At 52.3% G+C, this 57671-nt stretch carries 57 protein-coding genes, 1 tRNA gene, 1 pseudogene and 1 riboswitch (1 of these 60 only partly in view); of the genes and pseudogenes, 16 read left to right on the forward strand and 43 right to left on the reverse strand.

The features are described 5' to 3' along the window. The 3 genes in view from ftsX to ftsY are tightly spaced (at most 2 nt apart) and all read right to left on the reverse strand, a layout consistent with a single transcriptional unit that may run on beyond the window. Positions 1 to 209: the start of a permease-like cell division protein FtsX gene (ftsX, locus tag BZG82_RS02850; protein ID WP_443216475.1), read on the reverse strand. 811 nt of this gene lie to the left of the window's left edge; the window shows 209 of its 1020 coding nt (coding positions 1–209); its start codon is at positions 207 to 209; its stop codon lies beyond the left edge, outside the window. Continuing rightward, a complete protein-coding gene (gene ftsE, locus BZG82_RS02855) occupies positions 127 to 795 on the reverse strand; it encodes a cell division ATP-binding protein FtsE (protein ID WP_069589049.1) in 669 nt (222 codons plus the stop codon). The genes ftsX and ftsE overlap by 83 nt, the downstream gene beginning before the upstream one ends. Positions 796 to 797: 2 nt before the next feature. After that, entirely contained in the window at positions 798 to 2048 is a 1251-nt protein-coding gene (gene ftsY, locus BZG82_RS02860; protein WP_077765124.1) for a signal recognition particle-docking protein FtsY, read from the reverse strand. An 87-nt stretch (positions 2049 to 2135) separates the two neighbouring features. On the opposite strand from ftsY, the gene rsmD reads away from it, so the two are divergent. Both rsmD and BZG82_RS02870 read left to right on the forward strand, forming a co-directional pair. Beyond that, positions 2136 to 2747, forward strand: a complete 612-nt coding sequence (gene rsmD / locus BZG82_RS02865) for a 16S rRNA (guanine(966)-N(2))-methyltransferase RsmD (protein ID WP_077481782.1) — start codon at positions 2136 to 2138, stop codon at positions 2745 to 2747. After that, positions 2744 to 3010 (forward strand): DUF1145 domain-containing protein, encoded by a 267-nt coding sequence (locus tag BZG82_RS02870; protein ID WP_069590257.1) that lies wholly within the window; start codon positions 2744 to 2746, stop codon positions 3008 to 3010. The genes rsmD and BZG82_RS02870 overlap by 4 nt, the downstream gene beginning before the upstream one ends. A 1-nt stretch (position 3011) precedes the next feature. Here the strand turns inward: BZG82_RS02870 and BZG82_RS02875 are convergent, their stop codons facing one another. The 4 genes from BZG82_RS02875 to BZG82_RS02890 form a co-directional block, all read right to left on the reverse strand. Then, on the reverse strand, positions 3012 to 3314 hold the full coding sequence (locus BZG82_RS02875; protein WP_077481784.1) for a putative signal transducing protein: 303 nt from the start codon (positions 3312 to 3314) through the stop codon (positions 3012 to 3014). Positions 3315 to 3323: 9 nt separating this feature from the next. Further along, a complete protein-coding gene (locus BZG82_RS02880; protein ID WP_077454998.1) occupies positions 3324 to 3953 on the reverse strand; it encodes a lysoplasmalogenase in 630 nt (209 codons plus the stop codon). A gap of 133 nt (positions 3954 to 4086) precedes the next feature. Further along, on the reverse strand, positions 4087 to 4446 hold the full coding sequence (locus BZG82_RS02885; RefSeq protein WP_077481786.1) for a DUF4145 domain-containing protein: 360 nt from the start codon (positions 4444 to 4446) through the stop codon (positions 4087 to 4089). Between the two features lie 133 nt (positions 4447 to 4579). Beyond that, the gene (locus tag BZG82_RS02890) at positions 4580 to 5590 is read right to left on the reverse strand and encodes an acyltransferase (RefSeq protein ID WP_077765125.1); all 1011 of its coding nucleotides are present in this window, start codon (positions 5588 to 5590) and stop codon (positions 4580 to 4582) included. 252 nt (positions 5591 to 5842) lie between these two features. Between BZG82_RS02890 and BZG82_RS02895 the strand changes: the two genes are divergently transcribed. The 3 genes from BZG82_RS02895 to BZG82_RS02905 all read left to right on the forward strand — a co-directional run bounded on the left by BZG82_RS02895 (position 5843) and on the right by BZG82_RS02905 (position 9503). Beyond that, positions 5843 to 7441 (forward strand): AbgT family transporter, encoded by a 1599-nt coding sequence (locus BZG82_RS02895; RefSeq protein ID WP_077677971.1) that lies wholly within the window; start codon positions 5843 to 5845, stop codon positions 7439 to 7441. A 129-nt stretch (positions 7442 to 7570) separates the two neighbouring features. Continuing rightward, entirely contained in the window at positions 7571 to 8590 is a 1020-nt protein-coding gene (locus tag BZG82_RS02900) for an alpha/beta fold hydrolase (protein ID WP_158011463.1), read from the forward strand. 103 nt (positions 8591 to 8693) lie between these two features. Further along, on the forward strand, positions 8694 to 9503 hold the full coding sequence (locus BZG82_RS02905) for a Cof-type HAD-IIB family hydrolase (RefSeq protein ID WP_077663355.1): 810 nt from the start codon (positions 8694 to 8696) through the stop codon (positions 9501 to 9503). A gap of 30 nt (positions 9504 to 9533) precedes the next feature. Here the strand turns inward: BZG82_RS02905 and BZG82_RS02910 are convergent, their stop codons facing one another. After that, positions 9534 to 10004 carry an EVE domain-containing protein gene (locus BZG82_RS02910; RefSeq protein WP_077663356.1) on the reverse strand — a complete coding sequence of 157 codons (471 nt, stop codon included), beginning with the start codon at positions 10002 to 10004 and terminating at the stop codon, positions 9534 to 9536. Positions 10005 to 10103: 99 nt separating this feature from the next. Between BZG82_RS02910 and BZG82_RS02915 the strand changes: the two genes are divergently transcribed. Then, positions 10104 to 11135, forward strand: coding sequence for a hypothetical protein (locus BZG82_RS02915; protein WP_077765126.1), 1032 nt, complete (start codon positions 10104 to 10106; stop codon positions 11133 to 11135). A 55-nt stretch (positions 11136 to 11190) separates the two neighbouring features. Beyond that, the gene (locus tag BZG82_RS02920; RefSeq protein WP_077765127.1) at positions 11191 to 11883 is read left to right on the forward strand and encodes a tRNA-uridine aminocarboxypropyltransferase; all 693 of its coding nucleotides are present in this window, start codon (positions 11191 to 11193) and stop codon (positions 11881 to 11883) included. Between the two features lie 57 nt (positions 11884 to 11940). On the opposite strand, the gene BZG82_RS02925 is transcribed toward BZG82_RS02920, so the two are convergent. The 5 genes from BZG82_RS02925 to ftnA all read right to left on the reverse strand — a co-directional run bounded on the left by BZG82_RS02925 (position 11941) and on the right by ftnA (position 17468). Beyond that, positions 11941 to 13821 (reverse strand): methyl-accepting chemotaxis protein, encoded by a 1881-nt coding sequence (locus tag BZG82_RS02925; RefSeq protein WP_077765128.1) that lies wholly within the window; start codon positions 13819 to 13821, stop codon positions 11941 to 11943. Between the two features lie 238 nt (positions 13822 to 14059). Further along, positions 14060 to 15244 carry an NAD(P)/FAD-dependent oxidoreductase gene (locus tag BZG82_RS02930; RefSeq protein WP_077765129.1) on the reverse strand — a complete coding sequence of 395 codons (1185 nt, stop codon included), beginning with the start codon at positions 15242 to 15244 and terminating at the stop codon, positions 14060 to 14062. A gap of 76 nt (positions 15245 to 15320) precedes the next feature. After that, a complete protein-coding gene (locus BZG82_RS02935; RefSeq protein ID WP_108742949.1) occupies positions 15321 to 16442 on the reverse strand; it encodes a mechanosensitive ion channel family protein in 1122 nt (373 codons plus the stop codon). A gap of 97 nt (positions 16443 to 16539) precedes the next feature. Continuing rightward, positions 16540 to 16887, reverse strand: coding sequence for a universal stress protein UspB (locus BZG82_RS02940; RefSeq protein ID WP_077479557.1), 348 nt, complete (start codon positions 16885 to 16887; stop codon positions 16540 to 16542). 50 nt (positions 16888 to 16937) lie between these two features. Next, entirely contained in the window at positions 16938 to 17468 is a 531-nt protein-coding gene (gene ftnA, locus BZG82_RS02945) for a non-heme ferritin (RefSeq protein WP_069590230.1), read from the reverse strand. A 221-nt stretch (positions 17469 to 17689) separates the two neighbouring features. Between ftnA and BZG82_RS02950 the strand changes: the two genes are divergently transcribed. Both BZG82_RS02950 and BZG82_RS02955 read left to right on the forward strand, forming a co-directional pair. Further along, entirely contained in the window at positions 17690 to 18115 is a 426-nt protein-coding gene (locus BZG82_RS02950; RefSeq protein WP_077479558.1) for a universal stress protein, read from the forward strand. A gap of 141 nt (positions 18116 to 18256) precedes the next feature. After that, the gene (locus BZG82_RS02955) at positions 18257 to 19156 is read left to right on the forward strand and encodes a carboxylate/amino acid/amine transporter (protein WP_077765130.1); all 900 of its coding nucleotides are present in this window, start codon (positions 18257 to 18259) and stop codon (positions 19154 to 19156) included. Positions 19157 to 19243: 87 nt separating this feature from the next. On the opposite strand, the gene fre is transcribed toward BZG82_RS02955, so the two are convergent. From fre to trxA, 5 genes and pseudogenes are all read right to left on the reverse strand, one after another. After that, positions 19244 to 19960 (reverse strand): NAD(P)H-flavin reductase, encoded by a 717-nt coding sequence (fre, locus tag BZG82_RS02960; RefSeq protein WP_077765131.1) that lies wholly within the window; start codon positions 19958 to 19960, stop codon positions 19244 to 19246. A 130-nt stretch (positions 19961 to 20090) separates the two neighbouring features. Next, a pseudogene (gene ubiD, locus BZG82_RS02965) lies at positions 20091 to 21542 on the reverse strand (4-hydroxy-3-polyprenylbenzoate decarboxylase); the annotation flags it as partial. 74 nt (positions 21543 to 21616) lie between these two features. Beyond that, positions 21617 to 22528, reverse strand: coding sequence for a hypothetical protein (locus BZG82_RS02970; protein WP_158075974.1), 912 nt, complete (start codon positions 22526 to 22528; stop codon positions 21617 to 21619). A 239-nt stretch (positions 22529 to 22767) separates the two neighbouring features. After that, positions 22768 to 24033, reverse strand: a complete 1266-nt coding sequence (gene rho / locus BZG82_RS02975) for a transcription termination factor Rho (protein WP_069590220.1) — start codon at positions 24031 to 24033, stop codon at positions 22768 to 22770. A 183-nt stretch (positions 24034 to 24216) separates the two neighbouring features. After that, complete coding sequence (gene trxA, locus BZG82_RS02980; RefSeq protein ID WP_069590219.1) at positions 24217 to 24543, reverse strand: thioredoxin TrxA; 327 nt, start codon at positions 24541 to 24543, stop codon at positions 24217 to 24219. A 112-nt stretch (positions 24544 to 24655) separates the two neighbouring features. Here trxA and rhlB point away from each other — a divergent pair, with 112 nt between their 5' ends. Together rhlB and gppA are read left to right on the forward strand one after the other, a co-directional pair. Further along, positions 24656 to 25948, forward strand: coding sequence for an ATP-dependent RNA helicase RhlB (gene rhlB / locus BZG82_RS02985; protein WP_077456815.1), 1293 nt, complete (start codon positions 24656 to 24658; stop codon positions 25946 to 25948). Between the two features lie 30 nt (positions 25949 to 25978). Further along, complete coding sequence (gppA, locus tag BZG82_RS02990; protein WP_077677976.1) at positions 25979 to 27496, forward strand: guanosine-5'-triphosphate,3'-diphosphate diphosphatase; 1518 nt, start codon at positions 25979 to 25981, stop codon at positions 27494 to 27496. Between the two features lie 75 nt (positions 27497 to 27571). Here gppA and prlC read toward each other — a convergent pair whose 3' ends face one another. Further along, the gene (gene prlC, locus BZG82_RS02995; RefSeq protein WP_077765133.1) at positions 27572 to 29611 is read right to left on the reverse strand and encodes an oligopeptidase A; all 2040 of its coding nucleotides are present in this window, start codon (positions 29609 to 29611) and stop codon (positions 27572 to 27574) included. A gap of 294 nt (positions 29612 to 29905) precedes the next feature. Between prlC and gorA the strand changes: the two genes are divergently transcribed. Further along, entirely contained in the window at positions 29906 to 31261 is a 1356-nt protein-coding gene (gene gorA / locus BZG82_RS03000) for a glutathione-disulfide reductase (protein WP_077677978.1), read from the forward strand. A gap of 45 nt (positions 31262 to 31306) precedes the next feature. On the opposite strand, the gene BZG82_RS03005 is transcribed toward gorA, so the two are convergent. The 4 genes from BZG82_RS03005 to BZG82_RS03020 form a co-directional block, all read right to left on the reverse strand. Next, on the reverse strand, positions 31307 to 31666 hold the full coding sequence (locus BZG82_RS03005; protein ID WP_069588212.1) for an Hpt domain-containing protein: 360 nt from the start codon (positions 31664 to 31666) through the stop codon (positions 31307 to 31309). 338 nt (positions 31667 to 32004) lie between these two features. After that, a complete protein-coding gene (locus BZG82_RS03010; protein WP_077479566.1) occupies positions 32005 to 32307 on the reverse strand; it encodes a hypothetical protein in 303 nt (100 codons plus the stop codon). Further along, entirely contained in the window at positions 32308 to 33087 is a 780-nt protein-coding gene (locus BZG82_RS03015) for a class I SAM-dependent methyltransferase (RefSeq protein WP_077663369.1), read from the reverse strand. Between the two features lie 35 nt (positions 33088 to 33122). Further along, entirely contained in the window at positions 33123 to 36311 is a 3189-nt protein-coding gene (locus BZG82_RS03020; protein WP_241837341.1) for an ABC transporter substrate binding protein, read from the reverse strand. Positions 36312 to 36406: 95 nt separating this feature from the next. Between BZG82_RS03020 and asnC the strand changes: the two genes are divergently transcribed. Next, positions 36407 to 36868, forward strand: coding sequence for a transcriptional regulator AsnC (gene asnC, locus BZG82_RS03025; protein ID WP_069588218.1), 462 nt, complete (start codon positions 36407 to 36409; stop codon positions 36866 to 36868). A gap of 108 nt (positions 36869 to 36976) precedes the next feature. Here asnC and hemB read toward each other — a convergent pair whose 3' ends face one another. From hemB to rmuC, 9 genes are all read right to left on the reverse strand, one after another. After that, the gene (gene hemB, locus BZG82_RS03030; RefSeq protein WP_077663370.1) at positions 36977 to 38029 is read right to left on the reverse strand and encodes a porphobilinogen synthase; all 1053 of its coding nucleotides are present in this window, start codon (positions 38027 to 38029) and stop codon (positions 36977 to 36979) included. 69 nt (positions 38030 to 38098) lie between these two features. Further along, positions 38099 to 38881, reverse strand: coding sequence for a TatD family hydrolase (locus tag BZG82_RS03035; protein WP_077765134.1), 783 nt, complete (start codon positions 38879 to 38881; stop codon positions 38099 to 38101). Continuing rightward, the gene (tatC, locus tag BZG82_RS03040) at positions 38878 to 39630 is read right to left on the reverse strand and encodes a twin-arginine translocase subunit TatC (protein WP_077639792.1); all 753 of its coding nucleotides are present in this window, start codon (positions 39628 to 39630) and stop codon (positions 38878 to 38880) included. The genes BZG82_RS03035 and tatC overlap by 4 nt, the downstream gene beginning before the upstream one ends. 15 nt (positions 39631 to 39645) lie before the next feature. Then, on the reverse strand, positions 39646 to 40002 hold the full coding sequence (gene tatB, locus BZG82_RS03045) for a Sec-independent protein translocase protein TatB (protein ID WP_077765135.1): 357 nt from the start codon (positions 40000 to 40002) through the stop codon (positions 39646 to 39648). Between the two features lie 2 nt (positions 40003 to 40004). After that, entirely contained in the window at positions 40005 to 40253 is a 249-nt protein-coding gene (gene tatA, locus BZG82_RS03050) for a Sec-independent protein translocase subunit TatA (protein ID WP_069588228.1), read from the reverse strand. 54 nt (positions 40254 to 40307) lie between these two features. Next, on the reverse strand, positions 40308 to 41954 hold the full coding sequence (gene ubiB, locus BZG82_RS03055) for a ubiquinone biosynthesis regulatory protein kinase UbiB (protein WP_077765136.1): 1647 nt from the start codon (positions 41952 to 41954) through the stop codon (positions 40308 to 40310). Beyond that, on the reverse strand, positions 41954 to 42565 hold the full coding sequence (locus BZG82_RS03060; RefSeq protein WP_069588232.1) for a ubiquinone biosynthesis accessory factor UbiJ: 612 nt from the start codon (positions 42563 to 42565) through the stop codon (positions 41954 to 41956). The genes ubiB and BZG82_RS03060 overlap by 1 nt, the downstream gene beginning before the upstream one ends. 9 nt (positions 42566 to 42574) lie before the next feature. Next, a complete protein-coding gene (gene ubiE / locus BZG82_RS03065; RefSeq protein WP_069588234.1) occupies positions 42575 to 43342 on the reverse strand; it encodes a bifunctional demethylmenaquinone methyltransferase/2-methoxy-6-polyprenyl-1,4-benzoquinol methylase UbiE in 768 nt (255 codons plus the stop codon). Positions 43343 to 43416: 74 nt separating this feature from the next. Then, positions 43417 to 44955, reverse strand: a complete 1539-nt coding sequence (gene rmuC / locus BZG82_RS03070) for a DNA recombination protein RmuC (protein ID WP_077765137.1) — start codon at positions 44953 to 44955, stop codon at positions 43417 to 43419. A gap of 133 nt (positions 44956 to 45088) precedes the next feature. Here rmuC and BZG82_RS03075 point away from each other — a divergent pair, with 133 nt between their 5' ends. After that, a complete protein-coding gene (locus BZG82_RS03075) occupies positions 45089 to 46000 on the forward strand; it encodes a DMT family transporter (protein ID WP_077765138.1) in 912 nt (303 codons plus the stop codon). Positions 46001 to 46065: 65 nt separating this feature from the next. Here BZG82_RS03075 and tsrA read toward each other — a convergent pair whose 3' ends face one another. Next, on the reverse strand, positions 46066 to 46359 hold the full coding sequence (tsrA, locus tag BZG82_RS03080) for an H-NS-like global regulator TsrA (RefSeq protein WP_069588237.1): 294 nt from the start codon (positions 46357 to 46359) through the stop codon (positions 46066 to 46068). Between the two features lie 208 nt (positions 46360 to 46567). Further along, complete coding sequence (locus tag BZG82_RS03085; RefSeq protein ID WP_077765139.1) at positions 46568 to 47773, reverse strand: multidrug effflux MFS transporter; 1206 nt, start codon at positions 47771 to 47773, stop codon at positions 46568 to 46570. A gap of 98 nt (positions 47774 to 47871) precedes the next feature. On the opposite strand from BZG82_RS03085, the gene BZG82_RS03090 reads away from it, so the two are divergent. Together BZG82_RS03090 and BZG82_RS03095 are read left to right on the forward strand one after the other, a co-directional pair. Next, the gene (locus BZG82_RS03090) at positions 47872 to 48852 is read left to right on the forward strand and encodes a LysR family transcriptional regulator (protein WP_077663377.1); all 981 of its coding nucleotides are present in this window, start codon (positions 47872 to 47874) and stop codon (positions 48850 to 48852) included. Between the two features lie 63 nt (positions 48853 to 48915). Beyond that, positions 48916 to 50703: an aminopeptidase P family protein gene (locus tag BZG82_RS03095; protein WP_077765140.1), complete on the forward strand. Its 1788-nt coding sequence runs from the start codon at positions 48916 to 48918 to the stop codon at positions 50701 to 50703. A gap of 53 nt (positions 50704 to 50756) precedes the next feature. On the opposite strand, the gene BZG82_RS03100 is transcribed toward BZG82_RS03095, so the two are convergent. The 9 genes from BZG82_RS03100 to BZG82_RS03140 all read right to left on the reverse strand — a co-directional run bounded on the left by BZG82_RS03100 (position 50757) and on the right by BZG82_RS03140 (position 57511). Next, positions 50757 to 50987 (reverse strand): glutaredoxin family protein, encoded by a 231-nt coding sequence (locus BZG82_RS03100; RefSeq protein ID WP_077765141.1) that lies wholly within the window; start codon positions 50985 to 50987, stop codon positions 50757 to 50759. A 13-nt stretch (positions 50988 to 51000) separates the two neighbouring features. Beyond that, positions 51001 to 52152: a 2-iminoacetate synthase ThiH gene (thiH, locus tag BZG82_RS03105; protein ID WP_077765142.1), complete on the reverse strand. Its 1152-nt coding sequence runs from the start codon at positions 52150 to 52152 to the stop codon at positions 51001 to 51003. Continuing rightward, on the reverse strand, positions 52152 to 52925 hold the full coding sequence (locus BZG82_RS03110) for a thiazole synthase (protein WP_077765143.1): 774 nt from the start codon (positions 52923 to 52925) through the stop codon (positions 52152 to 52154). The genes thiH and BZG82_RS03110 overlap by 1 nt, the downstream gene beginning before the upstream one ends. A gap of 2 nt (positions 52926 to 52927) precedes the next feature. After that, positions 52928 to 53125 carry a sulfur carrier protein ThiS gene (thiS, locus tag BZG82_RS03115; RefSeq protein WP_046074603.1) on the reverse strand — a complete coding sequence of 66 codons (198 nt, stop codon included), beginning with the start codon at positions 53123 to 53125 and terminating at the stop codon, positions 52928 to 52930. Continuing rightward, positions 53109 to 53876, reverse strand: a complete 768-nt coding sequence (locus tag BZG82_RS03120) for a HesA/MoeB/ThiF family protein (RefSeq protein WP_077765144.1) — start codon at positions 53874 to 53876, stop codon at positions 53109 to 53111. The genes thiS and BZG82_RS03120 overlap by 17 nt, the downstream gene beginning before the upstream one ends. Continuing rightward, entirely contained in the window at positions 53860 to 54528 is a 669-nt protein-coding gene (gene thiE, locus BZG82_RS03125; RefSeq protein ID WP_077765145.1) for a thiamine phosphate synthase, read from the reverse strand. Before thiE ends, BZG82_RS03120 begins: the two co-directional genes overlap by 17 nt. Next, positions 54525 to 56501, reverse strand: a complete 1977-nt coding sequence (gene thiC / locus BZG82_RS03130) for a phosphomethylpyrimidine synthase ThiC (RefSeq protein ID WP_077765146.1) — start codon at positions 56499 to 56501, stop codon at positions 54525 to 54527. The genes thiE and thiC overlap by 4 nt, the downstream gene beginning before the upstream one ends. Positions 56502 to 56595: 94 nt before the next feature. Beyond that, positions 56596 to 56695: riboswitch (TPP riboswitch) on the reverse strand. A gap of 56 nt (positions 56696 to 56751) precedes the next feature. After that, positions 56752 to 57132: a fluoride efflux transporter CrcB gene (gene crcB, locus BZG82_RS03135; RefSeq protein WP_069586806.1), complete on the reverse strand. Its 381-nt coding sequence runs from the start codon at positions 57130 to 57132 to the stop codon at positions 56752 to 56754. Between the two features lie 302 nt (positions 57133 to 57434). Further along, a tRNA-Trp gene (locus BZG82_RS03140) sits at positions 57435 to 57511 on the reverse strand. Positions 57512 to 57671 lie beyond the last annotated feature (160 nt).

Genomic DNA, 57671 nt, shown 5'->3' on the forward strand with positions numbered 1-57671 from the left:
TAGAAAGTGACTGGCAAAGACAGGGCCACGGCCAGTACCGTCAAGGTGAGCAAATTCCCGACCGGGCGTTGAAAGAGATCTTGCCATGCTGCGCGGGCGTGTCGGCGCTGGGTTTGTACAAAGCCTTCAGCCATGACGTACCTCCGCCAAGCTGCCTTGGTTGAGTTCAAAACGGCGCAAATGGCGATATTGTTCAAGCAAAGACGTATCATGGGTTGCCATTAAAATGGTGACGCCCACTTGGTTGAACAAACGAAATAGCTCCATGATTTGCGCCGATAATGCAGCATCCAAATTACCGGTTGGCTCATCGGCCAGCAGCACTTGGGGACGGTTCACCACCGCACGGGCAATGCCGACACGTTGCTGTTCACCCCCTGACAACTGAATAGGATAACAACGCGCTTTATCCAGTAAGCCGACTTTATCCAGCGCCGCCGAAACCCGTTTTTTGATCTCGTTGTCAGACTGTTGCTCAATGCGCAAAGGGAGCGCGACGTTTTCATACACAGTCGCGTCCATCAATAGCTTGTGATCTTGAAAGATGATCCCTAAATGACGGCGCAAAAAGGGAACATCTTGACGAGGGATCCGAGAAATATCATGACCATTGAAAAAAATCTGCCCATCACTGGGCCGCTCAATGGCACAAATCAGCTTCAGCAAGGTGCTCTTGCCCGCGCCAGAGTGGCCGGTAAGCAGCGCCATATCACCCTTAGGCAAGTCAAAATTCACTTTTTGCAGTGCTTGGCGGCCGCCTCGATAGGCTTTACTGACCTGCTGAAACTGGATCACGGTTACTCCTCCCGGCTAAATAAGGCCTCGATAAAGTCATTGGCATTGAAGGTGCGAAGATCCTCAATGCCTTCGCCTACCCCAATATAGCGGATGGGAATATTAAATTGTTCAGCCACGGCAAAAATGACGCCACCTTTGGCGGTCCCGTCCAATTTTGTGAGGGTAATACCGGTTAGCGGCGCAATGTCATTAAACAGTTTCGCTTGGCTGATCGCGTTTTGTCCGGTGCCAGCATCAAGGGTCAGCATCACTTCATGCGGCGCGCCAACATCCAGTTTTTGCATTACACGCACAATTTTACGCAGCTCTTCCATCAAGTTGGCTTTGTTTTGCAAGCGTCCCGCGGTGTCGGCAATCACCACATCCACATTACGGGCTTTCGCCGCTTCAATCGCATCATAAAGCACAGAGGCACTGTCAGCACCGGTGTGCTGGGCAATCACAGGTACGTGATTACGCTCGCCCCAAGCCTGAAGCTGCTCGACAGCCGCAGCGCGGAAGGTGTCACCAGCAGCTAGCATCACCGATTTGCCTTGGTCTTGGAATTGACGCGCCATCTTACCAATGGTGGTGGTTTTGCCCACCCCGTTCACGCCAACCATTAAGATCACATAAGGCTTTTGATCGCTAATCACCAGCGGCTGTTCAACTTTTTCCAGCATCTGCGCCATTTCTTGTTTGAGAATGCCATACAGGGCTTCCCCATCTTTCAGATCGCGACGGCTAGCTTTATCGGTCAGGTTATCAATGATTTTGGTGGTTGCTTCCATACCCACATCGGCAATCAGCAACTGTTCTTCAAGCTCTTCGAACAGTTCATCATCGATCTTTTTGCCACTAAATAGGCCAAAGAACCCAGACCCTAAGTTGGTCTTGGTTTTTTGTAAGCCACGTTTTAGGCGGGCAAAAAAGCCTTCGCGCTGCGGTTTTTCCCGCTCGCGAATCGCAGTAGATTGTGAGTGTGAGTCTGGCTCTGGCTCTGGCTCTGGCTCTGGCTCTGGCTCTGGCTCTGGCTCTGGCACGGTATGCGTGTCGCTTTCTACCTCAGGCGCAAGGCTTTCTTGTTCATTTTGTGATGCAGCCTGTTCATTGAGGCTATCAACCGATGTGGCTGACTCCACCGCGTCTTCCGCCACGTCTTCCGCCACGTCTGACGGCTGAGTATGCGATTCTTGTTCTGGTTCTGGCTGTTCTTTTTTGCGGCCGAAACCCAGCCACGACATTAATCCACGTTTCTTTTTTTCTGCCATTGGCAAATCCTAAAGCATGCTTGGTACAATCAGCGGCACATTACCGAATCGGCATAGTCTATCACCTTCTTTACGGTCAAAAAATCTATGGTTAAACGCGCCTCCCGGAAACCTTCATCTGCTTCGCCATCACGTGCGGCAGGTACTGTGAGAATTATTGCTGGCCGCTGGCGTGGCCGTAAGTTGGCAGTACAGGATGCGCAAGGTCTGCGCCCCACCACAGACAGAGTCAAAGAAACGGTGTTTAACTGGTTAGCCCCCTATCTGCCTGGTGCCCGCTGCTTGGATGTTTTTGCCGGTAGCGGCGGGTTGGGGTTTGAAGCTCTCTCACGCGGTGCTGCATGGGTCACATTTTGCGAAATGAATCCTCAAGCGGCCAAACAGCTGAGCACCAACCTCACCCAGTTACAGGCAGCGCAGGCGAATGTGGTACAAGGCGACGCCTTAGCCAAATTGCGCGCAGGCCATCAGGGTGAACCGTTTGATATCGTCTTTGTTGATCCTCCCTTTCGAGAAGGATTACTGGCAGACACTCTGAATGCGCTAGAATCGCAAGGTTGGCTGTCACCCGATGCCTGTATTTATGTCGAAGCCGAGAATGAACTCAGCACGCACGATGCACCGGCTAATTGGCGGTTGCACCGAGATAAATCCGCGGGCCAAGTCAATTATCGACTGTATTTTAGAGAGGATGCATGAAAGCACTGATTATTCTGGCTAAAGCTGCCATCGCCTTTGTATGGCTGGTATTGATTGCCAATATGTTTCACCCCTTCCCGGGCGTGGCCGCGATGGCGCTGTATATTATGACTGGCTTTTTATTGGTGATGCATGGATTGCAGATGCTGATCTTCTTAGGCGCGTTTGGCGATAAAATTGCGATGACGCGTTGGGAGAAGTGGTCCATTTTGATTTTTGGTATTTTCGCGCTGCTCGATATTCGTCGAAAATATATGGTCTGAGCTAGTCATCACGGTTGTGTTGGCATTGCCAGCACAACTCAAAACTGCCCGCATTATCCTCACCACAATAGCCACACACCCAGCGTGTCTGGCTTTGTGCTTCGTATTCTTGGAGTAACACGCGCGCTTGATGGGTATGCTCTGGTGCTACCCAAAGCGTGACGCCTTGCACATCGGTCGGCAGTTCACCGACCGCCGCGCTTAAGGCCTCACCTTTTAGCACACAATCGATATTGTGGCTCGCCAGCAACCCCTTCAGGCTGTGTGCTTCAAGTGTATTACTGGCTTGATAGACCTTTTCCACCCCGTCGCCTCACGATGCGTAAATCACTGATGCAGTGATCAGAGCTTGAGCCATAAAGTAGGTTGTCATTACTACTGCCTGAGAAGCACGAAACTCACCTTTAAAGCGTGAAAACGCCAACACCGTATCTGAGATCATAAATAAAATGGCCCCACCAAATGCCAATGCTGCGGGCGTCGAGTGGGTATTGAGCCAATACTCGCCGGCCGCCCATGCCATTTGTACGATCACCGCAATATAAACGGCAACTGGCAACGCTAACTTGCCGAGACTGGGCAGTAATAACAAAAAGACAATGATCCCGAGTCCGGACAGCAAGGACGGCAACCACCACACAATATGGCCATCGAACTGATACCAGAACGCGACGGTATAGACGATATGGGCAAACAAAAAGCTGGTGAGCCCCTGCACAAACCTATCTTTGGGCAGCATTAAGAAGATATCACCGACCAGCGAAAGCAGCAGCGCCGAGAGCACGAGCTGAGCGTAAGTCGACTCGGTAATCTGGGTACTGCCAATCAGTACCAGCAGCACTATAGTGAGCGGCTTAAACAGATAAAACTGCCAGCGAGGACCACGGTAGGCTGCGGAGATATGTAGCAGTCCAGAACAACAGACAGCGAACCAGCTCCACATGATTATCATTCCTTTCACGACAAGGACGCCAAGTCTATGCCGCGTTGGGCAGATGTCCAGCTACCCTTGGTGAGAACAAGATCCAGTTAGAAAAAATGACGACAAGAAAGGGCAATCACATTCGCCTTTGGTGTTAGCCGCTCCACTGAGGCCACACTTGTGCGTAAAACCAAAGCGCGCCGGCGGTAAAGAGAAAGATAAGACCGGCAGCCAGCCGCCAAATCAAACGATGACTGCGCGGGACCAGCTCCGCTTCACACGCTTTGCACACGGACACGAATTGGCGTAAGTCGTCCACTTCAAAACCTTCTTCATGCACCACTTTGTTGCGGATCGTCGCCACAAAACGCAGCTTGCCGATCACATCATTGGGCAAACGTTTTTGGCAACTATCGACAAGCTGATGCAAGCCTTTTCCATCCGCGTGGTAATGCTGACGCAGCAGGCTTTCTAAACGCCGACTGTGTTTGATCACCACTGCTACTTCATCCATGGTTTCTCCCTTCGCTGGTCACTCACCAGTTTATACAGTATGGCGGTTTTTGTGTCGATTGGATGGCGGGTCTATCACGATTGCGATCTTGACCAATGGATTGGCCCTATACGTCTGACCGATTGGCCGCCCATCAAGGAACCAGCCAAGCGGTGGCTCGGTGACGCTGCAGCCACGCTGTGACCAAAGCGGCGCCACTAAAGGCATACAGAGTAAGCACTGGGATCCACCACCACGCCGGCGATAACGTGGGCCAATAAGTACGTATTGGCCACAAAAACAAAGGGTGGATAAGGTAAATGCCCAAGCTATAGCGACTAAGTTGCGCCAGCCATGCCGGGCTTGCCCGTCCCGCCATCAACGCACGCACAGCCAGAAATACTGCAGCGCTGATTAAAACGGTATTCACCGTGGTGTATGACAGCCAACCTTGGGTGATATAGCGTTGGTGGGCAAGGCTGGTCGCTAAAACCTGATACATGGTTGCGCCCAATGCCGCCACGCCCAAACCCCACCACAACACCCGAGCACGCGGGTATTGGTGCAACCAAAAACCTAGCCATAAATAGCCGCCATACAAGATGAAATCGTTGCGCCACCAGCCTTGTCCTCCGGCTAAATACCAAGCCGTCACGCCAATCCACAGCAAGCCGACCAGTGCGATGGCTGTAGACGGCAAACGAGCTAATATCGGCCGTAACACCGGCACCCAAAGCAGCAACGGAATGTAGTAATAGAAAAAGCCCAAGTGGTAATAGGTTTCGTGCCATGGCGCCTCTTGTAGGGTCGAGAGCGTGGTAGCCAGCGAAAAGCCTTGCGCTGAAAGGCCCGAAATCACCGCAAACATGGCAGACCACACCACAAAAGGCACCACGACTTTCATCACCCGCCGACGCAAAAAGTGTGACCAATTAAAGGGTTTACTCGCCGACAACAGCAGCAAGCCCGAGATCATGATAAACACCGGTACCGCCCAGCGGCTGACGGTATTGAGTCCTACCGCAATCAGCCAATCGCTGTCTGGAATTTGACCCAGCTCCATACGATAGGGGCCCAATACATGAATCGCCACCACAAACAGGGCGGCCAGCACACGTAATCCATCGAGATAGTCGATATGCCCTTGGGAAGAATCATCCTGCATTTGTTAACACCTTTTTACGTTTCAGGCTGTCAGACGCTCCCAACATATTACGCGAACTTACGGTGAGATAACCGACAACTGCGCAAAGATACAGTCAAATATGTCAGTTTTTATCCATAAAACCAGTACACGGATCGGTTTATTGAGTTAAAAATTAGTGTTTAATCTTGCAATCTAGTTAAAAAAACAATTAACATCCGGCCTCCTTTTCCCAGAGACGGGAAAATGCAGTTCAACCAAGGAGACGATGACATGCACTCAAGTACCACTGAGCAACAAGGTGGGCCGCAAAAGCGCACGCTGTTTACGCGCTTTCTCGATACCGTCGAATGGCTCGGCAACTTGCTTCCTCACCCAGTGACACTGTTCGCAATCTTCTGTGTCGCGATTCTTCTCGCGTCCGGTATTGCCGGTTACTTTGATCTTGCCGTCGCCGACCCTCGCCCTGAGGGCGCGAAAGGACGTGCCGCCGATGGCATGATTTATGTGCAAAGCCTACTAAACGCCGAAGGCTTGCAAATGATAGTCACCAACTTGGTGAAAAACTTTACTGGCTTTGCCCCACTCGGCACCGTACTGGTGGCCATGCTCGGTGTATCGGTCGCAGAGCATTCGGGACTATTGTCAGCCTCGATGCGCGGCTTGGTAATGGGCGCGTCGCGCCGTACCGTGACCTTTACCATCGTGTTTGCCGGTATTATCTCGAATACGGCTTCAGAGTTGGGTTATGTCGTTCTGATCCCACTTGCGGCGATGATCTTCCACTCATTAGGTCGTCATCCATTGGCTGGCCTTGCCGCCGCGTTTGCCGGGGTATCCGGCGGTTACTCGGCGAACTTGTTGTTGGGAACTGTCGACCCTTTATTGTCTGGGATCACCGAGTCAGCCGCGCAAATGATTGACCCAGACTACAGTGTCGGCCCAGAGATGAACTGGTACTTCATGTTTGTCTCCACCTTCTTTATCGCCTTTGTCGGTGCGTGGATCACCGATAAGATTGTCGAGCCTAAGCTGGGCCAGTATGACCACGACCAAGCCTCTGAAGATGTCGCCGCCGCCTCCGCGAGCAAGCTAAATGATGACGAGAAACGCGGTCTTCGTAATGCCGGGATTGCGGTGCTGATTGTCAGCGGCATTTTAGCGCTCACCATCGTCCCTGAGTGGGGACCACTGCGTCACCCCGAGACCAATGAAGTGGCAGGCTCGCCGTTTTTGAAAGGCATTGTTGCCTTTATTATGGTGTTCTTTGCCGTTCCCGGTATTGTGTTTGGCCGTACCGTCGGCACCATCAATAACGATCGCGACGTGATTGATTCAATGTCTAAGTCGATGAGCGCTATGGGCATGTACATCGTATTGGTGTTTTTCGCCGCCCAGTTTGTCGCCTTCTTTAAGTGGACCAATTTTGGCCAAGTGATTGCGGTCGGCGGCGCTGACTTTTTGCAAACCATCGGTTTAACCGGGCCAGCATTATTCTTTGCCTTCATCTTGATGTGTGGCCTGATTAACCTCTCGGTCGGCTCGGCATCGGCGCAGTGGGCCATCACCGCCCCCATCTTTGTACCTATGTTGATGCTGGTCGGTTATGCCCCAGAGACGATTCAAGCGGCGTATCGGATTGGCGACTCCGTCACCAACATCATTACCCCGATGATGAGCTACTTTGGCCTGATTCTGGCGGTGGCGTGTCGCTATGTGAAAAACCTTGGCATAGGCACCTTGATTGCCACCATGTTGCCTTATTCGATGATCTTTATGGTGGGATGGAGCATCCTATTCTACGTATGGGTTTTCGTGCTAGGTTTGCCTGTCGGCCCCGGCGCAGAAACTTATTACAACTTCAATCAGTAATTCCCCCAGCGGGATGGTTTCGGCAAGCATGCAGTCATGCTTGCCTTTTTCTTTTCATTATCCCGTCATTTTCATCCCTACCCGAAGGCGGTTATAGTAGCTTTATCACAGCGATGGTAACCAATGACAATGACAACCCCAGCTCATGCCGACAAACCGGCGGCCTTTGACCCTGACGCAATGGCGCGGGAAGCCCAATTTACCGATGCCTTTAAAGACGCCATTACCCCCTTTTGGCAACAGCGCGAACAGGGCACATTTCATGGCGAAGGCGGCCTAAGACTGCATTGGTGCAGTTTTACTCACCCAAAACACACCAAAGCGGTGGTGGTGATTAATGGCCGGATTGAAAGCGTGATGAAATACCAAGAGATCTTCTACGATCTCTTTCAGATGGGCTATGACGTCTACAGCTTTGACCACCGCGGCCAAGGCTTGTCTCAACGCTTGGTCTTAAAGCCACGCGATCTGGGCCATGTCGAACGCTTTGATGATTATGTCGCGGATGTGGCGACATTTATGCAACAAGTCCGTGCCCACCGTCATTATGATGATTGGTTTATGCTCGGCCATTCAATGGGCGGGGCAATTGCCACCCTATACGCTCACCAGTATCCGGGGGCTGTGCAAGCTATCGCCCTGACGGCCCCCATGTTTGGTGTGCAAGTTAGCCCTTGGCTTGGGCGTATCGCCCCTTGGCTATGTCGCTCCTTAGCGCGCTATCAACATCCTCCACGCTTTGGTCCCGGCCAAGTCGGCTATCGCCACGTACCCTTTGAGCAAAATCGCCTCACGCATTCTCGTGCCCGTTATGCGTGGTTTCGCCAGCTTTATATCAACCAGCCACAGCTACAAATCGGTGGGCCCAGCGCGCGTTGGATAGCGGAAGGATTAGCCGCGGGGACGCGCTGTCTGGCCCTTGCTCCCTCGCTGACCACCCCGACGTTTATCTGCCAAGCGGGCGAAGAGTTGATCGTTTCTAACCCTGCGATGTCGCAATTTCACGCCGTACGTAAACAAGCCGGTCAACCCAGCCAATGGCGAACGTTCGACGGTGCTCGGCATGAAATTTTATTCGAAACGGATAATCACAGAGTCACAGCACTGCGTGAGATTGATGCCTTTTTCTCGCGCTATGTTGGCGAGTAAAAGCGGAAAAAAGACAGTGATACTGTTCCCTTTTTAACCCCAATAAGTTGCAGTACACTCAGAGCATACTGTGATTATGATCGCCTGAACCAATGAGGACATGATGTACAAACTCGTCGCTTCTGATTTGGACGGTACCTTGCTAACCCCCGAGCACCGTATCGCCCCCTATACCAAGCAGGTGCTGCAACAACTCCACCAGCAAGGCATTCACTTTGTGTTCGCCACCGGACGTCATCATGTTGATGTGGCAAGCATTCGTGAAACCGTGGGGATCCCTGCTTACATGATCACTTCTAACGGTGCCCGTGTACACGACAGCAATGACCAGCTGGTGTATCAGCACAACGTTGATCCCGCGATCGTCGCAAGCCTGATTAACGAGGTGAAGCACGATCCAACCGTCACCATTCACCTGTATCGCGATAATGATTGGCTGTTGAGCAAAATGGATGAAGAACTCGCGCGTTATCACCAAGACTCTGGCTTTAACGCTAAGGAGTTTGATGTGGACAACCCACCGGTCGATAACATCGCGAAGATTTTCTTTATTCGTCATGATCACGACCACTTACTCAAATATGAGCATCAGTTTTTGTCGCAATACGGCGATAGCATCAGTATCGCTTTCTCGACTCCCTTCTGCTTGGAAGTGATGGGCAATGGGGTATCCAAAGGCGCCGCACTCGAGGAAGTCGCGCGTCGTCATCAGCTCAATCTGGCCGACTGTATCGCGTTTGGCGATGGCATGAACGATGTCGAGATGCTGCGCGCCGCCGGTCGCGGCTTGGTGATGGCTACCGCACAAGCGCGCGTCAAAGCCACCTTGTCGGACAACGCGATTATTGGCAGCCACGCCGATGAGGCAGTCGCGCGCTACTTAAACGCGCACCTGCTCGCACCACAATCCTAAGCGGTTGGCTCACAGTGTGAGCCAAGGATGTCATCTGACGATGCACGACTCCCCCGCCATCGTCAGAATGGCCTGCCATTGCGCTGCGGTAACCGGCATCACACTCAGCCGGTTACCTTTTTTCACCAACGGCATCTCAGCCAGCGCAGGGTTTTGCTTCATCTGCGCCAGCGTAATCAACGGTAAATGACGCTGATACGCCACATCCACCATAAACCAACGCGGGGCTTCTAGGGTGGCTTTAGGGTCGAAGTAGCCACTTTCTGGCTCAAATTGGGTATGGTCGGGATAACACTCGCGAGTCACGGTCGCCACACCAGCCACTCCAACATGCTTACAAGAGGAATGGTAAATCAACACCTGATCGCCTACCTTAACCTCATCACGCAACATATTACGCGCTTGATAATTGCGCACCCCTTCCCAGCATGAAACCTTTTGCTGCTTTAAGGTGTCTATCGAAAACGTATCTGGCTCTGTTTTAAATAACCAATAACCCATGTTGGCTCACTCTCATTCGATGCAGTTGTCGGCAATCTTGCCCGTCAGTGTGTGTCGGTGCAAGTCTGGCACGAGCCCACTATTCACAAGGAGTGTCGTGTGCAACGTCCCCATCGTTTACTGGTGATCGCTACCGCTAGCCTACTCACGTTAGTCGGCTGTACCTCATCGAAAGGCCCTGTTGAACTGGGTCATCGCAGTGACATGCTAGACTCGGGGCTCAGCCATACACCGACTCCGTTTATGCTCAGTGGTATGGTCTCTGTCAGCCCTGAAACGGCCAGCTTCACACCCTGTGGCAGTCAAAAGCAATACTGGCTGAACTTAAGCCATGAGCAACGCACGGCACTCGATCAGCTGGGTGGGCCTGTGTATGGTGAATTTGAAGGCTTCTTTACCCCAGTGGCAAGCCGTGGATTTAGCGCGGACTATCCTGCGTCAGTCACCATGACGCGTATCAATCTAGTCACTACCGAACTCAATAGCTGCGCGCAACCCCGCCATGCCGTCTTAGCGGACGGGCAATCACCACGCATGTGGTCTGCCGCCGTTGGCGAACATAATATGGCATGGGAAAGCGACGGGGATAGCCAAGAGGTGCCGCTGACAGGAAAGCAGATGGATGACACCACCGCCCATTTCCGTGCGCGCAATGCCGCATTAACGCTAACCGCAACTGGCTGCCAGCAAAGTGATACCACCTTGTACGGTTGGCGCGCGACCCTGAAAACGTCCCAACGCACCTACCAAGGCTGTGCTCTGCTGCCCTCGTATGATCACTCGCAGCATTGGGCGGGCGAATATCAAGGGCAAAGTCAAAGTCCCGGTCAGCCGGTTTTAACCACACAGCTTACCTTGCTGCCTGATCATAGCGCCATCACCACCTACCACCCGCAAGGGGAAACGGTGACTAAAGAAACCGGGATTTGGCAGCCAGTCGGGGAGAATCAAGTCCAAGTGCTCACCACCCGCAGTGGTGAGCAAATGGTGGTGTCTGAGCGCATATATACACGTAACGGGTTTACCCTCACCGCCTCCGAGGAAACCTTTAATGGCAACACGTATCCTTTGGGTACAAAGGGGTTAACACTTAAACGCCAAGTGAGGAACCCAGACAGCAGCCAACAATAACCTGGCATTCGTGGCTGGGCTTGCGCACAATAGCGCGCTGTTAACAAAGGAGACAATGATGGCCCGTTCGCCCTGCCGCCAGTGCGGTTTTACCTATCACTGTATCTGTCACTGCTATTGGCCGCTAGAAAGCCAATTGCAATGCGTGCTAGTGATGCACGAAAACGAAGCGGCGCGCCAATCCAACACCGGCAAACTGGTTAAAGCGGCGCTGCCCCACACTCAGATAGAGATTTGGCAACGCAAACAACCACCGCAAGCCTTGCTCGACAGCTGGGCGCGCGGTGATGTATCACCTTGGTTGTTGTTTCCCAGTGATGATGCTATCCCGGCAGATAGGCTATTTGCTGACGCGGTTCGGTCTGTCTCTTGCGCGGATAGGTCAGCTTCTTGCACGGAGACGTTATCCGCCACCAATGCACCTCGCGCGCCGTTACAGTTTGTGGTGCTGGATGCCACTTGGCAGCAGGCGCGAAAAATGCTCAATAAAAGCCCGTGGCTCAATGGTCTGCCACGGGTCAGTTTGCCGTCGACAGCCGCCTCGCAATATACGCTCAGGCGCAACCAGCCACCGGGACACCTGTGTACCAGTGAAGCGGTGAGTGCATTACTACGAAGCCAAGGCGACGTGAACACCGCCACGCAGCTGGACCATTTTCTTGTCCACTTTATGGAGAGCTACGAGGCCGATCGCCACCATCACACTACACCGCTCCCCGCCCCCAAGATGCTGACGTCAAACGCGTGAACAAAAAAACGCCGAGCACAGCGCGCTGCCATGCCCGGCGTTTACGTCGTTTATGGGTTACAGCTTAAAGCGGCTGATCTCTTGCTCGAGGCTATGAGAAAGCTCGGATAACGTCGCGGCTTGACGCGCGGCTTCATCCGCCTCGGTCGATAGCTCATTAGACACATCGCGAATGCCCTCTGAGTTACGGGTGATCTCCGCGGTGACGCTCGATTGCTCTTCCGCTGCCGAGGCAATTTGGGTAGCCATATCGCTAATTTGGCTCACCGCCGCGACAATCTGGCTCAAGCTTTCGTTCGCCGCGCTAGCATCTTCCACACTGGCATGAGCACGCTGCTGGCTGTCTTGCATCATGGTCACCGCGCGACCGGTTGCCTGCTGCAAGGTATCAATCATCTGCTGAATTTCGGTGGTTGAGGCATGGGTACGCTGGCTCAATATCCGTACCTCATCGGCTACCACCGCAAAGCCACGGCCATGCTCTCCGGCGCGTGCGGCTTCAATCGCGGCATTCAATGCCAGCAGATTGGTTTGCTCAGCCACTTCTTGAATGGTCGACAAGATGCTGGTGATACTGTGCGCATGCTGATCCAGCTCACCAATCACACCGGTCGCCGCTTCTACTTCACGGGCAAGCTCGGTGATCGAGTGCTTACTTTGCTCCACTTGCTGGCCGCCATCGTTGGCGACGCTTTCGGTCTCTTGGGCGGTGCGCGCGGTGTTATCGGCATTACCGGCAATATCTTGGGTCGCCGAGGCCATTTCATGGATAGCGGTCGCCACCATATTGATTTCATCTTGCTGATGACCAATCCGGGTGGAGCGCTCTTCTGCTTGTGCTGCGGTTAGCTCGGCTTGTTGCTTGAGCGAGCCAGACAGCTGGCGCAAATGCGACACCATAGTGTGCATGTTGCCGACAAAGCGGTTGAAGTTGTTGGCAAGTTTGCCAATTTCATCATTACTGTGTGGCTCAAGGCGCTGGGTTAAGTCCCCTTCACCGGAGGCAATTTCTTCTAGCGCGGCGGATACATTGAGCAAGTCACGGAACAACACGTGCATCAACCACGTCACGGCACCGGCCACCAGCAAAGTGATCACTACCGCGGTCAGCATCAGGTCGAACAAGGTATCACGCTGGCTGGCGTATTCAGTGCGCTTATCCAGCTCAACCGCCAGTACCCAATCGGTGTTAGGAACCGAGGCAAAATAAAACAGTTTATCAACGCCATCGACAGGCAGTTCCACCAGCGATTGCTGTGCCAACGCCTGACGCACGCGGTTTTCATTCAGCTCAGGAGACAAGCTGCGATACGGTTTTAGCAGGCGCGCTTTGTCTTTGTGAGCGAGAAAAGTGCCATCAGCACCTAGCAGCATCGCGTTCGCATTTTTGCCCACTTTTAATTGGGTCACGTCACGGATCAGCTGGTCAATCAACACATCTGCGCCCACCACACCGATTAATTCGCCATTACGACGCACCGGCTCGGCCAAGGTCACCAACATCGCACCAGTAATCGCATCACTGTATGCGGTGGTAATAATCGGGCTACCTGCGCTCACGGCTTGCTTGTACCACGGACGGACGCGAGGGTCATAATCATCGCGGTTGCGCTCAGGACGCGAACGATACATGGCGCCTTTTGGGGTGCCAAAGTAGATATCGTCAAACCCACCGGCCTCACGCGCTTGCTGCAAATAGCTCACACGATGGCTACTGCTGGTGTAATCGGTAAAGGCACTGGTGATATCGGCACGGATTTGCACCCAACCGCTGATCGATTCAGTCGCTGCATCGGCGATACCACTGACGCGGCTATAGATGCTCGACTGGGTTTGGGCTTGAATTTGGCTTACAGCAAGCCAGGTGAGAAAGGCGGCCATCAGCAATACAGCAGATAAGCATGCCCCAATTAATTTTTGTTTTAGTGATAACTGCATGGGAACGGCTCTCAAAGCAACGACAGGTTAATTCCAAACTCCCCGATAACCGAGGTAGCAATAGTGAACAGCCGTCACCCCGTCCCTAGGGTACCGCGAGCCCATCCAGCGCATCGCGGGTTCACAGCGCCGGATGATTTTTATCCGACATGGCAAGCGCGCTAATGTATCAACACTGAGACAGGATTGCTATTTTTAAGTTAAAAAACAGTCAACTAGAGAGCACTTAGAATCAAGATCACACATACTGTCCGGCTACCCAGCCGGAGCTCCAGGCCCATTGGAAGTTATAGCCGCCGAGCCAGCCGGTGACATCTAGCACTTCACCGATAAAATACAGGCCGGGAATATCTCGCGCTTCAAGGGTTTTCGAGGAAATTGCGTGGGTATCCACCCCGCCAAGCGTCACTTCTGCGGTGCGGTAACCTTCGGTGCCGTTTGGGGCAATGGACCACTGGTGAAAGTAGTGATGAAGCTGATCGAGCTGTTTGTCATCGAGCTGCTTGAGCGGTTTATCTGGCAAGCTATCGCGCGCAATCAAGACCTCGACCAGGCGTTTGGGGAATAGGCGAGACAGTGAGGTTTTTAAGGTTTGGTTGGGGTGCTTATCACGCATCGCCACCAGCACCTCTTTTAGTGACTCACTGGGGAGTAAATCGATAGTGACCGCTTCGCCCGGCTGCCAAAACGAGGAGGTTTGCAACACCGCCGGTCCCGATAAGCCGCGGTGGGTAAAGAGCAGGTTCTCGGTAAAACACACCCCCGATTCGGTGGTGATCGAACATGGCACCGACACCCCGGAAATATCAGCAAAGCGGGTTTTGTCTTCTTGGTGCAAGGTATACGGCACCAAGGCGGCGCGGGTGGGCAGCACTTTTAAGCCAAATTGTTCGGCAAGCTGATAACCAAAGGGGGTGGCGCCGAGCTTGGGCATCGAAAGGCCGCCCGTGGCAACCACCAACGACTGGCAGCGCACCGGCTCGCCATTGAGTTTAAGGCGAAAGCCGGCTTCTTCTTTTTCGATATCATGCACTTCACAGCGATAGCGTTGACTGATGGTGGCTTGGTCGCATTCGGCCAAGAGCAGGTTAACGATATCCTTGGCGCTGTCATCACAAAACAGCTGGCCGTGGTCACGCTCGTGATAGGCCACACCATGGGTGGCCACCAGACCAATAAAGTCCCATTGGCTGTATTGTGCCAATGCGGATTTGACGAAGTGCGGGTTTTCACACAGGAAGTTACTCGCGGTGACATCATAGTTGGTGAAATTGCAGCGTCCGCCGCCTGAGATCAGGATCTTGCGGCCCGGTTTTTTGGCATGATCCACCACCAAAACACGGCGGCCACGTTGGCCTGCTTGTGCCGCACACATCAATCCTGCCGCACCGGCACCAATCACAATTACATCATACTCAGTCACACGCTTACCTGTTTATTCTCTGCTCACCCTGTGGGAGCGGCATTGTAGCAGCCCGCACGTGAGCGGCAAGCGCGATTTAACGCGCCTGCGCTTCGGGCGGTGGCACCATGGCATCGGCGCCCTGCGCCATCAGGCTTGGATCCATATGCAGCGTACGAGTTGGGAAGGCAATATCCGCACCGTGCTGATGAATAATACCAATCACTTGCAGCAGTACATCCTGCTTCACGCGGTGATAACGTTGCCAGTTCACCGTTTTGGTGAAGGTGTAAATAAAGAAATCGAGCGAATGTGGGCCAAAGCTATTGAAGTTCACAATCAAGGTTTGTCGTGTTTCAATGTCTGGGTGGGCTTCAAGCATGGCATACACATCGTCAATCACCGCGCTGATTTTATCGGCGTCTTGGTAACGTAGTCCGATGGTTTCATAGATGCGGCGGTTGAGCATCCGCGAGGGGTTCTCGACCACCACGTTACTGAATACCGAATTGGGAACGTATAAAGGGCGCAAATCAAAGGTGCGCACCACCGTCATGCGAATACCAATTTTTTCCACCGTGCCCTCAATATTGCGATCGGGAGAGCGTACCCAGTCGCCCACTTTAAATGGGCGATCAAAGTAAATCATCACCCCACCAAAGAAGTTCGACAGTAAGTCCTTGGCGGCAAAACCAACAATTAAACCCCCGACCCCACCAACGGTCAGTAGGCCAGAAACACTGACCCCGAGGCTTTGCAGCAAAGAAATAATCCCCACGCACACAAACAGCGCACGCAGTATATTGCCCATGGTGTTGATGGTGGTGTGATCACGATTGCCGGTTTCAATCATGACTTCTTCACCGCTGTTGACCAAGCGCAGCAAAATCCAAATGACCACCCACACCACCACCAAGTCTTGCACCAAGGTGAGCCAACTGAGCGAGACATCGCCAGCGGTATTATCGATGATAATTTCAATGGAGTGCGAGGCAGGCCATAGCCAAATCAGCACACTTAGCGGTGTATCGATAGCCGGCCAAATAATATCGTCCCAGCGGGTAATGGTCTTTTCCGCCAGCGCTTTGAGTCGCCCCACCAGTACATGCCAAATCGCCCACGCGATAGCACTAAAACCAGTTAAAGTGACCACATCGGAAATCCATTCCCACGCGGCGGCTTGATGTAGGGTCTGCCACCAGTCAATCAGGCTTTGCATGCTTTCCTCAACAGACGGTTTTTACTCAGAATGTTGTCAGCCTAACAAAAAAAATGCTGACCTGAGTCAGCATTTTTTTGGATATGAGAGCGTTCGCTTACCAGCCCGCAAAAGCGACAAGAAAAAAGGTCGCGAGCAAAGCACCGAACAATGCCACATTAAGCATAAACAGGTGACGGACTTTGTTGCACTTACCCACAAACAGCTCGTCATGATGGTGCAAGTACTCTTGGCTACGAATGTACTGGTACAGGCGCTTTTGACGAGAAATATCGCCTTGGGGTGAGAGTGAGAAAAAGTTGTTATCTCCACGACAAATTTGCTGATAAAGCAATGGATTGGCGTCGCGTAACATCACAACCAGTGCGCGTAGTGAAGACAAGTAGCGCGCAAAATTAACCAATGTGACGGTAAACACTGCCACAATTAGGATATCACCGTTCATATACATCTCCCTCCGCAACCCAGTGAGGCGGCCGAGGGAGAAAGATAAACTTACAGCCCTGCGGTGCCGTCCATCACTGACGATGAGTCCTCTTGAGCCATGGCAGACAAGTCTTTATCAATAAAGAACAAGGCTTTGCCATCTTCGCCCACCAACTCGATCTTATCGAGTATGCCTTTAAACAGCTTTTCTTCCTCGTGCTGCTCAGCCACGTACCACTGCAGGAAATTAAAGGTTGAATAATCCTGAGTTGTAAACGCAACGTGCGCTAGGCTATTGATCTTTTCCGTGATTAAACGCTCGTGTTGATAGGTTTCACGGAACACTTCGCCCAATGATGCGAACTCGTGGCGCGGTGCGTCAATTGAGCCCAAAATAGGCATCGCACCAGTCTCGCTCACGTAGGTGAAAAGACGCTGCATATGCTGCATTTCTTCCTGCGCGTGCTTATGGAGGAATCGCGCAGCGCCTTCAAATCCTTTGTCTTCACACCAAGCACTCATTTGTAAGTATAGATTTGATGAGAAAAACTCCAAATTGATCTGCTCATTGAGTCTGTCAACCATGGCGGGTGCTAACATATAAAACGTCCTCTTTATTTGGGGTTAGCTGTCATTCTGACCAGCAGCACGTCCCTTTTCAAGCGGATATCGCCGACAAACGTGTGTGGTGCCGAGTCATCTGCCGAATTTATGACAAACATCATTGTCGAATTCTTAATCGGAATGCGATCGCAGTGACTGTTTTTAATACGCAAGCTCGCTAGACTGCGATGACAACCTCACATAAAAAGGATAACTCTATGTCATATAAGCATATTTTAGTTGCTGTTGATTTGTCGGAAGACAGCGAACGTTTGGTTGCCAAAGCCGATTCTCTTGCCCAAGCTGTCGGCGCGAAATTATCGCTGGTCCACATCGATGTGAATTACGCCGAGCTTTATACCGGACTTATCGATATTAACTTGGTCGAATCGCGTAACCGCGTCATTGAAGAAGCTCAGCACAAACTGAATCAACTGGCGGGCAACGCACAGGTGCCTGTGACGCATACCCTAGTTAGCAGCGGCGACCTTGCTGAAGAGATCACAGAATCAATTCAAAACATGGGAATTGATTTGGTTGTCGTTGGCCATCACCAAGACTTTTGGAGCTCACTGCTCTCATCTACCAAGCAGCTGCTCAACAAAACACCGGTCGATCTGTTGATGGTGCCGATCCGCGACTAATCTCTGACGTCACACAGGGCGATGAAGGCGGTCACTCCGCCTTCTTTTTGACCTTATTGCACTGTGTTCAGCGAACCAATTGCGTCCCCGTGATGAAACGGTACACTGCCTTTTTATTTACAATATCGAAGGAACCGAGTCATGGGGTATCTTAGCGGGGTCACACTGCTGTGGGCCTTTTCATTTAGTTTGATTGGGGTGTATCTCGCCGGCCAAGTGGACAGTTATTTCGCGGTCCTGATGCGGATTGTACTCGCCGGGCTGGTATTTTTACCCTTCTTGCGTCCTCGCCAAGTAAGACCGGCCTTTGCCGCTCAACTGATGCTGGTCGGGGCATGTCAGCTAGGCATCATGTACTGCTTCTTCTATCAGTCTTTCCTATTCTTGTCCGTGCCAGAAGTGCTGCTGTTTACCGTCTTTACCCCGCTTTACGTCACCTTGATTTACGATGCCTTGAAGCGTCAGTTTAGCGCGTGGTATCTGGTCACCGCCGCGATAGCGGTGCTCGGCGCCGTGGTGATCCGCTACGCCACCGTCAATCCAGACTTTCTGGTCGGCTTTTTGGTGGTACAAGGTGCGAACCTTTGCTTTGCGATTGGCCAAGTCGGTTACAAATACCTGATTGAGAAGGAGCAAACGCCCCTTCCCCAACATGCGGTGTTTGGTTGGTTTTATCTTGGCGCCTTAGTGGTGGGCGTGCTGGCTTTTGCACTGTTGGGCAATAGCGACAAACTGCCTGCTACGCCAACCCAGTGGGGTGTATTAATTTATCTAGGCACTATCGCGTCAGGGCTGGGCTATTTCTTTTGGAATAAGGGCGCTACGCTGGTCAACTCGGGGGCACTCGCGGTGATGAACAATGCGCTGATCCCAGCCGGGATTGTAGTGAACGTGCTGATTTGGAACCGCGATGCGGATCTTCTGCCGCTACTCAGCGGTGGGATACTGATTTTAGCCGCGCTGTGGTTTAACCAAACTTGGGTAAAGCGCCGCGTCGAGGCCCAGCGGGGTGCCGCCCAGCGGGGTGCCGCCCAGCAGTAGGTGGGCCGTCCCAAGACCTCAGTCTCCCAAGTACAAAACAGGCAGGGAAATCCCTGCCTGTTTACTTAGCCGATAAAGAAGGCTCGATCAGATAAAGGCAAACGCGTCTGAGTAGAGATGATCACGACTCACACCGCGTTCTTTGCAGAACATGTCGCGTGCGACACCTGCCATATCAAAACGACCCGCAATATAAATGTCATAAGCGCCAAGGCTGACAAAATCTTCCATCACCGCTTCTAACACATTGCCTACTTTGCCGCGCCACTCGCCTTCAGCTTGCTCCACGACAGGCATAAAGGTAATGTGCGGATGCTGTTCCGCCAATGCTTGCATCTCGTCATGGGCATAAAGCTGACAAGGGGTACGGGCGCCCCAATAAATAAAGATCGGCGACTGTATCTTATGGCTAATACAGTGATCGACCATGCTGCGCACGTAAGAAAAACCGGTCCCGCCAGCAATCAGTAGCAAGGGACGATCGCTCTCACGCAGCCAAGCATCACCGGCAGGCTCAGTAATTTCAAAGTCCGCTTCACCGCTTTCTAGTACGGCTTTGGCTTTCTCAACCACTTCTAACGCAAACGGATTCTCGTCCGCCGCACCAACGTGCAGCTCGAGTTCACCGCCATTTTGACGACAAGGGCTGCTTGCCAGCGAAAACGGGCGTTTATCTTTTTCGCCCATCACCGCCATCACGTATTGCCCTGGCTGGTAGCGCACCGCTTGCTGCGGTTTCAGGACAATGCGGTAGGTGTGACACGCCAACGGCTCAACGGCTGTCACTTCACATAGTATCGACATTCTGTTCCTCTGTTCGTTTTGCTACAGCCGATGAGGTTATAAGAGGCGGCATCACTACCGCCTTGGGCTGTGTTTTTATCGTTACGGTGAATGCTAGCGCATTCCAATAGGATTAGTCTAAGATCCCTAATTCATCCCAAATCGCGTCGATGCGCGCAACCACGTCTGGGTCTTTGGCAATGGGCGTGCCCCACTCGCGATCGGTTTCCCCTTGCCATTTGTTGGTGGCATCGAGGCCCATTTTCGAACCCAGCCCCACCACAGGCGAGGCAAAGTCGAGCGAGTCGATAGGGGTGTTTTCCACCATCACGGTATCGCGCGCGGGATCCATACGCGTGGTGATCGCCCAAATGACGTCATTCCAATCACGTGCGTTGACGTCATCGTCACACACTATCACAAACTTGGTGTACATAAACTGACGCAAGAACGACCACACGCCCATCATCACCCGCTTGGCATGACCGGGGTATTGTTTTTTCATGGTCACCACCGCCATGCGATACGAGCATCCTTCAGGCGGTAGGTAGAAATCGACAATCTCTGGGAACTGCTTTTGCAAAATCGGCACAAACACTTCGTTAAGTGCCACGCCTAAAACGGCAGGTTCATCCGGTGGACGCCCCGTGTAGGTGCTATGGTAAATCGGTTTTTTGCGCATGGTCAGATGCGTCACAGTGAACACATGGTGACGCTCAACCTCATTGTAATAACCGGTATGATCGCCATACGGCCCTTCATCCGCGTATTCATTGGGGTCGATATAACCTTCCATCACGATTTCCGCACTGGCCGGTACATCCAAATCGTTGCTGATACACTTGGCCACTTCGGTTTTACTGCCGCGCAATAAGCCAGCAAACGCATACTCGGATAAGGTATCCGGCACCGGTGTCACCGCCCCGAGAATGGTGGCAGGGTCAGCGCCATAAGCCACGGTCACCGGAAATGGCTCGTTAGGATGGGTTTGCATCCAGTCGTGCAAATCTAACGCACCACCGCGATGGGCTAGCCAACGCATGATCACTTTGTTTTTGCCAATCTTTTGCTGGCGGTAAATACCCAGATTTTGCCGTTTTTTGTTGGGTCCGCGGGTAATGGTCAGTCCCCAAGTCAACAAGGGTGCCACATCACCGGGCCAGCAACGCATCACCGGAATCTTATCCAGATCGACCTCATCGCCGCTCAGCACCACCTCTTGGCAACGCGGACGCCGTACGGTTTTCGCTGGCATGTTGAGCACTTGACGAAACACCGGCAGTTTATCGAGCGCATCTCGAAAGCCTTTGGGCGGCTCAGGTTCTTTCAAGTAGGCAAGCAGTTTACCCACCTCTCGCAGCTCAAGCACATCCTCACGCCCCATGCCCATCGCAACGCGTTTTGGGGTTCCAAAGAGGTTGGCAAGCACGGGCATCTCATAGCCAATGGGGTTTTCGAACAATAACGCCGGACCGCCCGCTCGCAGGGTACGGTCGCAAATCTCGGTGATCTCCTGATCAGGATCCACCGGTTGGGCGATGCGTTTGAGCTCGCCTTGGGCTTCAAGATAGTCGATAAAATCGCGCAGATCGGAAAATTTCATATCAGGCTCAACGGGTTAATAAACGCCTTAATGATACCAAGCAAACCGGTATCCGGATCGGTGAAGCGGTGACATTAGCGCGACGACAGCGCAGATGCAATGTGCTGACGGCCTAGCGGGCCCAACTCGGCTTGTAAGCCGGTTAGCCATTCCCCTTTACCCGCCTCGACCAGCAGTTGCGCTACCTGATCACCTTGGCGCAATGACAGCTGTGCCACAAGAAAATCAGCAACCGGCGCTGGCAACGGTGACAAGCTGGCAAGCTGGCGAATCGCGGTGGCACGCAAAGAGGGGTTTCTTGCCGCGGCCATCATTTGGCTTACCGAAAAGCTATCACTCACCTGCCCTTTCAGGGCATGTAAGGCCTCTAAGCTATACGCATCCGTGCCTCGACGCCATAATCGCGCGTACAGTTCCGGATGCTGCGTTTTCTCGGCGAGCACCGCCAAGATTGCGTTGTCAGGCAGCCAGAGCAACCGTGGGTCATGCAGGTATTGATCGGCCAAATAGGCCAAACCATTGGCCTCATAGTCACCAATCATCGCCACCAAGGCATCACGGCGCCGCGCATAATCAGGGTCGTCAGGTTTCACCCAATCAGCAATCACCAACTGGCGATAGCTTAATAACATGCCGAGCTCCTGGGTCAGTTGCTCGTGCTGATACCGGTTTAATTGCTGACGTGCCGCTGCCGCATAGTGGAAAGCGGGAGTGGTAACCCAATAGCCGTCTTGCTGATGACGTAATAAAAAATGCGGTTGCTGGTGACTAAGATCGCGCAAGAAAGTGCGCCAATCGGAGTTATCCAAACGTGTGGGTGTGGAAAGGAGGCGGTACAAGGTCGCCTCTTGGATCAACGGCGACAGGCTTTGTAGGTGAGCACGCAATCCGTCAATATCATCAGCCATTTGTCGCTGAAACGCGATCGCCATGGCTTGCTGGGTAGAAGGCGTCTCTAATAAGCCATCAATAAACGCCTGTGTCACGATTTGTCCGCTCGGCGTTGACGCCTCCGTGACCGCTGCGCGGCTGGGCATTGTGCCTACGACTAGGCATGCTATCAGCACTAACACGCGAAAACATCTTGCCATCCGTTGCAATCCTGTACCACTTGTAGCAATCCGGCTACATCCATGTCGGGTGAGACCATTGTGCGAAGTCAGCGTTCAATAGGCAATAAAAAAGCACTGCCCGCAGACAGTGCTTTTCACAATTACGATCCGGATCAGGAGTTTTGACGTCGCATGGCGTCAAAGAACTCATCATTGGTCTTCGACATGGCCAGCTTATCAATCAAGAATTCCATGCCTTCGATTTCCCCCATTGGGTGGACAATCTTACGCAGGATCCACATCTTCTGTAGTTCATCCGCTTTAGTCAGCAATTCTTCGCGACGGGTACCAGAGCGCGTGAAGTCAATGGCTGGGAAGACACGCTTCTCGGCAATCTTACGTGACAGGTGCAGTTCCATGTTACCTGTACCTTTAAATTCTTCGTAGATGACTTCGTCCATCTTCGAGCCTGTATCCACCAGCGCAGTCGCGATAATGGTCAAGCTACCGCCTTCTTCCACGTTACGGGCCGCACCAAAGAAGCGCTTAGGACGGTGCAAGGCGTTGGCGTCGACACCACCAGTCAATACTTTACCGGAAGACGGTACAACTGTGTTGTAAGCACGCGCCAGACGAGTAATCGAGTCCAGCAGGATCACCACGTCTTTTTTGTGTTCGACCAAACGCTTGGCTTTTTCAATTACCATTTCGGCCACTTGTACGTGACGGCTTGCTGGCTCATCAAAGGTCGATGCCACCACTTCCCCTTTCACCAAGCGCTGCATCTCGGTCACTTCTTCCGGACGCTCATCGATCAACAGCACCATCAACTCACATTCTGGGTGGTTGTAAGCGATACTTTGCGCGATGTTTTGCAGCAGCATGGTTTTACCCGCTTTTGGCGGCGCAACAATCAAACCACGTTGACCTTTACCGATTGGCGAGGCTAAGTCGAGCACACGGGCAGTGATGTCTTCTGTCGAGCCGTTTCCGCGCTCCATCACCATACGTTCGCTGGCGTGCAAAGGGGTTAAGTTTTCGAAGAGGATTTTACTGCGGGCGTTGTCTGGTTTGTCGCTGTTAACTTGGTTAACTTTCAATAGCGCGAAGTAGCGCTCGCCGTCTTTAGGGGGACGAATTTTACCCGCGATGGTATCGCCTGTGCGCAGGTTAAAGCGACGAATTTGGCTTGGCGACACATAGATGTCATCTGGGCCGGCCAAATACGAGCTATCTGCGCTACGCAGGAAGCCAAACCCGTCTTGAAGAATTTCCAGCACGCCATTGCCGAAAATGTCTTCACCGCTTTTTGCGTGCTGTTTGAGGATCGAGAAAATGATGTCCTGTTTACGCAAGCGAGCTAGGTTTTCGAGTCCCATGCTTTCGCCAAGCGCAACCAGCGTCGAGACGGGTTGAGTCTTCAGTTCGGTAAGATTCATAGTGGTGAGTGTCTTGTTTGTCAAAGTTGAGGTCTGAAATTAGTTAGCGTGTCGAGACCAGTGGCATGTTCGAGAGATGAACAGAAGTACAATTTCCGTGCAATAAGGTAGCACCAAAATGGGGTATCGTCTAGTTGACAGAAAAACGACCGCCACTGGGAGGCAGTGTCGGCCGTCTTAACATTATAGGTTAGCGTCAAGGAACTCTTTCAACTGAGTTTTTGACAATGCACCAACCTTAGTTGCTGCCACGCCGCCATCTTTAAATAGCAGCAATGTCGGGATACCACGGATGCCGAACTTAGGCGGTGTACCTGCGTTCTGGTCAATGTTCAGTTTTCCGATGGTGACTTTACCTTCGTACTCGTCAGCGATTTCGTCCAGAATCGGCGCGATCATTTTACATGGCCCACACCATTCTGCCCAAAAATCAACCAGTACAGGTCCTGCAGCATTTAAAACGTCTGCGTCAAAGCTGTCGTCGGTTAGCTGCAAAATTTTGTCGCTCATCTTCTACTCCAATACATGTTTTTGTTACTGGCTAAATTGCGACCAGTAAATAATGGCACTATTTGACTGGATTCGCTTCCGTATTGCAAGCCTAAGCTGATATTCTATCCGGATGAAAATGACGCATATCACAGAGCAGAAATTTGCCGAGCTCGGCTTGCACGCCGATGTTCTCAAGAGCTTGGAGGCCAAAGGGTTCACCCAATGTACGCCTATCCAAGCAAAGGCATTGCCGGTCCTGCTCACCGGCCAAGACATTGCAGGACAGGCGCAAACGGGGACAGGCAAAACCCTGGCGTTTCTGGCTGCGACGTTTCATCACTTGTTAACCACTGACGCACCAGCGTCACGGAAAACTAACCAACCACGGGCAATCATATTAGCTCCTACGCGCGAATTGGCCATTCAGATCTATAACGATGCGGAACCATTACTCGCGAATACCTCGATTACCGCAGGGCTTGCCTATGGTGGCGAAGGTTATGACAAACAGCAACAGACACTTGAACAAGGCGTTGATATTTTAATCGGCACATGCGGCCGTATCATCGACTTCTACAAGAAGAAAGTGATTGATTTGCATGGCATTCAGGCAGTGGTGTTAGATGAAGCGGATCGCATGTTCGATTTAGGCTTTATCAAAGATATTCGCTTCTTGTTTAACCGTATGCCTGCGGCTAACAAGCGCTTGAACATGTTGTTTTCTGCCACCTTGTCTTATCGCGTTCAAGAACTGGCCTTCGAGCACATGACCAACCCAGAGCATGTGGTGATCGAGCCAGAACAAAAAACCGGCCATCGCATTAAAGAAGAGCTTTTCCAGCCTTCTAACAACGAAAAAATGCCGTTGTTGCAAACCTTGATCGAAGAAGACTGGCCGGAGCGTGCGATCATTTTTGCTAACACCAAGCATCGCTGCGAGTCGATTTGGGCCCACCTTGCGGCAGACGATCATCGCGTTGGTCTACTGACTGGTGACGTTCCGCAGAAAAAGCGGGTGAAAATCCTCGAACAATTCACCAAAGGTGAGATTGATTTGTTGGTGGCCACCGATGTCGCCGCGCGCGGCTTGCATATTCCGCAAGTCACCCACGTGTTTAACTACGACTTGCCCGACGATGCCGAAGACTATGTCCACCGCATTGGTCGTACCGGTCGTGCTGGTGCCAGTGGCAGCTCTATCAGCTTTGCCTGTGAAGAATACGCCATCAATTTGCCCGCCATTGAGGAATACATTGAACACAGTATTCCGGTCAGCGAATTTGATCGCAGCGCACTGCTCACGGATTTACCGGCCCCGAAAAAGATAGCCAAACGTCAGGTGAACAGTCGTCGTAATACAGGCAAAAACAACAGCGGCAACAACCGCAACCGTCAACGTCGACGCCCACAAAAGTCGGCATAACATTCGGCAGTTATGAGGTAAGGTCGCGCCATGCGTCGTGATGGAACCACCGCTCACACATCGTCGCTTTATGCGGCGATTGATTTAGGCTCTAACAGCTTTCACATGCTGGTTGTGCGTCAAGTGGCTGGCAGTGTGCAAACACTGGCCAAAATTAAGCGCAAAGTCCGCTTAGCGGCGGGAATGAACGCACAACGTCAGCTCAGTGATGAAGCCATGCAGCGCGGCTGGGAATGCCTCGCGCTTTTCGCTGAACGCTTGCAAGACTTTGAAGCCGATCACATTCGGGTGGTGGCGACAGCCGCATTACGCCGAGCCTCGAACGCTGATGTGTTTCTCGCCAAAGCGAACCAGCTATTAGGCCACAACATCGAGATCATCTCTGGTGAAGAAGAAGCGCGCACCATCTACCAAGGGGTAGCCCATACCTCGGGCGGCCCAGGAAAACGCTTGGTGGTGGATATTGGTGGGGCCAGCACCGAGCTGATCATTGGCCAACAATTTGAGCCTGCGCTATTGCAAAGCCTTAACATGGGCTGTGTGACCTTCCTTGAAGACTACTTTGCCGACCGTGTCCTCAATCAAGCGGCGTTTGATGCCGCGATTGCCGGAGCCAAAGCGGAATTAGCGCCTCATATGGCTGCCTATCGCGCCCTCGGATGGGATTGTTGCGTAGGCGCCAGCGGAACAGTGCAAGCCTTGCAAGAAATTATGGTGACGCAAGGCATGGACGAAGTCATCACGCTGGAAAAACTCCATCGTCTACGCGACCAAGCCATTGCGTGCGGACAAATGGATGCCCTCGACATTGACGGCCTCACGCTTGAACGCGCCTTGGTTTTCCCAAGCGGGTTATCGATACTGATCGCCATTTTTGAATGCTTGGATGTCACCAGCATGACACTGGCTGGCGGCGCACTCCGTGAAGGTCTGGTGTATGAAATGATGACCGCAATGCGCCATAGCGATATACGTGCGCGCACCATCGCCAGTATTCAATCTCGCTATCAGCTCGATGAAGCGCATGGCATGACGGTGGCACAAACGGCGTTGGATTTGCTTCACCAATGTCCGCCTGACTGGGTGCCAGAGCCCCACGCCAGTAGCTTGCTTCATGCCGCAGCCTGTGTGCACGAAATTGGCTTAAGCATTGGCTTTAAACAAGACGGCGACCATGCGGCCTATTTGATCACCCATCTCGACTTACCCGGCTTTACGCGCGCTCAAAAGCAGCTGATTGCCACCTTGCTTCGCTACTATCGTGAGCAACTGGTTCGCATTGATGGCCAACATGCTTTGTCAGCGCAAAGTGCCAATCGCCTCCTGCGTTTGCTGCGTTTGGCGGTGATTTTGTGCCACCGCCGAGACAGCCGCGTACGGCCACTCAGTCGCCTTTGTGCAAACGGTGATGCGCTCACCTTAACCTTAGACACCACGTTGCTGGATACCAGCCCATTGCTGAGTGCCGAGCTGGAGCAGGAAGCCTTGCGTCAATCCAGCCTTGGTCAACCTCTGGTCGTGATCACCCACGCTGATGGCGGTGTCTAAATCGCACTCACCCATCCCGTTGAACGCAAAAAAGCCCGCCTAGCGCGGGCTCTTACTTGGTCAATCGTTGCGTGACTACGCGGAAATACCACTGTGGCGCAGCAACGCATCAGGGCTTGGCTCACGGCCACGGAAGCGAACAAACAACGCCATCGGCGCTTCGCTTCCCCCACGACTGAGGATATGGTTGAGGAAGTCTTCACCGGTTTCGCGATTAAAGATCCCCTCTTCTTCAAAGCGAGAATAGGCATCGCTCGACAGCACTTCAGCCCACTTGTAGCTGTAATAACCTGCGCTGTAGCCACCCGCAAAGATGTGCCCAAACGCATGCGGGAAGCGATTCCACTCCGGCGTGGGCACCACAGAAACCTGCTCACGTACGGCGTTAAGCGTTTCCATGATCCGTGGACCCACCTCGGGGTCAAATTGACTGAACAAGCTAAAGTCGAACAAGCTGAATTCGAGCTGGCGCAACATCGCCATCGCTGAATTGAAGTTTTTCGCCGCCAGCATCTTCTCTAGCATATCGTCCGGCAAGGCTTCTCCGGTTTGATAGTGGCCCGAGATAAAGCTCAGCGCCTCTTGCTCCCAGCACCAGTTCTCCAAAAACTGGCTCGGTAGCTCTACCGCATCCCAAGGCACACCGTTGATCCCCGAGACATCCGCCACTTCGACTTGTGTCAGCATGTGGTGAATGCCGTGACCGAATTCGTGGAACAGGGTTTCAACTTCGTCATGGGTAAACAGCGCAGGATCATCACCGACCGGTGGGTTGAAGTTACAGGTCAAGTACGCCACCGGCGTTTGTAACTCGCCATTTGTTTTACGGCGACGAACGCGACACTCATCCATCCATGCACCGCCACGCTTATTCTCACGTGCGTACAAGTCTAAATAGAAGCTCCCGCGCAGCGTGCCCTCACTGTCGTGAATGTCATAAAAACGCACATCTTTATGCCACGTATCGACACCTTGGCGTTCGGTTACCGTCATGCCAAACACACGTTTCATGACTTCAAACAGGCCACTTAATACGCGCGATTCTGGGAAGTAAGGCCGTAGCGCCTCATCAGAAATCGCATAGCGCGCCTGCTTGAGCTTTTCGCTGTAGTAAGGAATATCCCAAGGCTCCAGCGTCTCTACCCCAAACTCATGCTTGGCGTAAGCTTTGACTTCCGCGAACTCCCGCTCGCCTTGTGGGCGGGCTTTGCTGACCAGCTCATTCAAAAAGCCCATCACCTGCTCGGGGCTCTCTGCCATTTTGGTCGCCAGCGACAGCTCGCTGTAGTTGTTAAAGCCCAACAAGCGCGCCAGTTCATATTTTAAACGTAGCGACTCATTCATCAGCTCGGTGTTGTCCCACTGGCCAGCTTGCGGTCCACGATCAGAGGCGCGCGTAGAGAAGGCTTCATACATTTCTTGACGTAAGGCTTGGTTATCGCAGTACATCATGACTGGTAAGTACGAAGGAATATCAAGGGTCAGTAAGTAACCTTGCTGAGATTTACTCTCAGCTTGCGCTTTCGCTGCGTTCAGCGCTGATTCGGGCAAGCCCGCTAACTCACTTTTATCACTCACCAGCTTGCTCCACCCCATGGTGGCATCCAGCACATTGTTGCTAAATGAAGAGGAAAGCTCCGACAAGCGTTTTTGAATTTCACCAAAACGGTGTTGTTGATCGGCAGGCAGCGCAATGCCAGACAGCTCGAAATCACGCAGCGCATCGGTGATGGCTTTTTGCTGGGCCGTATCGAGTGATGAAAAATCCGCGCTGTCTTTGATGGCTTTATAGGCGTGATACAAACCTTTGTGCTGACCGCGCCACGTCGAATATTCCGACAACAGCGGCAGACAGCTTTCGTAGGCTTCACGTAGTGGTTTGCTGTTGACCACGGCGTTCATATGGCTTACTGGCGACCATAAACGGCTGAGGCGATCTTCGACTTCGGCGAGCGGCGCACAAACCGTCTCCCAACTTGGCGACGCTTGCTCAGCTGCCTGCTCGACCGCTTGGCGACAATCGGCAATCGCGGCGTCCACTGCCGGCTTAACATGCTCTGGATTGATCGCTGAAAATGGAGGTAAATCCTCAAATTGAAGTAGCGGGTTGGACATAATGCCTTCCTTTTTGCTGACGAGACGCCCGTGCTTCGCGCGTCTAAACGATAAGTGACCTCATGTATATGCCGTCTGTGAGAACGCTTTTCAATCCCTGCACTCCAACTTATACAGATTGCGACCGTTACAAAATGATTCTGAGACTGCCGCCACACCACAGGTTTGGTAAGCTTACATTCACTCAACCTCAATGGTCAGCGCGGCGCCACTTTACAAGCGACCTGAAACGCGACAAGCTGACCACGAAACAAAAGCCAGAAGCACGCTCGTGCGTATAAGATGGAGAAAGACATGGCGAAGCATTTCGACTACATCTGTATCGGTGGCGGCAGCGGCGGTATTGCCTCTGCCAACCGTGCCGCGATGCACGGTGCCAAAGTCGCCCTGATTGAAGCAAAACACCTCGGTGGAACCTGTGTAAACGTGGGCTGTGTGCCCAAAAAAGTGATGTGGCATGGTGCGCAAGTTGCCGAAGCCCTCAATCTTTATGCCCCGGATTATGGGTTTGATGTTGAAGTGAAAGGCTTTGACTGGTCAACCTTGATCAATAACCGCGAAGCCTACATCGGCCGTATCCACAAAGCCTACGAAAACGTGTTGGGTAAAAACAACATTGATGTCATTCACGGCTTTGCGCGCTTTGTCGATAACAAAACCGTCGAGGTAGACGGCGAACACTACACCGCCGATCATATCTTGATTGCGGTTGGTGGCACCCCCACGATTCCGAACATTCCCGGTGCTGAACATGGCATCGACTCAGATGGTTTCTTTGCCCTCACCGAACAACCTAAGCGTGTCGCCGTGGTCGGTGCTGGCTATATTGCGGTTGAGATAGCAGGCGTACTGCATGCGCTAGGGTCAGATACCCACTTGTTTGTGCGCAAAGACCGTCCGCTGCGAAGCTTTGACCCCTTGGTGACTGACACCTTGGTCGAAGTGATGGAAAAAGAAGGCCCGACGCTGCATACCCAGTCGGTGCCTGTCTCTGTCACCAAAGAAAGCGACGGCAGCCTGACCCTTGCGTTCGAGAACGGCACCACGCATAACACAGACACACTGATCTGGGCGATTGGCCGCCATCCAACCACCGACAAGATCAATTTGGCCGCGACCGATGTACAAACCACCGCGAACGGCTACATCAAGGTAGATGCTTACCAAACCACCAGCGTGCCGGGCATATACTGTGTCGGTGACATTATGGATGGTGGTATTGAGCTCACCCCTGTGGCGGTAAAAGCAGGTCGCCTGCTCTCGGAGCGCCTATTCAATGGCCAGAGCGAGGCAAAAATGGACTATGACCTCGTCCCAACCGTGGTATTTAGCCATCCGCCAATCGGCACCATTGGCTTGACCGAGCCCGAAGCGCGCGCCAAATATGGGGATGACAATATCAAGGTCTACACCTCGACGTTTGCGGCAATGTATACGGCCGTCACCCAGCACCGCCAACCTTGTAAAATGAAACTGGTGTGTGCCGGTGACGATGAAAAAGTCGTGGGCCTTCACGGTATCGGCTTCACCGTCGATGAAATGATCCAAGGATTTGCCGTGGCAATGAAAATGGGAGCGACAAAAGCAGATTTTGACAGTGTGGTCGCGATTCACCCGACCGGTTCAGAAGAGTTTGTTACCATGCGCTAAACCCGGTATCGGTAAGAGCAACGCCGAGCACTGTGCTCGGCGTTTTTATTTACTCCACTGCGCGCAAAAGCGTGCCAAGCCTTCTTTGATATCATCCAACAACACGGACGCGGCATCAGCATTATCCTGTTTTGCTGCCAGCTCCAAGGCTAACGCTTGTTGTTGCAGTTCAATCGCCGCTAGGTTACTGGCACTACCCTTTAGCTTGTGCGCTTCACGTGCCAAGTTAGCAAAATCTGCCGCTGCAATCTGTTGTGCCATGGCTGGAAGCTGCTCCTCAGTCTCTTCGACAAAGATGGTACAGGCTTCATCAAGCAAGGCTTGGCTATCCATCAACCGACTTAAGGCTTCCTCTTTGTCCCACACGCTTGCGTCGTGATCTGTCTTTCCGTGGCTGTCACTCATGCTCAATCCTTTTACTGAAAACGGTGATTCACCTACAAGCGACAAGGGCTTGTTGATTAGCTTGTCATCACCTTGTTTCTAATCGTTACTAAGCTTAAACGCCTGCGTCTAGCACATTGTAGATGTGGCAAAACTCAGGTCCAATCATGCTCGCTTTTCCCCCAATATCAATAATAGAAGTGAGTGCGAATCATGATGGATATGTTGCCTTGGTTAATCGTTTCTGGCCTGATCGTTTCCGTTATCACTGGTCTGTTGACCGTGTTGATGGTTAAAGGCCTCGATTAATCACCGCTGACTCCATGGGTAACCATGGAGTCTGTTCCTTTACCTTCAGGCTAGGCGTTTTTACTGGCTTTCGCCTTTTTCTTCTCTTTTTTGCTTTTTGCCGTCTTTTTGCCTTTTTTACCCTTTTTCAGGGCTTTTTTGGTTAGCTTTTCATCCTTGGCTTTTTTCTTCACCTTTTTCGTCACTGATTCAGACGATGCAGGCAAAGGCGTAGGCCGACACAGATAGCTTTTATCTCTGGCCACACGCGCACATTTGCTGCACGCCACGCAAGGCGGCGAGACAATCGTCGCGAGCAGCTCTAACTCAGCATCCACGTCTCCGCGACGCCACTTACACAGCGACTTAGCCACCTAATGATCCACCGTAAGTGCTGCATTGATATACATATCAAAGCGGTTTTTCTTTGTCGCAATGCTCGAATGAGGGGCCATGCCGGCTAACGGCTCAGCATAATCTGGGCGTTTGACCACCACACGACTGCGTGCCAGTGCCAGTGCGGGATCTAACAGGCTATCCGCATCTGTATCCGCCCCGACTAAGGATTGAAAGACACGCATTTCTTTTTTGACTAGCGCGGCCTTTTTTTTATGCGGATACATGGGGTCAAGATAAACCACATCTGGCCGCTGTAGCCCGGGTGTTTGCGCCATCTCGGTGAGAGCCTGCGCACTGCTTGCATGCAACAAGGTCATGCGTGCGCGCATCCAAGTACCAATTTCTGCATCTTGATAAGCGCGCTGCAGACCATCGTCCAACAGCGCTGCCACCACAGGATGACGTTCAATCAACTGCACCTCACAGCCAAGCGAGGCAAGAACAAACCCATCACGCCCAAGCCCTGCGGTGGCATCAAGAACACGCGGTGTCACGCCTTTATTTAATCCCACCGCTTTCGCGATCGCTTGGCCTTTGCCACCACCAAACTTACGGCGATGGCCGACCGCCCCGTCGACAAAATCAACGTAGACCGCCCCTAATTTAGGCTCATCTTGTTTGCGAAGCTCCAACCGTGTCTCTGTCATCACCAACGCAAACGGTGAATCATTCTCATGAGTGAGTGACCACTTACTTGTTAGCCTTTCAAATTCTTGTTGTTTCTCTGCGACATCACAGATAAGGGTCAGTTGCACGTTGGATCTCCACAGCCAATGATTGGCCGAGTATATCAGAGATGGATTTTTTCCTTCACGCTGTTCTGTGTCTCGGGCCAGCCTCTCACTTGCTGCTCCAGCGGCGCTGGTACACTAAAGTGATAGCCTTGTGCGTAATCGACCCCCAGTAAACGCAATTTCTCTAAAATCTCGCTATTTTCAACAAACTCAGCCACGGTTTTTTTGCCCATTTGCTTGGCAAGATCGTTAATGGCTTTCACCATCGCAAAATCGGTGTCGTCATTGGCAATGTCACGCACAAATTGGCCATCAATTTTCACGATATCGACCGGTAAACGCTTCAAGTAACCAAACGATGAAATGCCCGCACCAAAGTCATCCAGTGCAATAAAGCAGCCCAGCGCTTTAAGACGTGAGAATAAATCCATCGCACTGGTCATGTTACCGATGGCAGCCGTTTCGGTGATCTCTAAGCAGATACGTTGGCTGGGTATCACACTGTCTTTGATAGCGTGTACCAAAAATTGCACAAACTCCTTTTGCGCAATAGAGCGGCCGGATAGGTTAATCGACACCATACCCAGCTTATCAACGTGCTCGGGATGCGCGGCGAACCAGCCTAAGGTTTTCTTTACCACCACCGTATCGAGCTGATGCGCCATGTTGTAGCGCTCTGCGGCAGGAACAAACAGCCCAGGAGAGATCCAGGCTCCTTGCGCATCACGCATCCGAACCAAGACTTCCATATAGAGTTTGCGCTGGGGGGCGCCACTAGTATTCACAATACGCTGGGCATACACTTCAAAGCGATCTGCGGCAATGGCTTCATGAATATGGCTGACATAGGCCATTTCTTGCTCACGACGTTTAAGTTCTTCATCATCCGGATGATAAAGATGAAGTCGGTTTCGCCCCTCATCTTTGGCAGCATAGCAGGCTGTATCAGCTTGAGCATGCACTTGCTGCGGAGAGCCGGCGGTGCGGTCCAGTAAGCGGATACCCAATGAACACTCCAACCGCATCCGGCTGTCATGCCAAAAGAACTCACTTCGTGCCAAGGCAGCCAGCAATGATTTCCCCCAACTCACTGCACGGGTAGCATCGCAGTGATACACCAAAACACCAAACTCATCGCCCCCAAGCCTTGATAGTACCGCGCCAGAAGGTAAGTGATGACTTACAATCAGCGCCACTTGCTTTAACGCTTCATCCCCGGCTTCATGGCCTGCGGTGTCATTGATGAGTTTAAATTGGTCCATATCGATATAGAACATCGCATGGCACTGATCATCTTCGCGGGCCTGAATTAAGGCATCGGCTAGCTTCTGTTCAAAATAGCTGCGGTTATAGAGACCGGTTAAGTAGTCATGATGCGCTTGGTACACCAGTTGGCTTTCCATCTCTCGATGCGCGGTGATGTCTTCGCCAACCACCAGTATCTGTGCCTGAGTGTGCATGGCACGAACCGTCTCTCGCACCCACAATATCTGGCCTTTTTTCGAACGATAAGGGATCTCTCGGCGCCAAAGTTGCTCGTCATGGTCTTGGTCTTGTGGGCGGCGCACCATGCGGTGGGGCGCCTCATGCTGCTCGGCATACAATTCAGTGATTTTATGGCCAAGGAGGCTTGATTTGTTATAACCGAAAAGCTCCGCCGCATATTGGTTGATAGATTGGATCCGTGCTTGCTGATCGACGGTCAGTAAGATCACCGGTTGCTGTTCGTAAAGCATCCGGTATTCAATTTCACTGCGTTGCAGTTTCTCCTCGGTGTGCTTACGTTGGGTAATATCGCGCGCTTCAAACAGAATACGGGGTTGGCCTGATTCACCGGGAAAGCTTTTGACCGCCACATCCAAGATCACTTCGCGGTGCGCCTCACTCAAACACAGTTCAAAACGCCGGGGCTGGGTCGTTTCAGTTAACTTTAGGTGCGACTCTAGGCGTGCAGGGTTACGCCATATCGGCCAAAACCAGAGCGGCCTTGCCTGATATTGGCGAGTTACATCAACCAGTTGATTAAAACTGGAATTGCCCGACAGCAGAATCCCGTTACCATCAAGCAAGGCGATAAACTGATTACTCTGGTCGAACACCCCTTTGAGCATGGCGCGGTGACGCATTAATGCCGACTCACTACGACGCAGCTGGCGCACATTGGCCCATAGCATGACAATGATGCTACCCAACACCAACACAGACAAAGACACCGCTTGTACGGTAATTTTATGGGCCTGCCATAACGATTGCGGACGATTAGTGATCACCGCTGAACGTAGATCGCTAATGTCCAGATCCCACCGTTTGACCAAAGGGTAATCAAACATGGTGACATTAGTGCTGTCGCGCTCAGCGGGCAGCTCACCCGCCAGCACTTTCAGTAGCAACTCACCTTGGGTCTTACCCTGTTCAACCCCATCAATCACCACACCGCCAATCACCCCGTTGCCGAGCATAAAGCTCATCGCCCCGTATACAGGAACGGGTGCTTCACCCACAATGGTTTCGAGGTATTCTTGACGGGTCATAAAGCCGCCTTGATTATCGCGAAAGTAAGAAAGATAAAAGACGCCTTCACCCTCATGCATCGCTTGGATACGGTCATGCAGTGCCTGAAACGATAAGTCTGATAGGCGAACCACTTCAAGACCCGACAAATCACTGTGCGCCAGCTGCGCTTGCACCACATTCCAGTACTGACGACTTGAAAAGGTGTTATCCAGCAATAGGTAAACACGTTCTAAATCAGGATGGAGACGTTTCATCAACGCCAAATTGCGGGGTAAGTCGACTTCTTCTTTCACCCCAGTCACACGCGGTAGCAGCGGGTAATGCTGGCGGCCAAAGTTATTCAGCCCGGCGTACACCACGGGCGTGTTTCCTACGTAGTCGTGGAGCTCGTGCATCAACCATAGCGCGGCGTTGTCTGTGGTTAAAATGGCATCGAAACGCTGGCTGGCGAGTTTTTGGATGTAGAGTTTTTTCAGCTGTTCGCGATAGGCTTCTGATTGGTAACGCTTACTTTCTAAGTAAGTATGCTGAAAGTCGATATCGTGCCCTTGGGTTGCCGTATTTAATCCTTCAACCAACGCTTGGTTCCAAAAGAACCCGGGATGATAGGAGTGCACGACCAAGACTTGTTGTTGTGCTGCACTCACGGCGCAGGTACACATCAGTATTAACACGCCAAAAAGGTATTTGATCCCCACGCCCACTTCCTGTTGGTTTATTGGTATCTTCATAGACAACACGATACCCTACATTAGATGCTCAATTGACTGTCAAGCAACTGAGACAGCGGAAAACATGGCTTAGCTACAACTACAAGACGACAACAATGAACGATTTACCCAAACTGGATGATCTCGATCGTCGTATTCTGTCCACACTCCTCGACGATGCGCGCGTGCCTTACGCGGAAATGGCCAAGCAGTTCCAAGTGAGCCCCGCGACAGTTCACGTGCGCGTGGAGAAAATGAAAGCAGCTGGCATTATCGAAGGTACCGAAATATTGGTGAACACCAAAAAGCTTGGCTACGACGTGTGCTGCTTTATTGGCATCAACCTCAAAGCCGCGCGGGACTATCACTCTGCGCTCGATAAGCTGAATCAGCTTGATGAGGTCGTTGAGGCTTACTACACCACCGGCGCCTATAACATCTTTGTGAAGCTGATGTGCCGATCCATTGAAGAGTTACAGTTTGTGCTGATTGACAAGCTACAAGCCATCGATGAAGTCCAATCCACCGAAACGCTGATCTCACTACAGAACCCCATCAACCGCAACGTAATCCCCTAATTTTTGCGTGGTGATACGCTTTATCCCTGTATCTATCATGACGCAACCGCTATACAACCAAAAACGCCCTGACCAAATAGCCAGGGCGTGGTTGATCGTGAGGTCGTTTTAACCCACGGTTTCTTCAGGGCGTGGCGGCAGCGGCGCACCTGCATCTTCAGCAAGCCACTCGGCAACTTGTTTAGCAAAGTAAGTCAAAATGCCGTCTGCACCCGCACGTTTGAAGCACAAGAGTGATTCCATCACTGTCTCGCGCTCTTTTAACCAACCATTATCGATCGCCGCTTTGTGCATGGCGTACTCACCAGAGACTTGGTAAGCAAAGGTTGGCACTTTGAGTTCACTTTTCACCCGGCGCACCACATCCAAATACGGCATCCCCGGTTTAACCATGACGGTATCTGCACCTTCAGCAATATCCATCGCCACTTCATGCAACGCTTCGTCACTGTTGGCCGGATCCATTTGGTAATTGGCTTTATTGCCCCCTTTCAGGTTCGCCGCAGAGCCTAACGCATCACGGAACGGGCCATAATAGTTAGAGGCATACTTGGCGGAGTACGCCATGATTTGGGTATTGATGTGACCGTTTTTCTCTAGTGCGTCTCGAATACGACCGATGCGCCCATCCATCATGTCTGACGGCGCAACAATATCCACACCCGCCTCGGCGTGTGACAAAGCTTGTTTGATCAGCACTTCGGTGGTGGGCTCGTTCATCACATAGCCGTCGTCATCAATGATCCCGTCTTGGCCGTGGATGGTGTAAGGGTCCAACGCCACATCAGTGATCACACCCATTTGTGGCACGTGCTCTTTGAGCAAGCGCACCGCGCGTGGCACCAGCCCTTCGGGGTTAAAGGCTTCAGAGGCACAGGCGGTTTTAAATTCCTTCGGGATCACCGGGAATAGTGCAATCGCCGGCACACCTAGCTTGGCCAAGTAATCCGCTTCATACAACAGCAGGTCAATCGACATCCGCTCAATACCGGGCATCGACTCCACCGGCTCACGACGATTTTTGCCCATCAAAATGAAAACAGGGTAAATCAAATCGCTCGCGGACAATGAATGTTCCGCCACCATACGGCGGCTAAAGTCAGTTTTGCGTGTACGACGCAGGCGTCGAGCAGGAAAGGCGCCTTGAATGGATACGCTCACTGTATCCTCCTTTATGTTGCAGACCTGGGCTTTGGGGCAGATGACTGCCTCACTGGGTTGTTCACCCCGTCACTGAATCGAAAAACAGCGCAGGGTGTTTTTTGTTGTACAGTCAATAACATGTTCGACAGACTGTTGGCGAAGTCGTGCTACAGTTTGTGCGATATGGGGCAAATATTTAGGCTCATTACGGCTGCTTTTCGGCCGAGGGCGTATATCACGGGGCTGCAAATACGGCGCGTCGGTTTCTATCATCAGCCTATCATCTGAGATCCAGCCAACTTGCTGCTGCAAGGCTTGTCCACGACGCTCATCACACACCCATCCAGTGACGCCGATGTATAACCCAGCGTCCAAACACTCACGCAATGCGCGATCATCGCCGGTAAAGCAATGCAGCACCGCCGCAGGCAGTTTATCGAGCCAAGGGCGTAAAATCGCGAACCAGCGATCGTGCGCATCACGACAGTGCATAAATACAGGCATCGACAGCTCAGCCGCCAGCGCAAGTTGCGCATCAAAGACCGCTTCTTGTTGCGGCCGTGGCGAGAAATCCCGATTAAAATCGAGCCCACACTCACCGATCGCCACTACCTCTGCGCGCTGCGCTAACTGCCGGATAACGGATAAATCCGCGGGGTCGACAGACTTGGCATCATGCGGATGGACGCCAGCGGTGGCATAGGCAAACGCCGGATAATGGGTGGCGAGATCCGCCGCTGCTTGGCTTTCTTCCAGATTAGTGCCGGTCAGCAGCATACCGGTAACGCCCGCTTGCTGCGCGCTCGCAACCACCGCGTCTCTGTCCTTATCAAACCGCGCACTGGTCAGGTTCACGCCAATATCGATCATTCACTGGCCTCTTGTGATTCCGATGATGCACGTGGCACGTAAAAGCGCGATAGCAACACGCCCAATTCGAACAATAAACACATGGGAATCGCGAGCAAGGTTTGCGAAATCATATCCGGTGGCGTCAGCATCATACCGACGACGAACGCGGCGACGATAACGTATGGGCGTTTTTGACGTAGGCTTTGTGCACTGGTCGCGCCGGTCCAAACCAGCAAAATAATGGCGATGGGAATTTCAAACGCGATTCCAAACGCCAAAAACAGTGCCAAGATAAAATCGAGGTAACTAGCGATATCGGTCGCCACTTGCACCCCTTCGGGCGCTATCGAGGTGAAAAAACCAAACACCAATGGCAGCACCACCCAATAGGCAAACGCGACTCCCGCGTAGAAAAGCAACGAACTCGATACCAATAACGGCAATACCAACCGCTGTTCATGCTTATACAAACCGGGGGCTACAAACGCCCAAATTTGGTACAAAATCACTGGTACGGCCACAAACACCGATATCACTAACGTCAGCTTTATCGGCGTGAAAAACGGTGATGCCACATCCGTGGCGATCATGCTCGCGCCTTCTGGCAGCTTATCAATCAGCGGCTGTGCCACCACGCTGTAGATATCGTTAGCAAAATAAACCAAGCCAATAAAAACGATGAGAATCGCAATGATCGCTCGCAACAAGCGGTTGCGCAGCTCCATCAAGTGGCTAATTAGCGGTTGGGTATCATTTACGGAGGACATAGTAGCCTTGCTCGTTTATCGCTTATCGGTCGGCGACGGCTCTGAAGACGGTGCCTCAGGGCGCGATTTCTCTGTCGACGATGCATAAGGGCGTTGGACATCCGCAGCATGCTGACGCAAGGTATCCACCGATTGCTGCAGCTCAGGGTCAAGGTCTTTCATGCCAGCCTGCTCGGCTTTGCGTAAGTTGTCTTGCAGCTCTTTAATTTTAAGCTCTTGCTCGAGCTCGTCTCGGACAGAGCCTGCCATACGCTTCGCTGCCCCCACCCAACGCGACATATTCCGTATCGCGACGGGCAGTCGCTCTGGGCCCAGTACCACTAAGCCAATCACGGCGATCAGCACAAGTTCCCAGAAACCTATATCAAACACGGTTATACCTGCTCTTTATCTTTACGTGCTTGCTCGTTTGTTGACGTCTCAGCCCCAGTATCATCAAGGGTCTTTTGCTGGAAGTCTGCGTCTTTGCCTTTTTGGCTGTCCTCGTCATCGTTCATGGCTTTTTTAAAGCCTTTCACCGCTGAGCCTAAATCGCCGCCCATGTTACGAAGCTTTTTCGTGCCAAATAGCAATACCACAATCACTGCGATAATCAGCAACTGCCAAATACTAATTCCACCCATACTGGTTCCCTTCCACGTGTTGGTTTACATCAATTGAGCGCAGCAGTGTAGCTGCTATTTATTACAGGTTTTATTACAAAGTCGCCAACCCCACAACCAAAAAATCACCGCGCCGCCGGCTGCGACCGAAGGTAAGACCTCTACCTGATTGGCAAACAGTATGGTTGCCGTCAGTAGCAAGGTGGCGCCAATACCGAGCATGTAGGTGGCGCGTGAATGACGTTGCCGTGTTTGCAAATAACCATGATAGTAAGCATCGAGCCGTTGGTTAATTTGTCGCCCTTGACGCAATCCGTCATACACCAGCTCTGGGATTTCGGGTAGCTTCTCAGCCCAAAATGGCGCTTTCTCTTTGACCGCCGCCCACACCGCTTGTGGCCCTACTTGCTGTTTCATCCACGACTCTAAAAACGGCTTAGCCGTGGTCCAGAGATCCAACTGCGGATAGAGCTGACGCCCCAGTCCTTCGATATAGAGCAAGGTTTTTTGTAACAGTACCAGCTGTGGCTGCACTTCCATATTAAAACGTCGCGCGGTGTTAAATAGGTTCAATAAAACGTTACCGAACGAGATTTCGCACAGCGGTTTTTCGAAAATGGGCTCACACACGGTGCGGATGGCAAATTCAAAATCATCCACATTAGTGTCATGCGGCACCCAGCCAGAATCGACGTGCAACTCAGCGACTTTGCGATAATCACGGTTAAAGAACGCGATAAAGTTTTCTGCTAAATAGCGTTTATCGTCGCGATTTAAGGTACCGACAATCCCGCAATCGAGCCCAATCCACTGCGGGTCATGCGGGTGTTCGTAGGAAACAAACACGTTGCCCGGGTGCATGTCCGCATGGAAAAAGCTGTCTCGGAATACTTGGGTAAAGAAGACCTCAACCCCACGCTCGGCCAGCAATTTCATGTCAGTGCCATTGGCCTCCAGCGCCTCGATATCCGACACTTGAATGCCATAGATACGCTCAGACACCATCACGTCTTTGCGGCAGTAGTCACTGAATACTTCAGGCACATACAGTGCGGGGTCGTTTTCAAAGTTGCGGCGCAGCTGAATGGTGTTGGCCGCTTCGCGCATTAAGTCCAGCTCATCAAGCAAGGTTTTTTCATACTCGCGGATCACTTCGACCGGTTTTAACCGGCGAGCATCAGGCAGAAAACGCGCCACCAGCCGTGCCACGCGATACATCAAGCGCAAGTCAGCTTGAATAACCGGCAGGATATCGGGACGGATCACCTTCAGCACCACTTCACGCCCATTCGATTTTAAGGTGGCAGTATGCACTTGCGCGATCGACGCGGAGGCGAGCGGGCTAGGATCAAAGTCGCTGAACCAAGTCTCTAATGGCCCACCCAGCGAGGCTTCGATTTGCGCCTTAGCTTTGTGGCCATCAAACGGCGCGACTTTATCTTGTAGCTGAGCCAACTCGTTGGCGATATCGGCAGGAAAAAGATCGCGGCGCGTCGACATCATCTGGCCAAGCTTCACCCATACCGGGCCCAAGCTTTGCAGTGCCAAACGTAGTCGCTCACCCACAGGTTTATCGGGGTGCTGGTTTTTCAACCAAAATAAAGACTGGCGCCCCAAGTGTGCTAAGCGGGTAATTGGCTGCTTAGGCAACAAGGCGTCTAACCCATAAAGCAGCAGGGTGCGAATAATAAAATATAAACGACGAATTTCACTGAGCGTCATTAGGACTCCATCCGTTCAGCCAACTGCTTAAAACGTGCCTCAAGTCTGGCAACATCACTGCGGATCTCATCGACCTGATCCGAAAAATAGGCCACTTCCAATGGCCCCGGAGCCACGCGCCATTCTTCGGTTAATACCTCGCCAAGGTAGCGTTGCTGACGCGAGGCAAGTTGGTTCGCTTGCTGCCAGCGCTTTTGGGCGTGACTCACCACAGTATGTGCCATCACATCCCCCATATAGGGCGAGAGCCACTCGGCAATATCAAACTGCAATCCGCTGAGCAGTTGCGAGAATTGCTGGGCGACATCGATATCGCCATCAAGGGTCAGCTGATCGGCTTTGATCAGCGCGGTAATATTGGCTTTTTGTTGCAGTTTAGGCAGCGCGGCAAGCGAGAGAGAGAGTGCACAATCAGGCTGTGCTTCGTAGTGGCTGAGCACATCCACACGTTGGCTGAACGCGAAGACAAATTGCTTATTCCACTCTTGCAAAGAAACGCGAATCGTACGGCCTTTGAGGCGCGCCAAACGGCGCTGGCTATCAGCATCGCGTGTGATCACGCCATTTAATGCTGTCTCCAAGGCGGCACACACGAGAGAATCAAAGGCCATACTGGCTCCTTAGAATTTAAATCCGCGGTGCAGGGCGACAATGCCACCGGTCAGGTTGTGGTAGCTGGTTTGTTCAAACCCGGCTTGTTCCATCATTCCTTTTAATGTTTCTTGATCAGGGTGCATGCGAATCGACTCGGCCAAATAGCGGTAGCTATCTGGATCGTTGACAATAAGCTGGCCCATTTTCGGCAAGACATGGAATGAGTAGGCGTCATACACTTTGGAAAGCGGCGCAACGACTGGTTTAGAGAATTCCAATACCAACAGACGTCCCCCCGGTTTGAGCACACGGAACATCGAACGCAAGGCCGCATCTTTATCGGTGACATTACGCAGGCCAAACGCGATGGTGATGCAATCAAAGTGATCATCGGGAAATGGCAACGCTTCTGCGTTCGCTTGTACGTAACTGACATTGCCCACAATGCCTTTATCACGCAGTTTGTCACGGCCCACTTTCAACATGGAGTTATTGATATCGGCGAGTACCACTTCACCGCTCTCGCCGACCAGACGCGAGAATTTGGCGGTCAGATCGCCCGTTCCGCCGGCTAAGTCGAGGACTTTCTGCCCTGCGCGCACGCCACTGCAGTCAATGGTAAAACGCTTCCATATCCGATGGATGCCCATCGACATGACGTCGTTCATCAGATCATATTTTGCGGCCACCGAGTGAAATACATTGGCTACCATGCTTTCTTTTTCTTGGCGTTTGACTTGCTGAAAGCCAAAGTCGATGGTCTCTTGGTCCTGATGCGTTTGTTTATCTGTCATGTTAATCCCCTAACGTGTTGGCCCTAGTTTACTTTATCGCCCATCCGGACTCCAAGCGCGGGACCAAGTTTCTTCTATTTGTTCACAGACGAAATGTCAGACACCGGATCGTCTTCGTCTGCGCCTTGGGGAGAAAAAGAAGTTAATGCCGCATTCGCAAGCGCTGGACTGATATCGCGCTTTACCTCGACGCCAAGGGCTTTAAAGCCCTCGGCTTGGCGAAGAATATTGCCTCGACCTTGGCTGAGCTTATTCATCGCGCCATGATAACTGTCGTTCGCTTTACCCAATGCGCTCCCCAACCCTTCCATGTCGCTGACAAATAAACGCACCTTGTCGTAGAGCTTACTGGCTTTCTCTGCAATCTGTTTGGCGTTCTGGTTTTGGTATTCGTAGCGCCAAAGGTTATTGATGGTACGTAACGCCACCAGCAAGGTGGTGGGGCTGACTAACATAATATTGTTATCCATCGCCTCACGAATCAGACTAGGGTCGGCTTCAATGGCAATTTGGAACGCAGGCTCCACAGGGATAAACATCAACACATAATCCAGCGTCTTCACGCCATGCAGTTGGTGATAGTCTTTGCGTCCAAGGCCACGGATGTGGGCACGGATCGCTTGCACATGCTCTTTCAAAGCCGCATCTTGCTCAACAATGGACTCCGCATTGTAATAACGCTCGTAGGCCACCAATGCCATCTTGGCATCTATCACCACATCTTTGTCTTGCGGCAGTTTTACAATCACGTCTGGTTGATAGCGTTTGCCTTGCTCATTCTCAAGGTTCACTTGAGTATGGTATTCATGTCCTTCACGCAAGCCAGATTCTTCTAACACACGCGCCAATACCACTTCGCCCCAGTTGCCTTGCTGTTTGTTATCCCCTTTAAGGGCTTGGGTCAGGTTATGGGCTTCACGGGTCATATCTGCGTTTAATTGCTGCAGATTTTTGATTTCATGAATCAGGGTATGACGCTCTTTGGCTTGTTCGCCAAAACTGTCAGTCACTTGCTTTTTAAACCCTTCCAGTTGCGATTTCAGCGGCCCGAGTAAAGTCTCGAGACTCATTTTGTTTTGCTCATCGACGGAGTGGACTTTTTGTTCAAACACTTGATTGGCAAGCTGCTCAAATTGGGCGCGTAAGCGTTCTTCTGCATTTTCGAGCAATGCTTGTTTTTCTTGTGCAGCGTGTAATTGTTGTTCTGCGCTCGCTTTCACTTCGCGAAGTTCAGCCAGTAATTCGGCCTTTTCATCCCGCAAGCTATCAAGTTTTTGCTCCAAACTTTGGTTATGTTGCCGCAGCTGCTCCAGCTGTCGCAATTTTTCAGCTGCCGACGTGAGCTTACCGTAATAGTGGCGTAGCTCTTGGCTCAAGCGGTCGCGCTCAACATCCAGGTTATCCAGCTCTTGCTGTTGATGTGCCTGTTGTTGTTGCCAGTGTTCGCGTTGCGCCTCAAAGGCTATATGCTGCTGATCTTGCTGCGCCTGATACCAATGTTGGTATTGCGCGAGCACGCGTCGATGCACCGCATAACCGAGCACACAGGTACCGCCCGCCCCGAGTAAAAACGCAATAAAATGCAATGAGGTTAACGACAAGCCATCCAGCATAGCGAGGTCTCTATTTTACAGTCAGTTATGCCAGCAAAGGCTAATCGCACACTGGATAAATGTCCAGTCTATCTCAGAGACATGGGATCCCGTAGACTGCCTAAAAACACTGGCATAACCGCAAGGACGCAGCATGCATGATGAGCGCAAGGCGCTGATATTCGCCCTATCAGCCGTCTTACTTTGGTCGACCGTCGCCACCGCATTTAAGATAACGCTACGCTATATGTCGCCCATACAGATGCTGGCCGCCGCCAGTGTCGTCTCTGTGGTGATCCTATTCGCCATTGCCGCGCTCCAAGGCAAATTGGGCGCCATCTGGCCAACCTTTCGCGCGCGACCGGGTTACTACCTTGTATTAGGACTCGTCAATCCACTGATTTATTACTTAGTCCTATTTAAGGCGTACGATCTATTACCTGCCTCATTAGCGCAGCCTTTAAATTACAGCTGGGCCATTACCTTAACGTTGATGGCAGCGCTTTTCTTAGGGCAGACGATTCGTCGTCAAGATTGGATTGCTGCGGCATTGGGGTATTTCGGCGTGGTAATTATTGCCACCAAGGGACAACTATTTTCGCTGCAATTTGATAGCCCATTGGGGATTGGGTTGGCATTATTATCGACACTACTATGGGCAGGCTACTGGATATTAAATACTAAAAACGCTGCCGATCCTGTAGTCGGGATATTATTAAGCTTTGTCCTTTCGCTACCCATTTCTCTTACTTTGGCGGGGCTAACCGCATCGTGGCAAGGCATTCCATGGCAAGGGTGGCTCGCCGTGAGTTACGTTGGTCTGTTTGAAATGGGCGTGACATTTATGCTGTGGCTGAGCGCGATGAAATATACTCAGAATACCTCTCGGATCAGTAATCTGATATTTATATCACCGTTTATTTCACTGCTATTACTCGCCACCATTATTGGTGAGACCATTCATCTAAGCACTTTAATTGGTTTGATGTGCATTGTGGTGGGATTATTAATTCAACAGCGCACAGGCAAGCGTGACAAACCGTCCGCTGCCAGTGCGTCGTCATAGTCACTCATGTAAAGCTCAGTGGCGTCACCTTATGGGCGCCACAATCACACAGTGTGGACTAGGGGTTAGCCAACTTTACGCTGTGTCATGTACTGATAGAGCTCGTCAGCAGAGAGACCATCTTGCAGTAAGCCTTGGGTGATTTCTTCAATGCGCTCAGAACGGCGCTCTTCAATCACAGAATTAAATTGGTAAACCAGTTCACGCAAGTATTTCAGTGGCACTTGACGTGCAGCACTGCGTACACGCTCTTCACTTTGGCTACCTAATTCTTGCAGTAATTTGCCAAACATGATTTTTTCTGGCGATTCCTCAAGTTGTTCGAGGACGCGCGCCATTTCGATTGTCGATAATGACATAGTGTGTAACTGACCTTTGAGATAAAAACGAAAAGGAATGAGCGTTAATTCGATTTGCTTAGTAAATATACTCCGAACCACGCACTTTTAGCAAAATAAAAAAACGCTGGCCGAAGCCAGCGAAAAGGGATGATGGGTTGTCGAGACCCCTGCGTTTTTCACGTCTTATTATACTTTGCCAACTGAGACGTTGTTTTTATTGATTTTCTTACTGTTTTATCGTTGCTGCATGCCATTGCTTCCCAACTGGGGACCACAAAATCACGAGGCCAGGCAACAAGAGCCACATATGTACGGTCATCAGATCGCTGGCCGATAACCCCAAGCGCTGGGTTAAGCTAACCAAAAGCCCTGCACCACTCATTTGGAACAATCCCAATAAGGCTGCCGCTGTGCCAGCACGGTCAGAAAATGGGGCTAAAGCGGCGCCGGCTGACGCGCCTAACACCCAAGCAAAGCCAAATGACGAGGTAAAAATCGGCAACATAAAGGCCCAAGGCGTCGCAATAGAGCTTAATGCCAGCATCAGCCCACCCGAGCCTACCAGCATCATCAAGCCAATATTGAGCGCACGGCGGCTACCAAATTTTTCCATATAGCGCGGCGCTAACATCGCCGCGGCAATGTTTAGTGCCGCGTTAGCACCAAACCAAAAAGTGAAGCTGTTCATGGAAATACCGTACCTATCCATCAGCAATACAGGCGCGGAGGTGACATACGCTAAGATCACCGCCATCGCCAGCATGCAAAGGATGATGTGGTAGGTAAATGTTGGTACGCGTAGCACTTGCCAATAACGGCGTACGCTAAATAGGCGACCCGAAGTGTCCGTGTGCGCAGGGCGTGTCTCGGGCAAAAAGACCATGACTAATACTAACCCTAATACCGCATAACCGAGCATAAAGGTGAAGTTAGCGCGCCAGTCAAAGACTTGGGTAAGCCAGCTCCCCAATAGCGGCGCCAAGGCAGGCACAAAGCAAATCGCGCCATTAAGATAGCTAATCATATGGCCGCTGCGCTCAGCTCCGAATCTGTCACGCACCGCTGCAAATGCACACACGGAAGTCGCGCACGCGCCAAAACCTTGCAGCAAACGCGCCACCAGCATCATATCCATCGAGGTGGCGAGCCACGCCATTAACGAGCTCAGTCCATAGAGCAGTATGCCAATGACGGCCACAGGTTTGCGACCAAAGCGGTCAGCCAACGGGCCGGCGAACAGCTGACCTAAGCCTAAGCTAAACATAAACCAAGTGATGGTATCCTGTACCAGCGTCGGGTTAACGTTAAAGTCTCCCGCCATATGCGGCAACGCCGGTAAATAAATATCAATCGCCATCGGGCTAAACAGCACCAGTAACACCATTAAGGCGACCAGTAAGCGATTCGATGTCGGTGAATCAGTGTGTGACATTGGTTACTCCTCTATACAGGCACGCAGTATAGTGGCTTCAGGATATGAACCATAATGGTTTATAGTAAAAGCAGTTATTCCCAAGGAGAATACCTGTAATGGATTTGGACCAGCTGCAGCGCACCGACCTTAATTTATTGGTGTGCTTACATGTATTGTTGGAAGAGTGTAATGTCACGGGCGCGGCAAAACGGCTGCATTTAAGCCAATCGGCAGTGAGTAAAAACTTAGCCCGACTTAGAGCGCAATTTAACGACCCGCTTTTTACGCGAGCGGCCCACGGGCTCAAACCCACCGTTCGAGCGCAAGCCTTACAGGCCAAATTACGCGCTTTACTCAATGATGTTGCGGCGATGACCGAGCCGGATCACTTTCAGCCGCACTTAAGCGATCGCTGTTTTCGCTTTGCCCTCGTCGAGAGCGCCTATCCATTGCTACTGCCACAGTTTATTGGCGATATGCTAGAAGCGGCCCCAGCTATCACCCTTAATACCGCCGCTTGGGATCAAACCACCTTTGATGGGCTTGCGCGAGGCAATATCGACTTTGGCATTACCGGTAAAGATTTAAATCCCGCCGATGCCATGCTGACCATGATGCCGCCCAAAGGCGTACGCTACCAAGAGCTTTGCCAAGATCACCAGTGTGTATTGATGCGCGCTGATCACCCGGCACTCAAGGGTCCATGGGATGAAGCGCGTTACCTTGGACTGCGACATGTACAGGTGAAGTGTGATGGGAATGACCGCTGGCTGTTGGACTATAAACTGGCAGAGCGTAATATTGAGCGTGACATTGCCATGTACGTGCCAGATTTCAACAGTGCGGCGAGCCTGTGTACCTATACCGACCTGGTGTTTACTTCACCAAGCCAGTTTGCGCATTATATTGCCGCGTCGCTCAATTTGGTGGTAAGGCCGTTACCGACGCCAATACCGCCGATGGCGTACACCTTGTTTTGGCATCAAAATCAAGAAAATGACCCAGGGCACCAATGGCTGAAAGCCTTGATTATTTCACGCTGTCAGCAATTTAGCCCAGCAAAATTGCAGCCTATCGCCAATCGCGCTAGGGTCTAACCCACTGGTTTTTTACGCGTGGCCGAACATGGCAAGTTCACCCCATACAAAGAAGGAAGAATAATGGACGCGACCCTTACCAAGCGTATTGAGCAGCTAAGACACTGGCTGGCTCAACACGATTATGACGCCCTACTCATCCCCCATGAAGACGAATACCTCGGTGAGTATGTGCCTGAGCACAACGAACGCCTTCACTGGGCGACCGGCTTTACCGGCTCAGCAGGCGCTGCGGTGATCACCCGCGACAAGGCAGCAATTTTTGTTGATGGCCGCTATGTGGTTCAAGTCCGTAAGCAAGTCCCCGCCGGCCTGTTTGACTACTGCCATCTGATTGATGAACCACCGGTGCAATGGGCCCAGCAACAATTACCCAAGGGCGCTAAGCTGGCTATCGACGCTCGCATGCATAGCGCTGCTTGGTACAAACGTACCCAACGCGCGCTGGATGGGGCTTTGACACTGGTGAGTGTTGAGCAAAACCCGATTGAAAGCTTGTGGGACGATCGCCCCGCCCCGCTTAATAGCCCTGCTATTTTACTGGGTGAAGAGAAAACCGGCCGCGCCAGCTTGGATAAACGTCAAACCATTGGCCAGCAGTTAGCCGATCAGAATCTTGATGCCGCGGTACTCACTCAACCCGATGCCGTCTGTTGGCTGCTCAATATCCGTGGTCGCGACATCCCACGTTTACCCGTGGTACTGACCCAAGCGATTATCAAGCAATCCGGTGACGTGACGGTGTTTATCGACCCTGACCGTCTCCCCGAAGGCTTTGCTGCTCACGTGGGCCAAGGCGTGAGCGTCGCGCACCCAGACAGTCTGGTTGATGCCCTGCAAGCGCTGAGCGGTCAACGTGTATTGGTCGACCTAAACGGTGCCAATGCATGGACACTGGACACCCTCCAACAAGCGCAAGTCACTGTGGTGGAAGCGCAAGACCCATGTGCGCTTGAAAAAGCAGCCAAGAACCCGCAAGAAATCGCCGGTATGCGTGCCTGTCACGTGCGCGATGGTGTTGCCGTGACTCGCTTTTTGGCCTGGTTTGACCGTCAAGTCGACGCCGGTGAACGCCCTGATGAAGCCGAGCTCGCAGACACCCTGTATCAATTCCGCCAACAAGACGATCAACTGGTCGACTTAAGCTTTGATACCATTTCCGCCGCCGGTGGCAATGCGGCCATGTGTCACTATAACCACAACAATCAGCCCAAACCGAGCGTGATTGAGAGCAACAACGTCTACTTGGTCGACTCAGGCGGTCAATACTATGACGGCACCACCGACATCACCCGTACCGTGCCGGTGGGCGAGTGCAGCGCTGAGATCAAAAAGGCCTTCACGCTGGTGCTTAAAGGGCATATTGCGCTGGCCACCGCGCTGTTCCCGAAAGGCACCTCAGGCAGCCAGCTTGATGCCTTAGCACGCCAGTATTTGTGGCAACACGGCTATGATTTTGACCATGGCACCGGTCACGGTGTCGGGCATTTCTTGGACGTGCACGAAGGTCCGCAGCGCATTTCCAAAGCGCCCAATAGCGTCGCGCTATTGCCGGGCATGGTGGTATCAAACGAGCCGGGCTACTATCGCGCCGACGCGTTTGGGATCCGGATTGAAAACCTCGAGTTGATTGAAGAAAAGCCCACCGAGGGCGACATGACGATGCTCGGGTTTGCCTCACTCACGCGTGCACCGATCGATCGTCGTTTGGTCGATGTGAGCTTGCTCAGCGAGGCGGAAATCCAGTGGTGGAATCGCTATCATCAAACCGTGTGGGATGAAATCAGTCCCCACCTCGATGATCAAGACCAAGCTTGGTTAAAACAAGCGACCGCGCCGTTAAGTCGTTAAGTCGCGTCTTCACCGAGTGTGAAAAACAAAAAGCGTCCGATTGGACGCTTTTTTTATTCCCCTTTCAGGGCTTTCTCGACCGCTTTAGGCGAAAAGCCGCGCAAGGTAGTATCGCCAATGCAAATCACCGGGACACCCCGCGACCCTGTTGCCGCCAGCAGCTTCTTGCCTTTGGGCGTAGCCGTATCGACAACACGATAACGCAGCCCTTTTTTATCCAAGTAGGCTTTGGCCGCCTCACAGTGAGGACAGCGCGAACCTACATATACAGTAATACGTTTCATGCCCGCATTGTCGCTAACCCGCTGCCGTTTGTGAAGCCATTTGCGCCTGACGCGCGATATCGTAGATGTTATCCCAATCTTTCCATACCACCTCAAAACCGAGCGCACGAACGCTGGCGGCTACCTCTGCCGCGCCGCGCTCATCACTGATAGCAAACTGCTCCAATTGTGGCTCCGGGTTCGCGTAGCCGCCCGGTTGGGTTTTTGACGCCGCGGATAAGCTCGTGACCCCAAGCGGTAACACATTGTCGCGAAAGTGCGGTGACTCACGTGTCGATAGCGACAGCTCCACCTGCGGATTCCACAACCGATAGGCACAAATAAGCTGAACCAGCTGCTTATCCGTCATCACCGATTTCGGCTGTAAGGCGCCCGCGCAAGGGCGTAAGCGTGGAAAGGATAGCGAGTAGCGGCTTTGCCAGTATTGCTTTTCCAGATAATCGAGATGCTGGGCGGTAAAAAAGCTGTCGGTACGCCAGTCCTCTAGGCCAATTAATGCGCCAAGGCCGATTTTATCAACCCCTGCTTGTGCCAACCTATCTGGGGTTTGCAACCGATAGTGAAAGTCGGTTTTATTCCCGCGCTTGTGGTGTTCTCCATAGGTTGGCGCGTGGTAGGTTTCTTGGTACACCATCACCGCATCCACACCTTGTGCCACCAAGGCGCGATACGCCTCGGTATCCAGCGGCTGCACCTCCATCGCCACATGATGAAAGTATTGCTTCACCACCGGTAAGGCGCGGAGAAAATAATCGAGCCCCACCTTGGTTTCATGCTCACCGGTCACCAAGAGCACACTGTCAAAGCCCATTTTTTTTATCGCTTCACACTCGGCGGCGATTTCGGCTTCATCCAGCGTGCGCCGTTTGATTCGGTTTTCCATCGAAAAACCGCAATAGGTACACACGTTAGCGCACAAATTGGAGAGATACAGCGGAATATAAAACCCCATGGTGTAGCCAAACCGCTGCCGCGTCAGCGCCGCAGATTGCTGAGCCATGGCCTCAAGGTAGGCTTCAGCGGCAGGACTGATCAGGGCAGCGAAGTCGTCCAAATTACGCGAGGAGTTAGCCAGCGCCCGCTCGACATCTTGGCGCGTTTTGCTGTAAATCGAAAGGCGATGATGATCCCAATCGAGTGCTGCCCACCGCTCAGAAAAACTCATCACGCCTCCTTAGCGTCAAGAAACGCGGTTAAGGGGCTAGAAGCGTGGGCGTGATTATGTGAGCCCGCCAGCCCAGCGCGATACGCACAGTGTCCGGCTTCAACCGCTTGTTTAAACGCCGCGCCCATGGCAATCGGATCGCCGGCGGTGGCAATGGCAGTGTTCACCAAGACGGCATCGGCGCCCCGCTCCATCGCTAACGCCGCATCTGACGGTGCGCCAATGCCGGCATCAATGATCACCGGCACACGGGCTTGCTCGATAATGATGTCGAGAAACGCCATTGAGGCCAGCCCTTGGTTGGAGCCAATCGGTGAGCCAAGGGGCATCACCGCCGCGCATCCCACCTCTTCCAAACGCTTACACAGCACAGGATCAGCATGACAATATGGCAGCACCACAAACCCCTCATCTACAAGGGTTTTCGCCGCTTGAAGGGTTTCAATCGGGTCAGGCATCAAATATTTGGGGTCGGGGTGAATCTCTAACTTCACCCAGTGCGTTCCCAATGCTTCTCGGGCAAGACGCGCGGCAAAGACCGCTTCTTGCGCATTCTTCGCTCCCGAGGTATTAGGCAACAAGCGCACACCTAGCTCGCGCAGCGGGGTTAAAATATCATCTTGTATGGCATGGACATCGACTCGCTTTAGCGCCATGGTGACCAGTTCCGTGCCACTGGCCGCCAGTGATTCGGCCATGGTCTTGCGACTAGCAAACTTGCCGGTGCCGGTTAACAGTCGAGATGAAAACGTCGTATCCGCAATGGTTAACATAATTATCCTCCGGCAATCGCTTGAAAGACCGCCAAGCTATCGCCAGCGGTGAGTGACGTGGATGACCAAGCATCACGCGCAATAATGGTCTGATTTAGCGCCACTGCGACCGACTCGGCCGGCACCTTCATCTCCTCAATCAATTGCGCGACGGTCGTGGCATTGACCTCTGTCGGCGTGTCATTAATGGTTAACTGCATCGCTTACCTCCCGCTTTGGCTGACAAACCGCACAGTGCGGATCCACGGGCAGCGAAAAGTGCTGCCATGTCATGGTTTGTCCATCCAGTCGTGACAAGCGATTGGTCCCGACCGCCTGCCCTAATAACAGCTTTATTCCTTCCAGCGCTTGCGCGGTGGCCATCATGCCGACCACAGGTCCCATTACCCCAGCTTCAGCGCAGCGTGTGGGTTCAGAAAGCGTCACGTCTGCGAAGGCGCACGCATAACATGCGCTATGCGGTTGATAAACCAATAACTGGCCTTGCCAACCGATCGCCGCCGCGCTCACCAACGGCGTACCAGCCTCTACACAGGCTTGATTGACTGCATGGCGAGTGGCGAGATTATCACTGCAGTCAAGGACCACATCCGCCATCGCCACTTCAAGCGCCAGACGCTCACCTTCTAGATAGGCATTGATGGCTCGGCACTGGCAATTTGGATTCAGCGCGACCAAGTTAGCGGCTAGCGACGCGGCTTTATCGGTGCCGATTTGCGCCTCCCGATACGCCACCTGACGCGCCAAATTAGATAGCTCAATGTGGTCCGAGTCAGCAATCGCTAACTGACCCACGCCAGCGCCTGCAAGATAGAGGCCCGCGGTGGTTCCAAGCCCACCGGCACCCACCATTAACACGCGCGCCTTGCCAAGTGCCTGCTGCCCGCACTCTCCGACTTCTGGCAGCATGATTTGCCGGCTATAACGCAGGTATTCACTGTCCGATAGCATCACGCCCTCCTTGCTGTCTTGATGGATTAAGACAGCGATTAAATGCGTCAATGCGCGCCGCTAAATCAGGCGCTTGCGTCACGGCACGGACCACCGCAATGGCGTCCACGCCAGTGCGCCAAACGTCAGGGGCTCGGTTGAGATCAATACCGCCAATCGCCACCGTCGGGAAGCGGCCATCCACAGTCGCCACCTGCTGAGCTAACGCAGAAATGCCTTGCGGCGGCTCGGCGAGCTGTTTGGTGGTAGTGGGAAAAATATGGCCGATGGCAAGATAACTGGGCGAGAGTGCAATCGCTGCAGCAAGTTGTTCGGGACTGCGTGTCGATACGCCAAGGCGCACGCCTTGCCGCGCAAGTCGGTCAAGATCCGCCTCTTGTGAGTCTTGCTGGCCCAGATGAACGCCATAGGCGCCAGCTTCAAGCGCAAGCTGCCAGTGATCGTTGATAAACACCTGCGCATGGTGCGCGCGACCCAATGCCACCGCGCGCTGTACCCAGTATGACAATTGTGGATGGGCTGGCTGCTTCACACGCAGTTGCACGGTTTTCACGCCCAAGCAAAGTAAGCGTTCAAGTAAATCCACGTCGTCTACCACCGGATATAATGGGCCTATGCCTTCCGACATAGGCGCAAACGGGGTCAGGCTCATGATTCCACCTTATCGCTGTCGCTTACCTCAGCGCCTTGTTGTGGCGAATGATGAGATTTTTGCAGGTAGAGCTCACTGCCCTTTTCTCGAAACTCTTGCGATTTTTGCTGCATGCCTGCTAACGGGTCTTCCAGCATGGTGACATCAATCGCTTCGCCCGCAGCGGCATAGCCATTTTCTTTGGCGTAATCGCGGACTTCTTGGCTGATTTTCATGGAGCAGAATTTTGGCCCACACATGGAGCAAAAATGCGCGACCTTGCCCGACTCTTGAGGCAGTGTTTCATCGTGATAAGCACGCGCCGTCACTGGATCTAATGCAAGGTTAAACTGATCTTCCCAGCGAAATTCAAAGCGCGCTTTGGAAATGGCGTTATCTCGCACCTGCGCGCCCGGATGTCCTTTGGCTAAGTCGGCGGCGTGCGCACACAACTTGTAAGTAATCAGTCCAGTTTTAACATCCTCTTTATTGGGCAGACCCAGATGCTCTTTGGGCGTGACATAGCAAAGCATCGCACACCCAAACCAGCCAATCATCGCCGCACCAATCCCGGAGGTAATGTGGTCATAGCCAGGCGCAATATCGGTAGTCAGCGGGCCTAAAGTATAAAAGGGCGCTTCGTGGCAATGGGTGAGCTGCTCGTCCATATTCTCTTTGATCATGTGCATGGGCACATGACCGGGGCCTTCAATCATCACCTGCACATCGTATTCCCATGCCACCTTGGTTAGCTCGCCCAGGGTACGTAACTCACTGAACTGGGCTTCGTCGTTCGCGTCAGCTACTGAGCCTGGGCGCAATCCATCGCCTAACGACAGCGATACATCATAGGCGGCACAAATCTCGCAGATTTCACGAAAATGGGTATAGAGGAAGCTTTCTTGATGATGCGCCAAGCACCATTTGGCGATAATCGACCCACCACGCGAGACAATCCCAGTCACGCGATTGGCAGTCATGGGCACATAGTGCAAACGCACCCCGGCGTGAATGGTAAAGTAGTCGACCCCTTGTTCGGCTTGCTCTATCAAGGTATCGCGCATCACTTCCCAAGTCAGATCTTCGGCAATGCCATTCACTTTCTCAAGCGCCTGATACATAGGTACGGTGCCAATCGGGACTGGGCTATTACGTAAAATCCACTCGCGAGTTTCGTGGATATTGCGTCCGGTCGATAAATCCATCACCGTATCCGCGCCCCAACGGGTCGCCCACACCAACTTTTCGGTTTCTTCTTCAATGGAGGAGCTCACCGCCGAGTTACCAATATTGGCATTCACTTTCACCAGAAAGTTACGCCCAATGATCATCGGCTCCGCTTCTGGGTGGTTAATGTTGGCAGGAATAATCGCACGCCCTTCAGCAACTTCTTGGCGCACAAATTCGGGAGTGATGTTTGAGGGTAAATGCGCGCCAAAGCTTTCTCCTGGGTGCTGGCGGTTTAGCTGCTCTTCACGATACTGCTGACGCCCCATATTTTCCCGGATCGCGATAAACTCCATCTCTGGGGTGATAATGCCTTGGCGTGCGTAGTGAAGTTGGGTCACACATTGGTTAGGTTTCGCCCGACGGATAGGCGGTAAGGCATTAAAGCGAAGATCATCTAAGGTTTCATCACTGAGGCGGGTCTGCGCATAGTCTGAGCTCACTGCATCAAGAAACTCTGTATCGGCACGCTCATCAATCCAGGCTTTGCGCACTGGCGCTAAGCCTTGGTAAATATCGATAGCACTCTGTGGGTCAGTATAAGGCCCTGATGTGTCATAAACCCGAATGGACTCGTTGGCCTCGTACTGCGGATTGTCTTTACTGCCACCCACAAAGGTCGGAGACAAATGGATCTCTCGCATCCCTACGCGAATATCGGGTCGCGATCCCTCGACATAGACTTTTTCCGAGTTGGGGTAGGTTTGCGCAGAGAGAGAATCGATAAAGGATTTGGCCTCAAGACGGGCCTGTTTACGGGTCGACATAGCATTACTCCGGTGTTCATTATGGGAATTAATGCTTGCCGGAAAACGCTGAATTGAGATGTGAGCAAAACTGGCAGACGCGTACGGTCTGTGATCTGATGCATCTCTTGTTCCCTTCGCTGGTACTAACCAGATCAGGTTCAACGGATCCCACTTAACGTGGTCTCAGCCAATTGGCACTCCGACAAGTTCAACGCCAGTATAAGAAATCACCGCCGCAACAACAAGCGACGTAATGGCATGTTTTTACCTACCCAGTAATGCGTCCTAGCAACCAAGCCCCCATCGCGGCCGCTCCTAAGCATAACGCAAGGTTGAGACCCACGTTTAACAAGGCTTTCACCGTCTCACCATGTTGAAAAAGAAGCAAGGTATCCACTGAAAAGGTCGAGAAGGTGGTGAACGCGCCCAAAAAGCCAATCGCAATCAGTTGACGCCAAGGTACAGGGGCAATCAGCTCTTGACTCATCGCCGCTAAAAAGACACCCATCGCTAATGATCCTAGCACATTAACCATTAGGGTGCCGTACGGGAATCCTCGACCAAACACTGCGACGCTCCACTCTGAAACTAAAAAACGCGAAGACGCCCCTAATGCGCCACCAAGTCCTACCCACAATATGCTTACCACTGGGGGCTCCTTTTGATTGGTAAAAAGTCATCATACCGCGACATGTGAACAAGAAACAGGAGGAAGAAAAAGGGAAAAGGATCAGGGGTGCTAGAAGCATAATGAGTCACATACAAAAAAAGCACCGACAATGTCGATGCTTTGATGTTTGGCAGGGGTAGAGGGATTCGACCGGGCTGGCGACCCAGCCCCCGACACGCTTTTGTGTAGATTGCATGTTCACATCTACCCTTAATCGGATTACGAGAACCTTGATGATTCACATACAAAAAAAGCACCGACGATGTCGATGCTTTGGTATTTGGCAGGGGTAGAGGGATTCGAACCCCCAACACGCGGATTTGGAATCCGCTGCTCTGCCAATTGGAGCTATACCCCTGTAGATAGGTGCCTATTGTAGCGATCCCGCGACAAATTACCACCACCAATTACTCTTCAGACGTTTGATCGCTTATTTATAAAGCAAATCGCCCCAACGCCCCAATCACAAAAAACCCCAGCTTTTCAGCTAGGGTTTCTAAGCAGTGGCGGAGGGCCGG

Origin of the sequence: Salinivibrio sp. PR5, from assembly GCF_001996085.1 — a bacterium.
GTDB lineage: Bacteria > Pseudomonadota > Gammaproteobacteria > Enterobacterales > Vibrionaceae > Salinivibrio > Salinivibrio proteolyticus.

Coding starts and splice junctions, on each gene's coding strand:
- rmuC (WP_077765137.1), bottom strand. CDS start 44,955: ATGCTGGATGGCTTGTCGTTAACCTCATTGCATTTTATTGCGTTTTTA.
- BZG82_RS03120 (WP_077765144.1), bottom strand. CDS start 53,876: ATGCTATCGGACAGTGAATACCTGCGTTATAGCCGGCAAATCATGCTG.
- BZG82_RS02885 (WP_077481786.1), bottom strand. CDS start 4,446: ATGGATGAAGTAGCAGTGGTGATCAAACACAGTCGGCGTTTAGAAAGC.
- BZG82_RS03100 (WP_077765141.1), bottom strand. CDS start 50,987: ATGAAACGTATTACTGTATATGTAGGTTCGCGCTGTCCTCACTGTGAG.
- BZG82_RS02890 (WP_077765125.1), bottom strand. CDS start 5,590: ATGCAGGATGATTCTTCCCAAGGGCATATCGACTATCTCGATGGATTA.
- thiH (WP_077765142.1), bottom strand. CDS start 52,152: ATGAGTTTTTCTGAGCGGTGGGCAGCACTCGATTGGGATCATCATCGC.
- prlC (WP_077765133.1), bottom strand. CDS start 29,611: ATGTCCAACCCGCTACTTCAATTTGAGGATTTACCTCCATTTTCAGCG.
- ubiB (WP_077765136.1), bottom strand. CDS start 41,954: ATGACGCTCAGTGAAATTCGTCGTTTATATTTTATTATTCGCACCCTG.
- tsrA (WP_069588237.1), bottom strand. CDS start 46,359: ATGTCATTATCGACAATCGAAATGGCGCGCGTCCTCGAACAACTTGAG.
- BZG82_RS02900 (WP_158011463.1), top strand. CDS start 7,571: ATGACAACCCCAGCTCATGCCGACAAACCGGCGGCCTTTGACCCTGAC.
- rho (WP_069590220.1), bottom strand. CDS start 24,033: ATGAATCTTACCGAACTGAAGACTCAACCCGTCTCGACGCTGGTTGCG.
- trxA (WP_069590219.1), bottom strand. CDS start 24,543: ATGAGCGACAAAATTTTGCAGCTAACCGACGACAGCTTTGACGCAGAC.
- BZG82_RS02935 (WP_108742949.1), bottom strand. CDS start 16,442: ATGCAAAGCCTGATTGACTGGTGGCAGACCCTACATCAAGCCGCCGCG.
- BZG82_RS03110 (WP_077765143.1), bottom strand. CDS start 52,925: ATGTTAACCATTGCGGATACGACGTTTTCATCTCGACTGTTAACCGGC.
- BZG82_RS03060 (WP_069588232.1), bottom strand. CDS start 42,565: ATGGCCTTTGATTCTCTCGTGTGTGCCGCCTTGGAGACAGCATTAAAT.
- tatA (WP_069588228.1), bottom strand. CDS start 40,253: ATGGGTGGAATTAGTATTTGGCAGTTGCTGATTATCGCAGTGATTGTG.
- gppA (WP_077677976.1), top strand. CDS start 25,979: ATGCGTCGTGATGGAACCACCGCTCACACATCGTCGCTTTATGCGGCG.
- BZG82_RS02880 (WP_077454998.1), bottom strand. CDS start 3,953: ATGTGGAGCTGGTTCGCTGTCTGTTGTTCTGGACTGCTACATATCTCC.
- BZG82_RS02870 (WP_069590257.1), top strand. CDS start 2,744: ATGAAAGCACTGATTATTCTGGCTAAAGCTGCCATCGCCTTTGTATGG.
- thiS (WP_046074603.1), bottom strand. CDS start 53,125: ATGCAGTTAACCATTAATGACACGCCGACAGAGGTCAATGCCACGACC.
- BZG82_RS03035 (WP_077765134.1), bottom strand. CDS start 38,881: ATGATCGATATTGGCGTGAACCTGACCAGTGCGCGGTTTGATAAGGAC.
- BZG82_RS03020 (WP_241837341.1), bottom strand. CDS start 36,311: ATGAAGATACCAATAAACCAACAGGAAGTGGGCGTGGGGATCAAATAC.
- BZG82_RS02955 (WP_077765130.1), top strand. CDS start 18,257: ATGGGGTATCTTAGCGGGGTCACACTGCTGTGGGCCTTTTCATTTAGT.
- tatC (WP_077639792.1), bottom strand. CDS start 39,630: ATGTCCTCCGTAAATGATACCCAACCGCTAATTAGCCACTTGATGGAG.
- BZG82_RS03090 (WP_077663377.1), top strand. CDS start 47,872: ATGGATTTGGACCAGCTGCAGCGCACCGACCTTAATTTATTGGTGTGC.
- BZG82_RS02950 (WP_077479558.1), top strand. CDS start 17,690: ATGTCATATAAGCATATTTTAGTTGCTGTTGATTTGTCGGAAGACAGC.
- BZG82_RS02920 (WP_077765127.1), top strand. CDS start 11,191: ATGATGGCCCGTTCGCCCTGCCGCCAGTGCGGTTTTACCTATCACTGT.
- BZG82_RS02895 (WP_077677971.1), top strand. CDS start 5,843: ATGCACTCAAGTACCACTGAGCAACAAGGTGGGCCGCAAAAGCGCACG.
- rsmD (WP_077481782.1), top strand. CDS start 2,136: ATGGTTAAACGCGCCTCCCGGAAACCTTCATCTGCTTCGCCATCACGT.
- BZG82_RS03095 (WP_077765140.1), top strand. CDS start 48,916: ATGGACGCGACCCTTACCAAGCGTATTGAGCAGCTAAGACACTGGCTG.
- thiE (WP_077765145.1), bottom strand. CDS start 54,528: ATGAGCCTGACCCCGTTTGCGCCTATGTCGGAAGGCATAGGCCCATTA.
- thiC (WP_077765146.1), bottom strand. CDS start 56,501: ATGTCGACCCGTAAACAGGCCCGTCTTGAGGCCAAATCCTTTATCGAT.
- BZG82_RS02905 (WP_077663355.1), top strand. CDS start 8,694: ATGTACAAACTCGTCGCTTCTGATTTGGACGGTACCTTGCTAACCCCC.
- BZG82_RS02910 (WP_077663356.1), bottom strand. CDS start 10,004: ATGGGTTATTGGTTATTTAAAACAGAGCCAGATACGTTTTCGATAGAC.
- rhlB (WP_077456815.1), top strand. CDS start 24,656: ATGAAAATGACGCATATCACAGAGCAGAAATTTGCCGAGCTCGGCTTG.
- BZG82_RS03005 (WP_069588212.1), bottom strand. CDS start 31,666: ATGAGTGACAGCCACGGAAAGACAGATCACGACGCAAGCGTGTGGGAC.
- ubiE (WP_069588234.1), bottom strand. CDS start 43,342: ATGACAGATAAACAAACGCATCAGGACCAAGAGACCATCGACTTTGGC.
- ftnA (WP_069590230.1), bottom strand. CDS start 17,468: ATGTTAGCACCCGCCATGGTTGACAGACTCAATGAGCAGATCAATTTG.
- asnC (WP_069588218.1), top strand. CDS start 36,407: ATGAACGATTTACCCAAACTGGATGATCTCGATCGTCGTATTCTGTCC.
- BZG82_RS02925 (WP_077765128.1), bottom strand. CDS start 13,821: ATGCAGTTATCACTAAAACAAAAATTAATTGGGGCATGCTTATCTGCT.
- BZG82_RS02940 (WP_077479557.1), bottom strand. CDS start 16,887: ATGAACGGTGATATCCTAATTGTGGCAGTGTTTACCGTCACATTGGTT.
- fre (WP_077765131.1), bottom strand. CDS start 19,960: ATGTCGATACTATGTGAAGTGACAGCCGTTGAGCCGTTGGCGTGTCAC.
- gorA (WP_077677978.1), top strand. CDS start 29,906: ATGGCGAAGCATTTCGACTACATCTGTATCGGTGGCGGCAGCGGCGGT.
- BZG82_RS03075 (WP_077765138.1), top strand. CDS start 45,089: ATGCATGATGAGCGCAAGGCGCTGATATTCGCCCTATCAGCCGTCTTA.
- ftsY (WP_077765124.1), bottom strand. CDS start 2,048: ATGGCAGAAAAAAAGAAACGTGGATTAATGTCGTGGCTGGGTTTCGGC.
- BZG82_RS03085 (WP_077765139.1), bottom strand. CDS start 47,773: ATGTCACACACTGATTCACCGACATCGAATCGCTTACTGGTCGCCTTA.